The sequence below is a fragment of the Streptomyces sp. NPDC030838 genome, from assembly GCF_055572035.1.
The window spans coordinates 57,672-115,342 of sequence record NZ_JBVIED010000015.1 but is presented as its reverse complement, the minus strand read 5'-3'; the positions used below and the strand labels follow the sequence as shown (position 1 = coordinate 115,342).

The 57,671-nt window shown below is 74.0% G+C and carries 37 protein-coding genes (2 of these 37 cut by a window edge); 34 read left to right on the top strand and 3 right to left on the bottom strand.

The window, feature by feature from the left end:
- The 9 genes from ACZ42A_RS31435 to ACZ42A_RS31395 form a co-directional block, all read left to right on the top strand.
- On the top strand, nt 1-974 hold the 3' portion of the coding sequence (locus ACZ42A_RS31435; protein ID WP_468530688.1) for a hypothetical protein. It extends 166 nt beyond the left edge of the window; only the last 974 of its 1,140 coding nucleotides appear in the window; its start codon lies off the left edge, out of view; it ends in the stop codon at nt 972-974.
- Between the two features lie 26 nt (nt 975-1,000).
- Nucleotides 1,001-1,537, top strand: coding sequence for a phage baseplate assembly protein V (locus tag ACZ42A_RS31430; protein WP_468530687.1), 537 nt, complete (start codon nt 1,001-1,003; stop codon nt 1,535-1,537).
- Nucleotides 1,538-1,591: 54 nt separating this feature from the next.
- Nucleotides 1,592-1,927 carry a hypothetical protein gene (locus ACZ42A_RS31425; protein ID WP_468530686.1) on the top strand — a complete coding sequence of 112 codons (336 nt, stop codon included), beginning with the start codon at nt 1,592-1,594 and terminating at the stop codon, nt 1,925-1,927.
- Nucleotides 1,924-2,307, top strand: coding sequence for a GPW/gp25 family protein (locus ACZ42A_RS31420; RefSeq protein ID WP_468530685.1), 384 nt, complete (start codon nt 1,924-1,926; stop codon nt 2,305-2,307). Before ACZ42A_RS31425 ends, ACZ42A_RS31420 begins: the two co-directional genes overlap by 4 nt.
- Entirely contained in the window at nt 2,304-5,402 is a 3,099-nt protein-coding gene (locus ACZ42A_RS31415; RefSeq protein WP_468530684.1) for a putative baseplate assembly protein, read from the top strand. The genes ACZ42A_RS31420 and ACZ42A_RS31415 overlap by 4 nt, the downstream gene beginning before the upstream one ends.
- Entirely contained in the window at nt 5,399-9,193 is a 3,795-nt protein-coding gene (locus ACZ42A_RS31410; RefSeq protein ID WP_468530683.1) for a putative baseplate assembly protein, read from the top strand. The genes ACZ42A_RS31415 and ACZ42A_RS31410 overlap by 4 nt, the downstream gene beginning before the upstream one ends.
- Nucleotides 9,193-11,355, top strand: a complete 2,163-nt coding sequence (locus ACZ42A_RS31405) for a hypothetical protein (protein WP_468530682.1) — start codon at nt 9,193-9,195, stop codon at nt 11,353-11,355. Before ACZ42A_RS31410 ends, ACZ42A_RS31405 begins: the two co-directional genes overlap by 1 nt.
- Before the next feature lie 66 nt (nt 11,356-11,421).
- Nucleotides 11,422-12,990: a DUF6519 domain-containing protein gene (locus ACZ42A_RS31400; RefSeq protein WP_468530681.1), complete on the top strand. Its 1,569-nt coding sequence runs from the start codon at nt 11,422-11,424 to the stop codon at nt 12,988-12,990.
- Nucleotides 12,990-13,889 (top strand): peptidoglycan-binding protein, encoded by a 900-nt coding sequence (locus tag ACZ42A_RS31395; protein WP_468530680.1) that lies wholly within the window; start codon nt 12,990-12,992, stop codon nt 13,887-13,889. Before ACZ42A_RS31400 ends, ACZ42A_RS31395 begins: the two co-directional genes overlap by 1 nt.
- A gap of 108 nt (nt 13,890-13,997) precedes the next feature.
- Here ACZ42A_RS31395 and ACZ42A_RS31390 read toward each other — a convergent pair whose 3' ends face one another.
- Nucleotides 13,998-15,554 carry an MFS transporter gene (locus ACZ42A_RS31390; protein ID WP_468530679.1) on the bottom strand — a complete coding sequence of 519 codons (1,557 nt, stop codon included), beginning with the start codon at nt 15,552-15,554 and terminating at the stop codon, nt 13,998-14,000.
- Nucleotides 15,551-15,976 (bottom strand): DUF3291 domain-containing protein, encoded by a 426-nt coding sequence (locus ACZ42A_RS31385; RefSeq protein ID WP_468530678.1) that lies wholly within the window; start codon nt 15,974-15,976, stop codon nt 15,551-15,553. The genes ACZ42A_RS31390 and ACZ42A_RS31385 overlap by 4 nt, the downstream gene beginning before the upstream one ends.
- 355 nt (nt 15,977-16,331) lie before the next feature.
- On the opposite strand from ACZ42A_RS31385, the gene ACZ42A_RS31380 reads away from it, so the two are divergent.
- The 24 genes from ACZ42A_RS31380 (at nt 16,332) to ACZ42A_RS31265 (ending at nt 55,107) form a co-directional block, all read left to right on the top strand.
- Nucleotides 16,332-17,639, top strand: coding sequence for an NAD(P)/FAD-dependent oxidoreductase (locus tag ACZ42A_RS31380; protein ID WP_468530677.1), 1,308 nt, complete (start codon nt 16,332-16,334; stop codon nt 17,637-17,639).
- A 34-nt stretch (nt 17,640-17,673) separates the two neighbouring features.
- Entirely contained in the window at nt 17,674-17,937 is a 264-nt protein-coding gene (locus ACZ42A_RS31375; protein WP_468530676.1) for an acyl carrier protein, read from the top strand.
- On the top strand, nt 17,924-18,832 hold the full coding sequence (locus ACZ42A_RS31370) for a thioesterase domain-containing protein (protein ID WP_468530675.1): 909 nt from the start codon (nt 17,924-17,926) through the stop codon (nt 18,830-18,832). The genes ACZ42A_RS31375 and ACZ42A_RS31370 overlap by 14 nt, the downstream gene beginning before the upstream one ends.
- 53 nt (nt 18,833-18,885) lie before the next feature.
- A complete protein-coding gene (locus ACZ42A_RS31365; protein WP_468530674.1) occupies nt 18,886-25,356 on the top strand; it encodes an SDR family NAD(P)-dependent oxidoreductase in 6,471 nt (2,156 codons plus the stop codon).
- Nucleotides 25,357-25,376: 20 nt separating this feature from the next.
- A complete protein-coding gene (locus tag ACZ42A_RS31360; protein ID WP_468530673.1) occupies nt 25,377-32,870 on the top strand; it encodes a beta-ketoacyl synthase N-terminal-like domain-containing protein in 7,494 nt (2,497 codons plus the stop codon).
- Between the two features lie 204 nt (nt 32,871-33,074).
- Nucleotides 33,075-34,700 (top strand): PfaD family polyunsaturated fatty acid/polyketide biosynthesis protein, encoded by a 1,626-nt coding sequence (locus ACZ42A_RS31355; RefSeq protein ID WP_468530672.1) that lies wholly within the window; start codon nt 33,075-33,077, stop codon nt 34,698-34,700.
- Nucleotides 34,697-37,045, top strand: a complete 2,349-nt coding sequence (locus ACZ42A_RS31350; protein ID WP_468530671.1) for an acyl-CoA dehydrogenase family protein — start codon at nt 34,697-34,699, stop codon at nt 37,043-37,045. Before ACZ42A_RS31355 ends, ACZ42A_RS31350 begins: the two co-directional genes overlap by 4 nt.
- A complete protein-coding gene (locus tag ACZ42A_RS31345; RefSeq protein ID WP_468530670.1) occupies nt 37,042-38,799 on the top strand; it encodes an acyl-CoA dehydrogenase family protein in 1,758 nt (585 codons plus the stop codon). The genes ACZ42A_RS31350 and ACZ42A_RS31345 overlap by 4 nt, the downstream gene beginning before the upstream one ends.
- Nucleotides 38,800-38,805: 6 nt before the next feature.
- Entirely contained in the window at nt 38,806-39,606 is an 801-nt protein-coding gene (locus tag ACZ42A_RS31340; RefSeq protein WP_468530669.1) for a 4'-phosphopantetheinyl transferase family protein, read from the top strand.
- Between the two features lie 143 nt (nt 39,607-39,749).
- Nucleotides 39,750-40,382, top strand: a complete 633-nt coding sequence (locus ACZ42A_RS31335; RefSeq protein ID WP_468530668.1) for an RNA polymerase sigma factor — start codon at nt 39,750-39,752, stop codon at nt 40,380-40,382.
- Nucleotides 40,379-41,794 (top strand): aldehyde dehydrogenase family protein, encoded by a 1,416-nt coding sequence (locus ACZ42A_RS31330; RefSeq protein ID WP_468530667.1) that lies wholly within the window; start codon nt 40,379-40,381, stop codon nt 41,792-41,794. Before ACZ42A_RS31335 ends, ACZ42A_RS31330 begins: the two co-directional genes overlap by 4 nt.
- Before the next feature lie 54 nt (nt 41,795-41,848).
- The gene (locus ACZ42A_RS31325; protein ID WP_468530666.1) at nt 41,849-42,331 is read left to right on the top strand and encodes a DUF4188 domain-containing protein; all 483 of its coding nucleotides are present in this window, start codon (nt 41,849-41,851) and stop codon (nt 42,329-42,331) included.
- Complete coding sequence (locus ACZ42A_RS31320; protein ID WP_468530665.1) at nt 42,328-44,034, top strand: acetyl-CoA carboxylase carboxyltransferase subunit alpha; 1,707 nt, start codon at nt 42,328-42,330, stop codon at nt 44,032-44,034. Before ACZ42A_RS31325 ends, ACZ42A_RS31320 begins: the two co-directional genes overlap by 4 nt.
- Complete coding sequence (gene accB, locus ACZ42A_RS31315; protein WP_468530664.1) at nt 44,024-44,551, top strand: acetyl-CoA carboxylase biotin carboxyl carrier protein; 528 nt, start codon at nt 44,024-44,026, stop codon at nt 44,549-44,551. Before ACZ42A_RS31320 ends, accB begins: the two co-directional genes overlap by 11 nt.
- Before the next feature lie 13 nt (nt 44,552-44,564).
- Entirely contained in the window at nt 44,565-45,926 is a 1,362-nt protein-coding gene (gene accC, locus ACZ42A_RS31310) for an acetyl-CoA carboxylase biotin carboxylase subunit (protein WP_468530663.1), read from the top strand.
- A 137-nt stretch (nt 45,927-46,063) separates the two neighbouring features.
- Complete coding sequence (locus tag ACZ42A_RS31305) at nt 46,064-46,555, top strand: cobalamin B12-binding domain-containing protein (RefSeq protein ID WP_468530662.1); 492 nt, start codon at nt 46,064-46,066, stop codon at nt 46,553-46,555.
- Nucleotides 46,555-47,838 carry a methylaspartate mutase gene (locus ACZ42A_RS31300; protein WP_468530661.1) on the top strand — a complete coding sequence of 428 codons (1,284 nt, stop codon included), beginning with the start codon at nt 46,555-46,557 and terminating at the stop codon, nt 47,836-47,838. Before ACZ42A_RS31305 ends, ACZ42A_RS31300 begins: the two co-directional genes overlap by 1 nt.
- Nucleotides 47,835-48,779, top strand: a complete 945-nt coding sequence (locus ACZ42A_RS31295; RefSeq protein WP_468530660.1) for a transporter substrate-binding domain-containing protein — start codon at nt 47,835-47,837, stop codon at nt 48,777-48,779. The genes ACZ42A_RS31300 and ACZ42A_RS31295 overlap by 4 nt, the downstream gene beginning before the upstream one ends.
- Nucleotides 48,780-48,813: 34 nt before the next feature.
- Nucleotides 48,814-49,782, top strand: a complete 969-nt coding sequence (locus ACZ42A_RS31290) for a DMT family transporter (protein ID WP_468530659.1) — start codon at nt 48,814-48,816, stop codon at nt 49,780-49,782.
- Nucleotides 49,779-50,822: an aspartate-semialdehyde dehydrogenase gene (locus ACZ42A_RS31285; protein ID WP_468530658.1), complete on the top strand. Its 1,044-nt coding sequence runs from the start codon at nt 49,779-49,781 to the stop codon at nt 50,820-50,822. Before ACZ42A_RS31290 ends, ACZ42A_RS31285 begins: the two co-directional genes overlap by 4 nt.
- A complete protein-coding gene (locus tag ACZ42A_RS31280; protein WP_468530657.1) occupies nt 50,819-51,919 on the top strand; it encodes an amino acid kinase family protein in 1,101 nt (366 codons plus the stop codon). Before ACZ42A_RS31285 ends, ACZ42A_RS31280 begins: the two co-directional genes overlap by 4 nt.
- A 5-nt stretch (nt 51,920-51,924) precedes the next feature.
- Nucleotides 51,925-52,917, top strand: coding sequence for a TauD/TfdA family dioxygenase (locus ACZ42A_RS31275; protein ID WP_468530656.1), 993 nt, complete (start codon nt 51,925-51,927; stop codon nt 52,915-52,917).
- Nucleotides 52,918-53,060: 143 nt separating this feature from the next.
- Nucleotides 53,061-54,089, top strand: coding sequence for a hypothetical protein (locus ACZ42A_RS31270; protein ID WP_468530655.1), 1,029 nt, complete (start codon nt 53,061-53,063; stop codon nt 54,087-54,089).
- Nucleotides 54,090-54,210: 121 nt separating this feature from the next.
- Nucleotides 54,211-55,107: a LysR family transcriptional regulator gene (locus ACZ42A_RS31265; protein ID WP_468530654.1), complete on the top strand. Its 897-nt coding sequence runs from the start codon at nt 54,211-54,213 to the stop codon at nt 55,105-55,107.
- Between the two features lie 573 nt (nt 55,108-55,680).
- Here ACZ42A_RS31265 and ACZ42A_RS31260 read toward each other — a convergent pair.
- On the bottom strand, nt 55,681-56,919 hold the full coding sequence (locus ACZ42A_RS31260) for an MFS transporter (RefSeq protein WP_468530653.1): 1,239 nt from the start codon (nt 56,917-56,919) through the stop codon (nt 55,681-55,683).
- A gap of 308 nt (nt 56,920-57,227) precedes the next feature.
- Here ACZ42A_RS31260 and ACZ42A_RS31255 point away from each other — a divergent pair, with 308 nt between their 5' ends.
- Nucleotides 57,228-57,671 carry the beginning of an MFS transporter gene (locus ACZ42A_RS31255; RefSeq protein ID WP_468530652.1) on the top strand. It continues 1,062 nt past the right edge of the window, so 444 of the gene's 1,506 nt are visible here — the first part of the coding sequence; its start codon is at nt 57,228-57,230; its stop codon lies off the right edge, out of view.

Genomic DNA, 57,671 nt, shown 5'->3' with positions numbered 1-57,671 from the left:
AGAACGGGATCATCAGCCGGCGGCTGCTGCCCGAGGGGTTCTTCGACCCGAAGACCCGTCTCGTCGTCACCGTCACCGTCAAGGGCACCCCGGACGTGCTCTTCGACGGGCTGGTCGTCCGTCAGGAGGTCGGCGCCAGCAACCAGCCCGGTCACTCCACCCTCACCGTCACCGGGGAAGATCTGACCCTGCTGATGGATCTGGAGGAGCGCACCGCCCGGTATCCCAATCTGCCGCCCTCCGAGCGGGTGCTCGCCATCCTGCGCCGGTACTCCGACTACGGCATCCGCCCCGACGTCTACACCGAGAAGGTCGCCCAGCCCCCGCACCAGGACCTGCGCGTCCATTACCAGACGGGGACCGATCTCCAGTACGTCACCGAACTCGCCCGCGCCAACGGCTACACCTTCTATCTGGAGCCCGGACCCAACCCGGGGCAGTCGTCCGCTCGTTGGGGACCGGAAGTCCGGCTCGGCATCCGCCAGCACGCCCTCAACGTCAACATGGACGCGCACTCGACCGTCGACCAGCTGACGTTCGCGTACGACGGGACGGCACGGGAAGAACCACAGGCCCGCTGGCAGGACCCCGGCACCCGGCAGTCCACCCTGCTGCCGCAGCCGCCGATCAGTCCGCTGCGCCCGCCGCTCGGCAAACGCCCCACCCCGGCCCTCAAGCGCCGCACCCTGTCCGGCACCGCCAAGCAGCAGCGCGGGCAGGCCGAGGCCGAGCTGCTGGCCCGCGCCGCCGTCTCCGCCGACGTCGTCTCCGGCTCCGGCTCGCTCGACGTCAACCGGCACGGCTACATCCTCCAGCCCCGGCAGCTCGTCGGGGTGCGCGGCGCGGGACGGGCGTACGACGGCGACTACTACGTGAAATCCGTGACGCACAACCTGCGCCCGGGCTCGTACCAGCAGAACTTCACCCTCTCCCGCGAGGGCCTGGAGGCGCGCAGCGCCTACGTCCGGCCCTGACCGATCCACCCAGGAGCAGACCAACCATGGCGGCACCCAGCAATCGCTACCTCGGCAAGTTCCGCGGCCGGGTCATCAGCAACGACGACCCGCTGCGCATCGGACGGATCACCGTCGAGGTCCCGGACGTGCTCGGCGACGAGCCGTCGACCTGGGCGCTGCCCTGCCTGCCGTTCGCCGGGCCGCAGGCGGGGCAGTTCGTGGTGCCGCCGCCCGGCACCGGCGTGTGGGTGGAGTTCGAGCAGGGGGATCCCAGCTTCCCCGTGTGGACCGGGTGCTGGTACGGCGCCGCCGGCGAACTGCCGCCCGACGCGCGCGACGCACTCCGGGTGAACGGCCCGCACAAGCCGGTCGTCGTGCAGACGCCGCGGGCGCACAAGATCGTGCTGAACGACGCACCCGGCACCGACCAGGGAATCCTGCTCCAGGCCCAGGACGGGGCGTACATCCGCATCACCCGGGAGGCCGTGGTCATCGCCACCGGCGCGGGCGCGGAAGTCGTACTGCGCGGACGTGAAGTGACCATCAACGAGGGCCAGTTGACCGTGCTCTCGAAGCGATAGAAGACCGTGCACTTCAACAGACCGAAGAAGGAAGAAGACGGGGGACGAAACAAGTTGTCCGGGAGTCTGCTCGACGCCGACGCCGTGATCGGCTGCCCGCACGGCGGTCGCGTCGCCGCCACCACCCCACCCGCGGACGGAGTGCGGCTCGCGGGCGCCGCCGTCGCCACGGCCGCGCACACCTACGCCGTCACCGGCTGCCCGCACACCGTCGACGGCGTGCCCACACCCTGTGTCTCGGTCCGCTGGACCGCCGACGGCACCGGCGTCACCGTCGCCGGCACGCCCGTGCTGCTCGACACCTCCGCCGCCCAGTGCCTCACGGCGGCCCTCGTCCCGCAGGGCGCGCCCGTCGTCCGGGCCGCGCAGCGAAAGGTCACCGTGCGATGAGTCCACTGAGCCCACGCAGCGACATCGCCTTCCCGTTCCGGGCCGACCGCCGCGGCCGCACCGCGCACGCCCGGCACGGCGAGCACGTCCACGACCTGATCGAGCAGCTGCTGTTCACCAGCCCCGGGGAGCGCGTGATGCGCCCCGACTTCGGCTGCGGGCTCCTCGACCTGGTCTTCGCGCAGAACAGCCCGGAGATCCTCAGCACCCTGGAGCTGTCCGTGCACGCGGCCCTCCAGCGCTGGCTCGGCGATCTGATCGAGGTGGACGCCCTCGACATCACCGGCGAGGACACCGTCGTACGCGTCCGGCTGTCGTACGTCGTACGCGCCACCGGGACCCGGCGCGAGGACGTCTTCGAAGGGAGGGCCGCCGCATGACCGGTGCCACCGTGTCCCGCCGTGCCAAGGTGCGGGCCGCGCAGCTCAACGGAGTCGACGCCGTCGAGGTGAGCGACGACGGGCTGCTGCTCACCGTCACCTTCCTCGGCAAGGCCCCGCACGGGCTCGGTCCGGAGAACGTCCGGATCGACGGGGGCCGCCGCATCACCGGCATCACCGCCGTAGACGTCAGCGTCGAACGCGAGGAGGACCCCGAGCTGGACGACCGGCTCTACGTCACCCTCGACCGGGCCGGGGACACCTCCCGCTACCGGCTCTCCCTGGTGGAGACCGACCCGTACGGGCGGCCCGGCAGCCAGCCGTTCCGCGGCTTCGACCAGCGCTACCACAGCGCGACCTTCGCCTTCCGGCCGGACTGCCCCACTCCCTTCGACGACAGGGGAGACGAGGAGCGGGACGCCCCGGTCTTCCCCGCCGCGCCCGTCATCGACTACACCGCCCGCGACTACGACACCATCCGCAAGCTGCTGCTCGACCGGCTGGCGCTCACCACCCCCGACTGGGTCGAGCGCCACCCCGCCGACCTGGGCACCACCCTCGTCGAACTCCTCGCGTACACCGGCGACCGGATCAGCCATCAGCAGGACGCCGTGGCCACCGAGGCATACCTCGACACCGCGCGCCGCCGGGTCTCCGTACGCCGGCACGTCCGGCTCATCGACTACGCGATGCACGACGGCTGCAACGCCCGCGCCTACGTCACCGTGGAGACCGCCGAGGACCACACGCTCGCCCCGGGCACCTTCCGGTTCGCCTCCGTCGACGTGCGCAGCCTCGACCCCCACGACCGACCCGAACCGGGCACGGTCATCGCCGAGGCCGACCTCGGCGACCTCGACGAGCGCGGCTCCGTGGAGGTCTTCGAGCCCGTCCCGGCCGGCGAGCCGCTGCGGCTGCGCGTCGCGCACAACGCGATCCGGCTCTGGACCTGGGGCGGCGAGGTGCGCGCGCTGCCGAAGGGCGCCACCGCCGCCACCCTGCGCGACGCCTGGGTCGACCCGGAGACCTGCCGCGAGCGGCAGCTCGACCTGCACCCCGGTGACGTACTGATCCTGGAGGAGGTGAAGGGCCCGCGCACCGGCACCCCCGGCGACGCCGACCCCGCCCACCGTCAGGCCGTCCGCCTGACCTCCGTCATCCCGGCCGTCGACCGCATCGAGGACCAGCCGGTCCTGGAGGTCACCTGGGCCGCCGAGGACGCCCTGCGCTTCCCGCTGTGCCTGACCACCCGCGCCGGGCGGGACTGCCTGCCCGTCGAGGACGTGACCCTCGCCCGCGGCAACGTCGTCCTCGTCGACCACGGCCGCACCCTCGACGGCCTTCCCGAGACGTTCACCGTGCCCGCCGACCCGGCCGTGGTCGCCTCCTGCTGCCCTCCCGCCTTCGGCTGCGCCGACCCCGACGAGGGCAACGCGCCCGCCCGGCTGATCAACGCCCTCACCGACCGCACGGCCGACGGACGCGCGCTCACGCCGGACGACGTGCGCGAGCTCTTCCAGGTCGTCGGGGAGGCCGCCGTCACCCGCGCAGGCATCGGACTCGAACGCGCCGGGCAGCGGCACGAGCGGGTGGTGCCGGGAACGGCGTACGCGCAGACCGCCGCCCTGCGCACCCTGCTCGCCCAGTCCGTGTACCCGGGCATCCGGCCCCGGTTCCGGCCCGTCCTCGGCCGGGCGCCCGTCGCCCAGGCGGTGCCGTTCCCCGAGCCGGGCACGGTCGCCGCCGGACAGGCCGAGCGGATCGCCGCCATCCCGGGCCGGGTCCGGCAGCGGCTGGTCGAGCTGTGGCGCAGCGCCCGGGACCGGGACGGGCTCGGTGAGGAGGAGATCGCCGAACTCGCCGTCGTCTTCGGACTGAAGCTCCTGGAGCGGCTGGAGCTGCGGCTCCACCCCGTGCGCGCCCTGCGCGAACTGCTGCACCGGGGCGACGAGTTGCTGGACGGCAAGCTGCGCCGGATCGAGGTGCTGACGGCCCGGGCCCGCGCGGGCACGGTCCTCGACCCGCACATCGCCTGGGAGATCGCCCACAGCTGGGGTCCCGCCTACGCCGCCGGACTCCACCCCGACGAGCCCGTGCTGCGCGGCTCCGCGACCGCCGCGCTCGCCCAGGACCCGCGCCGCGCCCTGCCCGCCGTACGACTGGAAGAGCCGGACTCCGGCTGGGATCCGCGCCGCGACCTGCTCGACAGCGCGCCCCGCGACCGGCACTTCGTCGGCGAGCTGCAGGACGACGGGCGGCTCGCGCTGCGCTTCGGCGACGGCCGGCACGGCGCCCGCCCCACGCCCGGCAGCCGGCTCACGGCCCGCTACCGGCTCGGCGGCGGCACTGCGGGCAACGTCGGCGCGGAGGCCATCAACCACCTGGTGGTGCAGGACTCCGCCGAGGAGCTGTCGGCCGCCGTCGTCCGCAACCCGCTGCCCGCCACCGGCGGCACCGAACCCGAACCCGTCGACCAGGTACGCCAGCTCGCCCCCCTCGACCTGCGCCGCACCCGGCTGCGCGCGGTCACCGCCGACGACTACGCGGCCCTGGCCGGCGCTCTGCCCGGCGTCCAGCGCGCGGCGGCGGAGCTGCGCTGGACCGGCAGCGTGCAGGAGGCGCACATCGCCGTGGACGCGGTCGGCGACGGCGAGCCGTCGGCCGGGCTCCTGGACCGGGTCGCCCAGGCCCTGGAGCCGTACCGGCGCATCGGCCACGACCTCGTCGTCCGTCCGGCCCGGCTGGTGCCGCTCGACATCGCGCTGACCGTGTGCGCCCGGCCCGGCCACCAGCACGGGCAGATCCTCGCCGAGCTGTACCGGGTGCTCGGCAGCGGTCGCGGCGGCTTCTTCCACCCGGACGCGCTCACCTTCGGCGAACCGGTGCGGCTCAGCCGGCTGGTCGCCGTCGCCGCGGCGGTGCCCGGCGTGGAGAGCGTGCGGGTCACCCGGCTGCGGCGGCTGTTCGAGCCGGACCGCGGCGAGCGGGAGGAAGGCCTGCTGCGCATCGGCCCGCTGGAGATCGCCGCCTGCGACAACGACCCCGACCGGCCGGAACACGGCCGGCTGGAGATATCCCTGGGAGGTGCCCGATGACCGCGACCGACGAGTGCGGTGGCGCATGCGCTTGCGGTGGACACGACGAGCGGCGGGCCCCGGCGCCGCCGCACAATCCGCCCGGCCGCACCGCCCTCGACTACCGCATCGGCACCTACGGCTCCTTCCTGGCCGCCCTCCTCGACCGGCTCGCCTCGCCCGCGTACCCGGCCCTGAACGGGCTGACCGTACGCACCCCCGACGACCCGGCGATCGGTCTCCTCGACGCCACCGCCGTCCTCGGCGACCTGCTCACCTTCCACTCCGAGCGGATCGCCGACGAGGCGTACATCCGCACGGCCAACGAGCACCGGTCCCTGGTGCTGCTCGGGCGGCTCGTCGGCCACCGGCCGCGGCCCGGCGTCGCCGCGGCCACGCATCTGGCGTACACGCTCGAACGTGACCCGCGCGCCGAGACCCTGCCGGTCGTCATCCCGCGCGGGGCCCGCAGCCACAGCGTGCCGGCGTCTGCCGAGGAGGAGTCCCTCACCTTCGAGACCGGCCGCGATCTGACGGCTCGCTGGGAGTTCAACGAGCTGAAGGTGCGGCGGCGCAGGCCGTCGCTTCTCACTCCTGAGGACCTGGAGCGTCGCTCGGAGTTGTTCGTCGAGGGCACGGCGAACTCGCTCCAGACCGGGGATCAGTTGCTCTTCGTGTTCGGGGAGCAGGCCGGTGGGGAGCGGAAGCTGCTGCCCGTCGCCAAGGCGCGGATCGACCGGGAGGACGAGATCACCGCGGTCTCGCTGCCGCGGTCGGCTCCGCCGTTGCTGAAGGAGCTGGTCGACGAGGTGCGGCGGTGGATCGCCGCGCCCGCCCTGCCGGGGGAGCCGGGTGAGGAGCCGGCGACCCCGGAGGTGCCGAACCCGCGGCCGGTCAGTCGGCTCATCGAGGACTTCGAGGACCAGGTGCTCGCGCCGCTGCGGGACGATCTCGACGGCATCCGGTCGCCCGAGCGGCTTGCCTCGCGGCTTGCCGAGCCGGTTGCGCGGCTGGGCGAGGCGCAGGTGTTGGCCGCGCCTTATGAGGACGTCGCGGAGTGGTTTGCGCGGCTGGAGGCGGTGCTCGCGGAACTCGCGGAGCGGGCGTTGGAGTTGGCGCCCGCGCAGACGGAGGGTGCGGCTTCAGGTCGACGGGCGGGCGCGGCGCCGTCTGGGCTGGGCGCGCGGTTCCCCGCGCCCCTTGGGTGGGACTCGCGCGCCGCTGCTTTCGAAGCCCTCGGTGCCGTCCTGCCTGCTCTCCGTGGCCGTACGCCCACCCAGCGCGGTAGCACCGTCGGACCCCGGCGTCCCGACACCGCGCGGCTCCTCACCGCCCTCGACCCGGGCCTCGGCACCCTCTACCCCGCCTGGCGCACCGCCGCCGCACCCGGTGCCCAGCCCCTGTTGCGCGAGCTGCTGGCGATGCGGGTCACTGCCGGGCCGTTCGGGGCGACCGCGCCGTTGAAGCCGGTGCAGGACGCCCGGGGCCGGGTCATTCGGACCGCGGACTGGCCGCTGAGCGGGGCCGTGCTGGTCAGTATGCGGGTCGTGTTCGACACGGCGGGCAAGGTGCCGGTGCGTGCGGAGTTCCAGTACGTGGAGGGCAGCAGCTCCGACCAGCGGGCCGAGAACCTGCCCGTGCCGCAGTTCGTCACCTTCCCGCTGGGCGCGGGGCAGGTGGACCTGTCCGTGCGGGCCGCCCAGGACCGCGACCTGAGCTGGCTCAGCCGCCGTCCCACCAACTCGCAGGAGCCCGGCGTGACCGCCCGGCTGCACTCGGGCCTGCCCGAGCGGACCCTGTTCGTGTCCCGGCCCGACGAGGACGGCCTGGTCCACGTCGGCATCCACAACGGCACCGCCCAGGAGGTGTCCCTGCGGCCCGGGGTCAGCGAGCAGTTCACCCACGGCGACCACGAGGTGAGCCTGCGCTACACGGCCGGCAGCGCGGAGCCCAACGTCGAGGTGGTCATCGCGAGCAAGCCGCAGCCCGTCAACCGGCGCATTCTCCAGCTCGACACCGTGCACACCGGCATCACGCCGGGCAGCTGGGTGGCGATCCAGCGGCCCGCCAAGGGCGCCGAGAGCGGGGTGCCCGGCGACGCGAAGCTGGCGTTCGTCACCACCCAGGTCGTCGCGGCCCGTACGGCGGCGTACACCAACTACGGCATCACCGGCCGCGGCACCGAACTGACCCTCGCCGACCCCTGGCTGGACGAGTTCGACGTGCTGCTCTCGCACATCCGCGACACCACCGTGCACGCGGCCGGGGAGCCGCTGCGGCTCGCCGACGAGCCGCTCGGCGAGGACGTGCACGGCGACGAGATCGAACTCGCCGAGCTGTATGAGGGGTTGCGTCCGGGGCGTACGTTGATCGTCACCGGCGAGCGCAGTGACATTCCGGGCGCGGGCGGGGTCACCGCCACCGAGGTGGTGACCGTCGCCACCGCCGACCCGGCCGTCGACCCGCACCTGCCCGGCGACCGGGTGCACACCCGGCTCACCCTGACCGCCCGCCTCGCCCACCGCTACCGGCGCGAGACCGTGCGGATCCTCGGCAACGTCGTCGAGGCCACCCATGGCGAGAGCCGGGAGGAGGCCATCGGCAGCGGCGACTCCGACCGCGTCCACCAGACGTTCGCCCTGTGGCAGTCCCCGCTCACCTGGCTCGCCGACGACAACCCCCTCGGCGCCACCCCGGTGCTGGAGATCCGGGTCGACGGCGTGCTCTGGCACGAGGTCGACAGCCTCGCCGGACGCGGCCCGAACGAGCGGGTCTACATCACCGGCACCACCTCCGACGGCCGTACGACGGTGACCTTCGGCGACGGCGTGCACGGCGCCCGGCTGCCCAGCGGGCACGAGAACGTCCGTGCCCGCTACCGGTTCGGCACCGGCAAGGCCGCCAACGTCGCCGCCGACCGCGTCACCCAGCCGCTGACCCGCCCGCTCGGCGTCACCGCCGTCACCAACCCCCGCCCCGCCACCGGTGGTTCGGACGCGGACGGCCCCGGCCTCACCCGCCGGACGGTCCCGCTCGCCGTGTCCGCCCTGGACCGGCTGGTCTCGGCCGCCGACTACGAGGACTTCGCCCGCTCCCGCGCCGGAATCGGCCGGGCCGCCGCCCGCGAACTCTTCGACGGACGGCGGCGGGTGCTGCACGTGACGGTCGCGGGCACCGACGACGTCCCCCTCGACCCGGACTCGGACACCCTGCGCGCCCTGCGGAGCGCCCTGACCGAGTACGGCGACCCGAACCTGCCGGTCCGGGCGGACGTCCGCGAGCTGGTCCTGCTGCTGATCGCCGCGAAGGTGAAGGTCGCCCCCGACCACTCGTGGGAGATTGTCGAACCCCGGCTGCGCCAGGCCCTGCTGCGCCGCCTCGGCTTCGACGGGCGCGAGCTGGGGCAACCCGCCCGGCTCTCCGAGGTGCTGGCCACCGCCCACTCCGTGCCCGGCGTGGACTACGTCGACGTCGACGTCTTCACCGGCGTCCCCGCCTCCGCGGGCCCGGCCGAACTCGCCGGGCTGCTGCGCGACCCCGGCCCGCCGAAGGCGACGGTGGCCGCGCCCCCGGCGGCGTACGACGAACGGATCCACACCGTCCGCGCCGAGGACGGCGAGACCCTGTCGTCCGTCTGCGCCCGGTACGGCGTCCCGCTCGCCGAACTGCTGCGCCTCAACCCCGACATCACCGACACCCGGCGGCTGCCGCGCGGCCGGTCGGTGTACGTCTTCCGCGGCATCCGCCCGGCCCGGCTCGCCCTGCTGTCGCCGCGCGCCGCCGACACCCTGATCCTGACGGAGGTCAAGTGATGTCCCCGGACGTCCGGTTCGAGAACGCGGGACCGCCGGCGTCCCGCAACCCCGACGCTCTCGCCGACCTGCTGCCCCGCTGGCACCGGCTGCGCGACCTGGAGGAGGGCGAGCCGCTGCGCGCCCTGCTCGCGGTGATCGCCGAACAGCTCGACCTGGTCCGCGACGGCGTCGAGCAGGGCTACGAGGACCTGTTCGTGGAGACCGCGGCGCCCTGGGTGCTGCCGTACCTCGGCGACCTCGTCGGCTACCGCACCCTGCCCGGCTACGAACGCGTCCTCACCACCGGACTGCACACCGGCGGCCGGGCCGCGCTCGCCGAGGCGGTCGCCCCGCGCGCCGATGTGGCGGCGACCGTCGCCAACCGGCGCCGCAAGGGCACGCTGCACCTGCTGGAGGAGATCTCCGAGCAGGTCGCGGGCTGGCCCGCGCGCGCCGTGGAGCTGTCCCGGCTCGTCGCCCAGCACCAGTCGGTGAAGCTCGGCGTCACCGGCCACCGTGCGGTACGCGGCCGGCTCGCCGACCTGCGCGACGGCGCGGCACTCGACCTCGCGGGCGGCCCGTTCGGCGCGACGGCCCGCACGGTGGACGTGCGACGCGCCGACTCTGCGCGGCGGCAGGGCGGCTGGTCGCCGGCGGGCGTCGGCCTGTACGTCTGGCGGCTGAAGGCCCACTCGCTGACCTCCTCCCCGGCGTACTGCATCGACCGCGCCCGCCACCTGTACACCTTCTCCATCCTCGGCAACGACACCCCGCTGGTCACCAAGCCGTTCCCGGAGCCGTCCCCCACCCACCTCGCCACGATCGACAACGTGCCCGCGTTCATCCGGCGCAGGCAGCTCCACGACCGGCTGCTCGACTACTACGGACCCGGCAAGAGCTTCGTCATCCGGCGCGACGGCGAGGACAAGCCCGTACCGCCGTCCGACATCGTGGTCGCCGACCTGTCCGACTGGCGCTACCGGCCCCGGCGCGGACAGGTCGCCGTCGACCCCGAGCTGGGCCGGATCGCGTTCGGCGCGCGGTCGGCGCCCCGGCAGGGCGTGTGGGTGGACTACCACTACGCGGCCGCCGCCGACATGGGGGGAGGGGAGTACGACCGCGACGACCGGGTGGACCGGCCCGACGCCGCCTTCTACCGGGTCGGGCCCGGGCAGCCGTACCGGCAGATCATGGACGCCTACCGGGCCTGGCAGCACGACCGGCGGGCCGGACGGGCCGAGGCCGAGGGCATCATCGAGATCACCCACAGCGGCGCCTACCAGGAACAGCTGGACTTCGACCTCGACCCCGGCGACCGGCTCCAGCTGCGCGCCGCCGAGGGCACCCGGCCCGTCATCCGGCTCCTCGACTGGTACAGCAACCGGCCCGACGCGCTCAACATCCGTGCGGTGGCGGAGGACTGCGCCCCGCACGAGCGGCCCCGGGTCGTCCTGGACGGGCTGCTCGTCGCCGGGCGCGGTATCAACGTGACCGGGCCGATGGGTGGCGTAACGGTTCGGCACTGCACGCTCGTGCCCGGCTGGTCGCTGGAGCCCGAGTGCGACCCGCACTCCCCGGAGGAGCCCAGCATCGTGCTGGAACGCACCACCGCCTGCCTCCAGGTCGAGCACAGCGTCCTCGGCACCATCGAGGTCATCGGCGACGAGGTGAGCGAGGATCCGCTCCCCATCCATCTGCGCGACAGCATCCTCGACGCCACCGCCGACGACCGCGAGGCGCTGTCCGCCCCGGACTGCCGGCACGCCCACGCCGTGCTCCATCTGCACCGGACGACCGTCATCGGCGAGGTGTTCACGCACGCCGTGGAGATCGCCGAGAACTCCGTCTTCACCGGGCGGCTGCACGTGGCCCGGCGCGGCGTCGGCCGGCTGCGGTACTCGTACGTCCCGCCGGGCTCCCGGACCCCGCGGCGGCACCGCTGCCAGCCGGACCTGACCCCGGGCGTGCGGCCGACGTTCGTCTCCCAGCGCTACGGGACACCGTGGTACGGCCTGCTGTCCGACCGGTGCGCCGAGGAGATCCGGCGCGGCGCCGACGACGGGGCCGAGATGGGCGCCTTCCACGACCTGTACCGGCCGCAGCGCGAGGACGGACTGCGGGCGCGGCTCGCCGAGTACACGCCCGCGGGCACGGACGCCGGGATCTTCTTCGTGACGTGAGCGCCCCGCAGCCGTACGCACCGACTTCGCGAACCCGCACTTTCCTGAACCAGGGGGACCCCCTTCATGCACGCTGACCTCTCCCGCCTCACGTTCCGCCCGGAACGGCACTACTCGGCGGTCGTCGCCCAGCAGGGCCGCGTCCAGCTCGACGCCGACACCAACGAGCAGACCGCGATCCAGCTCCACCAGGCCCGTACGCTCGCCGCCGACCTGATCGGACCGCACGGCGGGCCCCGCGACGCGGCCGGCTTCCGCATCGACTACGTGGGCGGCCAGCACGACCTCGACACCCTGCACATCCACGGCGGCCGCTACTACGTCGACGGCATCCTGTGCGACGCGGACCGCCCGGCGCCGGGCGTCCCCGTGCCCGCCTCCGCCTCCGCCTCCGGCGAGGACGACGATGAGGCCGTGGCTCCGGAGACGCCCGCGCACTGGACGTACTGGGACCAGCCCGACGCCTTCCTCGACCCCGAGCGGCCCGGCGACCGGCTGCCCTCGCCCGCCTCCGCGCCCTTCGTCGTCTACCTGAAGGTCTGGGAGCGCGCCGTCACCGCCGCCGAGGACCCGGCGCTGCGCGAGGTCGCCCTCGGCGCCGCCATGCCGGACACCGCGGCCCGCGTCAAGGTGGTCTGGCAGGTGCTGCCGCTGTCCCTCAGCGCGCTGGAGATCGAGGAGAGCGAGCCGTCCAAGGAGGTCGTCCGCGCCGCCTTCGCCCGCTGGGCGCAGCGCCAGTCCGCACCCTCGGCCAGGCTCGCCGCCCGCAGCGAGCGGCCCGACCACGCCGACGAGGACCCCTGCCTGGTCAAGCCCGACGCCCGCTACCGGGGCGCCGAGAACCAGCTGTACCGGGTCGAGGTGCACGCCGGCGGCGCGGCGAAGGACGCCACCTTCAAGTGGTCACGCGAGAACGGCTCCGTCGTGTTCCCGGTCGACGAACTCGACGGCACCTGGGTGCAGTTGGCCTCCCTCGGCCACGACGACAAGCTCGACCTCGACGTCGGCGACTTCGTGGAACTGACCGACACGGCCCACGCCTCCCGGCTGGACGCCCTGCCCCTGCTGCGGGTCGAGGAGCTGGACCTGCCCGGCCGCCGCGTCCGGCTCTCCGCCGAACCCGCCCCCGGCGTCGGGCGCCTCCCGCACCTGCACCCCTTCCTGCGCCGCTGGGACCACCACGAGGGCCCCCGGCGCAAGGGCCGTACGACCGCCCTGCGCGGCGGCGCCGTCCCCGTCACCGAGGGGGAGTGGCTGCCCCTGGAGGACGGCGTCGAGGTCTACTTCGCCAAGGGCGGCACCTACCGCACCGGCGACCACTGGATCATCCCCGCCCGCACCGCCACCGGCAGCGTCGAGTGGCCGACGGACGCCGCCCGCCGCCCGCTGCTCCAGGCCCCCGCCGGGATCGCCCGGCACTACGCCCCGCTGGCCCTGGTCAAGGGCGAGTACGGCGCCGTCGACCTGCGGCTCGCCTTCGGCCCGCTGGCGAGCAGCATGCCCGCCGCGGACGAGGCGGCGCTCGCGGCGGAGGAGCAGGCCCGCCGCGAGGAGCAGGCCGCCGAGGCCGCGCCCTCCGACACCCGGCCCGAGCCTCCCGCCGCCCCGCAGGACACCCCGGAAGGAGACCAGTGATGGCCAAGCCGATCAGCGCGTCCAAGATGGTGGAGATCCTGCGCGCGGAGGGCCTGACGGTGCACGAGGTGCGCAACTGGCGCACCCACAACCGCAACAGCAAGGGGCCCTGGGGCCCGGTCAACGGCGTGATGATCCACCACACCGTCACCTCCGGCACGGCCCGCTCCGTCGACATCTGCTACGACGGCTACTCCGGGCTGCCCGGCCCGCTCTGCCACGGCGTCATCGACAAGAAGGGCCATGTCCACCTCGTCGGCAACGGCCGCGCCAACCACGCCGGACTCGGCGACGGCGACGTCCTGCGCGCCGTGATCAACGAGACCACGCTGCCGCCGGACAACGAGGCCGACACCGACGGCAACCGGCACTTCTACGGCTTCGAGTGCGTCAACCTCGGCGACGGCAAGGACCCCTGGCCCGAGGCGCAGAAGGAGGCCATCGAGAAGGTGGCCGCCGCGATCTGCCGCCACCACGGGTGGAGCGAGAGATCCGTCATCGGCCACAAGGAGTGGCAGCCCGGCAAGACCGACCCGCGCGGCTTCACCATGGACGGCATGCGGAAGCGCATACGCGACAGGCTGCGCGGCGCCGGGGGTGGGGGCGGTGGCGGTACCAAGCCCGCTCCCACGCCGCCGAAGCCGTCCTACGAGCCCTTCCCCGGCAGCGGGTTCTTCCACGTCGGCCAGAACTCGCCGATCATCACGGCCATGGGCCGCCGCCTCGTCGCCGAGGGCTGCGGCCGCTACGAGGAGGGCCCCGGCCCCGAGTGGACGGAGGCCGACCGCCGCTCCTACGCCGCCTGGCAGCACAAGCTCGGCTACCGCGGCAAGGACGCCGACGGCATCCCGGGCCGCACCAGCTGGGAGAAGCTGAAGGTGCCGAACGTCAGGAACTGAGCGTTCTGGAACGTCGGGAGCTGCCGAGGGCTCGGGAACGTCAGGAGCTGCTGAGGGCTTCGGATCCCGGCGCTGAGGGTTCCGGACGTCGTCGGGGCGGATGGGCGCTCAGCCCCGCCGAGGTCTGCGTGCCAGCAGTGCCGCCGCCAGGGCGGACGCGGTGAGGGCGACGCCTGCCACCACCCACAGGGAGCTGTGCACCCCGGTGGTGAAGGCGTCGGCGACCGCGTCCGTCACGTCGGCGGGGGAGCGGCCGCCGGAGCCGTCGCCCCCGGCGCGGGCCACCGCCAGCACCCGCTCGGCGGTGGCCTCCGGTATGCCGTGCTCGGTCAGCCGTCCGGGCAGGGTGCCGAGGAACCGCAGGGCGAGCACCGCGCCGAGGACCGAGGTCGCCAGCACCGAGCCGACCTGCCGGAACGCCGTCACCGCCGAGGAGGCGGCGCCCATCTGCGCGCCCTCCACCACCTCGAACGCCGCGGCTGTGGACGGCGCCACCACCAGTCCGCTGCCCAGCCCCACCAGCACCAGGCCGAGCGCCGTGACCGCGTCACCGCCGTCCGGCCGCTGGAGCAGCAGCACCAGCGCGGCGGCCGTGGTGATCAGCGATCCGCCCGCCAGCAGCCGGCCCGCCCGCACCCGGCCCGCCAGCCGCTGCGCCGCGAAGGTGGCCGCCACGAACGCCAGCATCGCCGGCAGCAGCCGCACCCCGGTGCCCAACGGGCCGAACTCCCGCACCCGTTGCAGGAACAGCACCTCGACGAAGACCACCCCGACGAACACGAACAGGGAGGCCGCGGCGACGCACAGCGCGGCCGCGTACCGCGCGTTGCCCATCATCCGCACGTCCAGCATCGGCACCGCCGCCCGCCGCTCGGTCAGCACCAGCGCGGTCAGCGCCCCGGCGGCCACCACGAGGACGACGATCACCTGCGGATCGTCGTAGCCCAGCCGGCCGCCCACCGCGATGGCGTAGATCAGCGTGGACAACCCGAGCACCGCCCAGAACTGTCCGGCCAGGTCCAGCGGCCGGCCCGGCACCCGGGACTCCGCCACCGCGCGCAGCGTGACCAGGACGGTGACGACCGCGAGCGGCGTGTTCACCAGATACACCGCCCGCCAGCCCGACACCTCCAGCAGCAGCCCGCCGAGCAACGGGCCCACGGCCAGGCCGATACCGGAGACCGACACCCAGATCGCGATGTACCGCAGCATCCGCGGCAGGTCGACGAAGAACGTGGTGGTGATCAGCGCCAGGGAGGTGGGCAGCACCAGCGCGCCACCGAGGCCGCTGACGCCCCGGCCCACCAGCACCCAGCCGTACCCGTCCGACACCGCCACCACCAGGGAGCCGGCCGCGAGCAGCACCACCCCGGTGAGGAACACCCGGCGCCGCCCGAACCGCTCGCCGAGCGCCCCGCCGGAGAGCACACAGGCCGCGACCACCAGCGTGTACGTGCTGGACACCCAGCTCAGGTCGGCGGGCGCCACCCCGAGGTCGACCTGGAGCGCGCGCAGTGTCGAGATCGCCGCGGTGACCTCGATGAACGACATGAAGAGCCCGAGACAGGCGGCGAGCAGCACCAGCCGGGCGTGCGGGACGGCCGGTGCCGGGGGCGGGGCGGCGACGGGCTGGGTGCCCTCGGATTCGGCCGGGGCCGTGCTCATGTCCGCCGGGCCTCCTTCTCCGACTGGTCGGCGAGCCGGCGCCGGGCCTCCTCCCAGGTGACCGGCAGTTGGTCCGCCTCGGCGTTCCAGAACACGAACACCGAGCCCTTCATCGCCGGGCGCAGCCCGCGCACGCTCCTGGCGTGCGGGTCGGTCCGGTTGAAGGCCTCCAGCGCCGCCTGGTCCCGCCAGGCCGACAGCGTCCAGAACGTGCGCTTCAGCGGCTCCGCCCGCAGCGAGGCCCCGATCAACCCCGGCGACCTGCGGACCTGCTGGAACACCACCAGCGACAGCAGGAAGAACCGGGGCACGCTCAGCAGCGACCTCAGCTCCAGCCGGGAGGCCATGACCACCGGCCGGCCCGACTCGGCGGCCCCGGCGGTGTCCCGGCCGGGGCCGGGCATCCAGGGAATCGTGGGCATGCGGCAGCTCCCCTCTGCTCGTGCGGCGGCAGAACGGTGCCGCCACCCCTACAGAGTCCGTCCGACCCCGATTCCGGTCACCCCCGTGAGGGTGAATTCCGGCCGATCGAACACTTCGATCGGCTGACTCGGTTCGCCGATAGGCCGATTGACGGTGATTTCCCGCCCCGCCTACGGTTCTTCTGCGCCAACCGCCGAGCAGCGAGCACCAGGACCAAGCACCTGCACTGCACCTGTACCTGCCTCCAGCGCCTGGCGCCCCCTTCAGAGGTATCAGCCCTCTGCGCATCGGCCGTCGCGTCACCGTGCCCGTTCCCGTTGTCGAGAACCGTTCGAGCCGAGGTGCAGCCCTGCCATGACCACCCGTGTCGCTGTCGTCGGAGCCGGTATCGCCGGACTCTCCGCCGCCCATCACCTGCCGGACGACGTCGAAGTCACCGTGTACGAGAGCCAGGACCGGCCCGGCGGTCACGCCCACACCGTGGAAGTCGACGAGGACGGCCGGACGATCGGCGTCGACACGGCCTTCGTGGTCTTCAACGCCCGTACGTACCCCGACCTGACCGCGTTCTTCGACAAGCTCGGCGTCACCGCCCTGGACCACACCGGCGGCTTCGACTTCTTCGACCTCGACCGCGGACTCGACTACGGCACCGCCGAGTTCGAACTCGACGAGCACGAGATCGCCGCACGCTACCCGGCGGACTTCCTCCCCCTGTGGCGGGACGCGGAACGCTTCCACCGTGAGGCCCCCCGCGACTTCCTGCGGGGGCGCACGGACCTCTCCCTCGGCGACTACCTCGACCGCGGCGGCTACAGCTACGCCTTCAGGCACGGCTACGTCGTGCTGCTCGCCACCGCCGTCTGGTCGGTGCCCGCCGAACTGATCTGGGAGATGCCCGCCACCACGGTGATCGCCTTCTTCATGTCCCACGACCCCGGCGGCCTCGGCGGCCGTTCCGTCGCCTGGAAGACCGTGTCGGGCGGCAGCGTCGAGTACGTCCGACGGATCGTCGCGGGCCTGAACGGCACCGTCCGCACGGGCACCCCGGTCACCCGGGTCCGCGAGGAGAACGGCACGGTCGTCGTCGGCACCGCCGCGGGCGAGGAGCGGTACGACTACGCCGTCCTCGCCGCGCACGCCGACCAGACCCTCGCCCTGCTGGAGCGGCCCACCCCGCTCCAGGCGAAGATCCTCGGCACGGTCCGCTACAGCTCCACCCGCGCCGTCCTGCACACCGACCCCTCGAGCATGCCGCCCCGCAGGGAGCGCTGGCAGAGCTGGAACTACGGCCTGAAGACGGTGGACGGCCGCCCCCGCACCTGGGTCGCGTACTACATGAACGCCCTCCAGGGCTTCACCGCCCGCCACGACTACTTCGTCACCCTGGACTCGCCGATCGCCCCCCGCGACGAACTCGTCGTCCGCGAACTGCCGTTCACCCACCCCGTCATCGACCTCGGGGTACGGGCCATGCAGCGCACGATCCACGACGTCAACGCGCCCGGCGGCCGGATCAAACTCGCCGGCTCCTACTTCCACGCGCCGCGCATCGGCGTCGATCTCATCGGCTCCCACGAGGCGGGGTTCGTCTCCGGACGCAAGGCCGCGGAGGCGGTCGCCCGCGAACTGACCACCGAGCAACTGAGCACCGAGCACTGAGCACCGAACAGAACCGAACCGAGGGGAATCCGTCATGCAGCGTGTCACCGCCGAAGAGGCCCGGGCCTGGCTGGTCGAGAAGCTCGCCGTCCGGCTGGGCGTGGAGCAGGACCGGATCGACGTCGAGCGCTACTTCGACGAGTTCGACCTGGACTCCACGGAGGCGCTGATCCTCGCGGGCGAACTGGAGAAGTGGCTCGGCTTCGAACTGGAGGCCACCGCCCTCTGGTACCACCCGACCATCGCCGCCCTGTCCGAGCACATCGCCGAGGAGAGCACCCGGCATGTCGCGGCCTGAGACCGCCCCCGGCCCGGCCAACGCCACGCGCCGGCCACCGCCGCCCAGGCCGCTGCTGACCGCGCTGCGCCCGGCGGCTGATCCGGTGGCCCGCCCGGTCGTCGCCGTGCACCCCGGTGCCCTCCCCGCCTCGGCCTGGGCGGACCTCGCCGCGCGGCTGCCCGAGGACACCACCCCGTTTCTGTGTGACCTCGGGGCCGTCCCCGAGTACGTCACCGCCGCCCTGGACCCCGGGGCGGCCGTCGTCGGGGTCCGGGAGCTGGCTGATCGCTGTCTCGGCGAGCTGGCCGCCGCCGGGCTGACCGAACGGCCTGTCGTGCTGGTCGGCTGGTCCTTCGGCGGGGTCGTCGGGTACGAGATCGCCGCCCGGCTCGACGCCCGGGGCGGCGGCGCCCTCCAGGAGCTGGTCGTGCTCGACTCCATCGCGCCCGTCGCGGCCTTCCAGCTGCCCGACGACGCGCTCGACGAGGCGATGCTGCTCGACTGGTTCGCGATGTATCTGGGCGCGCGGCGCGGGCGGCGGCTGGTCACGGACGCCGGGGGGATCCGCGACCTGGACGCCCTGCTCGCCGCGGCCGTCGCCCAGGGCGTGCTGCCCGCCGGCACCGAACCGGCCGGACTGCGCAAGCTGTACACCGCCTTCCACGCCGGCCTCGTCCGCAACAACCGCTGCACCGCCGGATACCTGCCCGCCCCGCTCGACCGCAGCGTCACCGTCGTCAAGCCGGAGCGCTCGTTGCTGCCCGCCAGCCCCGACCTCGGCTGGGGCGAGCTGAGCGGCCGCCCGCCGCGGCTGCGGCACGTCCCCGGCGACCACTACACGATGCTCGCCGCACCGGAGACCGGCACCGCCCTCGCCGCCCTGCTCACCGTCAGTCCGCCCCCCACCGCCTGACAGCGCCCCCGCACCCGACACCGCATGACCCACAGGACCATCGGAGGACCATCGTGCGCTACCCACGTCTGGCCGAGACACCGATCGCGATCGTCGGGCTGGCGGGCCTGTTCCCCAAGTCGCGCGACGTGCGCGCCTTCTGGCACAACATCGTGGACGCCGCCGACTGCATCGAGGACGTCCCCGCGTCCCACTGGAATCCCGAGGACTACTACGACCCGGACCCCGCCGCCGAGGACAAGACCTACGTCCGGCGCGGCGGCTTCCTGCCGGAGATCGCCTTCAACCCCATGGAGTTCGGGCTGCCGCCCAACACCCTGGAGGTCACCGACATCCTCCAGCTGCTCTCCCTCACCGTCGCCCGCGACGTGCTGCGGGACGCCGGAGCCGACCAGGCCGACTGGTACGACGCCTCCCGCACCGGCGTCGTCCTCGGCGTCACCGGCGCCAACTCGCTGACCCAGCCGCTCTCCGCCCGCCTCCAGACGCCCGTCCTCAAGGAGGTCGTACGCAGCGCCGGCCTCAGCGAGCAGGACGCTGAGGAGATCGCCGAGCGGTTCAAGAAGGCGTACATCCCCTGGGAGGAGAACTCCTTCCCCGGCATGCTCGGCAACGTCGTCGCCGGCCGCATCGCCAACCGCTTCGACCTCGGCGGCACCAACTGCACCGTCGACGCCGCCTGCGCCAGCTCCCTCGCCGCCGTCAAACTCGCCGTCAGCGAACTCATCGAGGGCCGCGCCGACCTGATGATCACCGGCGGCTGCGACGCCGAGAACACGATCCTCATGTACCTGTGTTTCAGCAAGACCCCGGCGTTCTCCAGGAGCCAGCTCATCCGGCCCTTCGACGAGAACGCCGACGGCACCCTGATCGGCGAGGGCATCGGCATGCTCGCCCTCAAGCGGCTCGCCGACGCCGAACGCGACGGCGACCGGATCTACGCCGTGCTGCGCGGCATCGGCACCTCCAGCGACGGCCGCTTCAAGAGCATCTACGCACCCCGCGCCGAGGGCCAGCAGCTCGCCCTGCGCCGCGCCTACGAGGACGCCGACATCCCCGTCGGCTCCGTCGAACTCTTCGAGGCACACGGCACCGGCACCGCCGTAGGCGACCACACCGAGCTGTCCGCCCTGTCCTCCGTGGTGTCGGCGGGCACCGACGACCACGGCTACGCCGCCATCGGCAGCGTCAAGTCGCAGATCGGGCACACCAAGGCCGCCGCGGGCGCCGCGAGCCTCATCAAGCTCTCCCTCGCCCTGCACCAGAAGGTGCTGCCGCCCACCATCAACGTCGAGACGCCGAGCGCCGCCGTCGACCCCGCGAACACCCCGTTCTACGTCAACACCGAGGCCCGCCCCTGGATCCTCGACCCCGCCCGCGACACGCGGCGCGCCGCCGTCTCCTCCTTCGGCTTCGGCGGCACCAACTTCCACATGGTCCTGGAGGAGCACACGACGGCGGACGCCCCGGTGCTCGGGCCCGTCGTCCGCTGGGGACTGTGGCACGCCGCCGGACCCGAGGCGCTCGCCGCCCGTATCGAGAACGGCGCCGACCCCGACGAGGGCCCGATACCCGACCAGCACGCCCGCCTCGGCATCGCCGCCCGCACCGACGCCGAGCTCGAGGAACTGCGCGCCACCGCCGTGGAACTGCTGCGCGCCCGCCCCGACGCCGAGTCCTGGCAGCACCCCAAGGGCATCACCTACCGCCGCAGCGCCCTGCCCGCGTCCGCCAAGACCGCCGCCGTCTTCGCCGGACAGGGCAGCCAGTACGTCGGCATGGGCCGCACCGCCGCGCTCGCCCTGCCGCCCGTCCGCGCCGCATTCGACCGCGCCAACCGGCTCGCCGAAGGCCCCGACACCCTCGCCCGCACCGTCTTCCCGCCGCCCGCGTTCACCGACGCCGCCCGCCGCGCCCAGGAGACGGCCCTGCGCCGCACCGACTACGCCCAGCCCGCCATCGGCGCCCTCGCCTCCGGCCAGTACGCCTGGCTGCGCGAACTCGGCTTCCGGCCCGACGGCGCCATCGGCCACAGCTTCGGCGAACTCACCGCCCTCTGGGCGGCCGGCGCCCTCGACGACGACCGGTTCGCCGCCCTCGCCCGCGCCCGCGGCCGGGCCATGGCCCCGCCCGAGCACGCCCCCGCCGACTTCGACCCCGGCGCCATGGCCGCCATCCGCGCGACCCTCACCGACGTCCAGGGCCTGATCGCCACCTACCGCAACGTCGCCATCTGCAACATCAACGCCCCCGGCCAGATCGTCGTCGGCGGCCCCACCGAGGAGATCGACCGGCTCGTCGCCGACGCGGCGGAACGCCGTGTCGCCGCCACCCGGCTGCCGGTGTCCGCCGCCTTCCACACCGGCTTCGTCGCGCACGCCGCCGACGCCTTCCGCGAGGCCGTGGAACGCACCGGCCTCGGCGCCCCCGCCATCCCCGTCTACGCCAACGCGCCCGGCTCCTCCTACGGCCCCGACGTCGCCGCCAACCGCCGCACCCTCGTCGACCAGCTCCTCCACCCCGTCGACTTCGTCGCCGGCATCGAGCGGATGTACGCCGATGGCTTCCGTGTCTTCGTCGAGTTCGGCCCCAAACGCGTCCTCACCGACCTCGTCGACCGCATTCTCGAAGGCCGCGCCGACGTCGTCACCCTCGCCGTGGACGGCGGCCCCGCCAAGGACAGCGAGCTGGCCCTGAAGCGCGCCGCACTCGAACTCGCCGTCCTCGGCCTGCCCCTCACCGGCCTCGACGACCACGTGGCACCGCGGCCGCAGGACCCCGTCCGCAAGGGCATGAGCATCCCGCTGCGCGGCATCAACTACGTCACGGAGGAACGCCGTACGGCCTATCGCGAGGCCCTGTCCCAGCCCTTGCCCCTCGCCTCGGAGCCCCAGGCGGACACCGGCGGTGTCGAAGCCGTCCTCCGCGAAGGCCTCGGCCTCCAGGCGGAGATCCTCACCGCCCACGCCGACACCGTCCACGCCTCCGTCCGCGCACTGGAGGAGTCCGTACGAGCGGGCGGCCACCCCGACCCGGAAGCCGCCGTACGGCTCATCCAGGAGCACGGGGCCACCATCGGAGCGGCGCACGAACGGTCGACGCGGTTGCTGCTGGACGCGCTGCGGGCGGGAGAGACGCCGGTGGCGACGGAGCCGGAGCCGGAGCCCGAGCCCGAGCCGAGGCCTGAGCCCGAGGTTTCCGCTGCTCCTGTCTCCGGCGTCCTCGAGGCGTTGATGGGCGCGGTGGCGGAGAAGACGGGCTATCCGGTGGAGATGCTGGAGCCGGGGATGGATGTGGAGGCGGATCTCGGGATCGATTCGATCAAGCGGGTGCAGATTCTGGGTGCGTTGCAGGAGTCGTATCCGGTGTCGGAGGACGTGGACCCGGAGGTGCTTGCCGAGCTGCGCACGCTGGACGACATCGCGAACTTCCTCGCGTCCACGGTCACGGCTGACACGCAGGAGCCCGCCCCCGAACCCGTTCCCGAAGCCGCGGCCCCTGCTGCTCCTGTCTCCGGTGTGCTGGAGGCGTTGATGGGCGCGGTGGCGGAGAAGACCGGTTACCCGGTGGAGATGTTGGAGCCGGGGATGGATGTCGAGGCCGATCTGGGCATCGATTCGATCAAGCGGGTGCAGATTCTGGGTGCGTTGCAGGAGTCGTATCCGGTGTCGGAGGACGTGGACCCGGAGGTGCTTGCCGAGCTGCGCACGCTCGATGACATCGCGAACTTCCTAGCGTCCACGGTCACAGCCGAGCAGCATCCTCCTGCGCCTGCTCCTGTTTCCGGCGTCCTCGAGGCGTTGATGGGAGCGGTGGCGGAGAAGACGGGCTATCCGGTGGAGATGCTGGAGCCGGGGATGGATGTCGAGGCGGATCTCGGGATCGATTCGATCAAGCGGGTGCAGATTCTGGGTGCGTTGCAGGAGTCGTATCCGGTGTCCGACGACATCGACCCCGAAGTGCTCTCCGAACTGCGCACCCTTGACGACATCGCCGGCTTCCTCGCCTCCGCCGTCACCGCCGGAGCGACCCCGGCCCCGGAGACGACAGCGGCGACCCCCCTCACCGTCACCTACCCCACCACCCCCGGTATCGGCCGCACCCACGCCGAGATCACGGAGCTGCCCCCGCCCCACACCCTCGTCGGTGCCTACGCCGACGCCCGTACCGCCGTCCTCGTGCACGACGGATCCACGCTGACCCGCTCCCTCGCCGGTGCGCTGCGTGGGGACGGCTGGCGGGTGGAGGTCGTGGCGCTGCCGGGCAGTGACCCGGTCGTGCCGGAGGCGGACGCCGTACGGCGGCTGGGCAGCTGGGAGGAGGCCGAGCTGGCCGGGGCGCTGGTGAGCGGGCGGGCCGATCTGGTCGTCCAGATGGCGGCGGCGGCCGGGCCGGAGTGGGCGGAGGGCGTACGGCGTCTCGAACACGCCCTCCTCGTGGCCAAGCACGCGCTGCCCGCGCTCAAGTCGGCGGCAGGGCAGGGCCATCGTGCCGCATTCCTCGCCGTGACCCGGCTCGACGGCGCCGGCGGCTACCGCGGGGGCGGGGACGCCTCTCCGCTGCTCGGCGGGGTCGGCGGGCTGGTGAAGACGCTCGCCGTCGAGGCGCCGGAACTGTTCGCCCGTACCGTCGACTTCGCCCCGGACCTGGCCCCGACCACCGTCGGCGCACGCTTCCTGGAGGAGATCGGCGACCTGTCGGCCGCGCCCGCCGAGGTGGCGCGCGACGGCGCGGGCCGCCGTACCGTCGCACCGTCGGCCGAACCGACGCCGCCGCGCGCCACCGCCGTACCGGAGCTGACCGGCGACGATCTGCTCGTCGTCACCGGCGGCGCCCGGGGTATCACCGCGGACTGCCTGCACGCGCTGGTGTCCGCCCGCCCCGTCGGACTGCTGCTGCTCGGCCGCAGCCGGCCCGCGCCCGAACCGGAGTGGGCCGTGGGGCAGGAGGGGCCCGCACTGCGTGGGCTGATCGCCCGGCGAATGGCGCAGGGCGGGGAGAAGCCGGTGCCGCGGGAGGTGGAGGCGCGGTACCGGGAGATCACCGCGGCCCGGGAGATCGCCGCGAACCTCGCCCGGCTGTCCGCGACCGGGGCCCGCGTGGAGTACCTGACCGTGGACATCACGGACGCCGCTGCCGTACGCCGCGAGTTGACGCCGTACGCCGGACGGGTCACCGGAGTCGTCCACGGGGCGGGCGTGCTCGCCGACCGGCTGATCGGGCAGAAGGCGCCGGAGGAGATCCGCCGGGTGCTGGCCACCAAACTCCTCGGCCTCGGCAATGTCCTGGACGCGTTGCGCGGGGTCGCCGAGCTGCGGCACCTGGTGCTGTTCTCCTCGGTGGCCGGGTTCTTCGGCAACCGGGGCCAGTCCGACTACGCGATGGCCAACGAGGCGCTGAACCGGATCGCCACCCGGCTGAAGCGTGAGCTGCCCCACGCGCGGGTGACCGCGATGAACTGGGGTGCCTGGGACGGCGGGATGGTCTCCGAGGACCTGCGGGAGATGTTCGCCTCGCGCGGCGTCGCCCTGGTGCCGGTCGAGACCGGGGCCGGGCTGTTCGCCGAGCAGTTCACGGCCGCCCACGCCCATGACACGGTCGTCGTCACCGGGCCGCTCACCCCGCTCTCCGCCCCGCCCGGGACCCGGTCCGCCGCACCGCTGGTCGTGGACCGCACCCTCGCCGAACTGGCCGCCGAGCCGCTGCTCGCCGACCACGCCATCGGCGACCGGCGGGTGCTGCCCGCCACCGCGGCGCTCGGTCTGCTGGCGGGCGCGGTGGAGGCGGCGACCGGGGACACGGTGACCTCGGCGAGCGGGTTCAAGGTGTTCAAGGGCGTCTCCTGGGACGACCCGGACGCCCAGCAGCCACGGAGCCTGCGCCTGTCGGTGGAGCCGGTCGCCGGAAGCGGCACGGAGACCGACGTACTCGCCTCCGCCGTCGACGCCGACGGCCGTGGCCGGCCCGCCTACAGCGTCCGACTCGGCACCGCCGAAGCCCCCGCCCCGGCCGACCGCGCCGACCTCGCCGCGCTCGCCCGCACCGCCGGACCCGGCCGGGACGCCGCACGCCTCTACGGCGACGGCACCCTCTTCCACGGCCCTTCGCTGCGCGGCCTGCGCACGGTCCTGGCCGCCGACGAGCGGCGGCTGCTCGTCCGGGCCCGGCTCGCCGACGAGCGGCCGGCGCACGGCGGCTACCACGCCCGCCTGCACAGCCCCGTCCTCGCCGACCTGCTGCTCCAGGCGGTCCTGGTGTGGGTGCGGGAGCAGCGCGGCCGGGCCTGCCTGCCCATGGAGATCGGGCGGGTGCGGCTGTACGCCCCGCTGCCCTCCGACGCCGACTTCCTCATCGCCGTCGAGGACATCCGTCCCGGCCGGACCGGCGTCACCTGCACGGTGACCGCCACCGACCCCGACGGCCGGGTGCTGGTCCTGCTGGAGGACGTGGCGGCCGTGGAGGACACGGAACTGGAGAGCCGGTTCCGGCAGCAGGGCGGCCGGGCCGCCCCGGTGACGGTCTGACCCCGGAGAGGCGGATCCCCATGGGCTCCTACGCGATCGTCGGCCTGTCCTGCCTGTTCCCCGGAGCGGCGACGCCCGACGCCTACTGGCGCAACCTGATGGACGGCGTGGACTCCCGCACCGAGGGCGGCGAGCGGATCTTCGGGCACGATCCGCTCGCCCCGGAGCCGGGCCCGGAGGACGGGCGGGACCGGCACCGCATCTCCTGCGTGCGCGGCGGCTTCCTCGGCGCCGAGGCCGAAGTCGCCCTGCCCGGAGGGCTCCTGCTGCCCGCCGGACATCTCGCCGGGCTGGACCGCTCGTTCCACTGGGCGCTCCGGACGGCCCACGACGCCCTGGCCGACGCGGGTGTTTCCCCCGCTGCCGCGTCCGGCGGGGCCCAAGGCCGGAGGACCGGGGTGGTGTTCGGGAACTACCCGTTCCCCACCCCGGCCTCCGGCCGCACAGCGGGGAGGCTGTGGGACGCCGCCGTGACCGAGGGCCTGGCGGCGGCCGGCTTCCCCGCGGCCGGGCTGCCGTCCATGACGGAGGACGGCAGCCCGGCCGGAGTTTCCGGCATGGCTGGGGGTTCGGGCGCGGCCGGGGGTTCGGGGACGACTGGCGGTTTCGGCGTGGCCGGTGGTTTCGGGACGGCTGGAGGTCCTGGCATGGGTGGGGGTTCCGGCGTGGCCGGTGGTTTCGGGACGGCTGGAGGTTCAGGGACGACTGGCGGTTTCGGCGTGGCCGGTGGTTTCGGGACGGCCGGGGGTTCGGGGACGGCCGGAGGCCCCGGCACGGCCGGAGGCCCCGGCGCAGTCGGTGCGCACAATCTCTGGCCCGGCGGCCTGCCCGCCCACGTCGTGGCCGCCTCCCTCGGACTCGGCGGCCCCCGCTTCACCCTGGACGCCGCCTGCTCCTCCGCCCTCTACGCGCTCGACCTCGCCTGTGCCCAGCTCGCCACCGGGCGCGCGGACCTGATGCTGGCCGGGGGAGTGTGCGCGCCCGACCCGACCGTCATCCACCTGTCCTTCTCGGACCTGCGCGCCTACCCGCCGGACGGCGCCCCGAGCCAGCCCTTCGACGCCCGGTCCCGGGGCATCATCACCGGCCAGGGCGCCGCGATGGTCGCGGTGAAGCGGCTCGCGGACGCCCGCCGCGACGGCGACCGGATCCTCGCCGTGATCGAGGGCATCGGCCTCGGCAACGACGGCCCCGGCAAACACCTCCTGGTGCCGAACGTCGACGGTCAGCTCGCCTGCTACGACCTCGCGTACCGGAAGGCCGGTGCCGACCCGGGGACCGTGCGGTACGTCGAGTGTCACGCGACCGGCACCCCGATCGGCGACCGTACCGAACTGGACGGCGTCGAGCGGTACTTCGGGCGCGGTCCGCTGCTCGGCTCGGTCAAGGGCAACACCGGGCACCTGCTGACCGCCGCCGGGATGAGCAGCCTGGTCAAGGTCGTCCTCGCGCTCACCCACGGCACCCTGCCGCCGACCGCCGGACTGCGGCAGCCGCTGCCCGGCACGGTCGCCGACCGGGTGGTCCGCGAGCCGGTCCCGTGGCCGGCCGGCGACGGCGTACGCCGGGCCGCCGTCTCGGCGTTCGGCTTCGGCGGCACCAACGCGCACGTGGTCCTGACCGGACCGGAGCACGCCCCCGAGGAGGAGGCGGAGGAGCCGCGGACTCCGCCCGCCATGGCGGTCATCGGCATGGGCGCCCACTTCGGCTCCCTCACCACCCTCGACGCCTTCGAACGCGCCGGATACGACGGCCGCGACGCCGTACGGGAGCTGCCCCCGCACCGCTGGCGCGGCTTCGAGACCGGGCCGCTGCCGGGCGGGGCGCGGAACGCCGCGTACGTCGAGGAGTTCGAGGTCGACGCCACCGCGTACCGCATCCCGCCGAACGACCTCGACCACTTCAACCAGCAGCACCTGCTGATGATGCGGGTCGCGGAGGAGGCGCTGCGCGACGCCGGGTACGAGCGGGGCGCGCCCGGCGGCGCCGGGCGGCGGGTCGCCGTCGTCCTCGGCATGGAGATGGAGCCCAGCGCCCACGGGCACGCCGCCCGCTACGCGCTCGGCCGGAAACTCGCCGCCTGGTGCGCCCAGGCCGGTCTCGACCCGTCCGACGAGCAGCTGGCCGCGCTCACCCGGGCCGCCCGCGACGGCATCCACGACGAGATCGAGGCCAACGAAGTCCTCAGCTACATCGGCAACATCATGGCCGCCCGCATCTCCTCCCTGTGGAACCTCACCGGCCCCTCCTTCACCGTCTCCTCCGACAGCGCCGTCGGCGTCGACGCGCTCGACGCCGCCCGGCTGCTGCTGCTCGACCCGACCGTGGAGGCCGTCCTCGTCGGCGCCGTCGACCTGGCCGCCGGGCCCGAGTCGACCCTCGCCCGCGACCTGCTGGAGCCAGGCGGCGCACCGCTGCTCGGGGAGGGCGCCGGAGCCGTCGTCGTCACCCGGCCCGGCTCGGTGCCGCCGGACCGCACCGTGTACGCCACCGTCGACGCCCTCGCCGTCCGCCACTCCGCGACCCTCTCCCCGCGCCCGGACCCCGACCTGGTCGCCGCCGCGGCCGAGGAGGCGCTGGCCGCCGCCGGGGTCACCGCGGCCGACGTCGAACTCGTCGAGACCGGCACCGCCGACCCGGCCGTCCTCGCCGGGCTGGCCCGGGTGTGGTCGGCGCCCCGTGCGGGCGGCGAACTGCGCACCGCGCTCTCCGCGGCCGGCGCCACGGTGGGCGACACCGGCTGCGCCACCGCGCTCGCCTCGCTGATCCGGGCCGCCCTGTGCCTGCACCACGCCTACCAGCCGCCGGCCCCCGACGGCATCGACGGCGCCGCGCTCGCGGACTCCGCGTTCTTCCTCGCCGCCGACTCCCGGCCCTGGCTGCGGCAGCGCCGCGACGGCCGCCGCACCGCCTGCGTCAGCGTCACCGGCACGGCGGGCAGCCACGCCCACCTCGTCCTCGGCGGGGCGCAGACCCGTGGCGAGGTCGCCGCCACCGACTGGACCCGCTCCGGCGGCAGCCTGGTCGTGCCCGTCGGCGCCGACGTCTTCGACACCTTGCTGCGCCGCCTCACCGAGCTGCGCGACGCGGTCGCCGCGGGCGGCGACTGGGGGCACCTCGCGGAGGACCGGCCGGCCCCGCTGAAGGCCGTCCTCGTCGCCGACGACCCGGCCGGGCTCGTACGCCAGGCCGAGCAGGCGCTCAAGGACCTGCCCGGGGTGTACCGGGTCGGCGGCGAGTGGACCTCGCCGTCCGGCAGCACCTTCGCCGCCCGCCCGGTCGGCGGACCCGGCGTGAAGACGGCCCTGGTCTACCCCGGCGCCTTCAACGCGTATCTCGGCCTCGGCCGGGCCCTGTTCCGGGCCTTCCCCGGACTGCTGCCCCGCTTCGAGGCGCAGGCCGAGGCGCCCGCCGCGATGCTGCGCTCCGCGGCGCTCTACCCGCGCTCCCTCGCCCCGCTCGACCGGCGCGCCCTGATGCGCCGCGAGACCGAGCTGATCGACGACATCCCGCTGATGCTGGCCGTCGGTACCAGCTACGCGCTGCTCTCCACCGACCTGGTGCGGGACGTGCTCGGCGTGCCGGTGCACGGGGCGTTCGGCTACAGCCTCGGCGAGAGCAGCATGCTGTTCGCGACCGGCGGCTGGGCCAAGGAGGCCCGCGCCACCACGAAGATCGACGCCTCGCCGCTCTTCGTCGACCGGCTGCGCGGGCCCAAGAAGGCGGTCCGCGCCCTGTGGGGCCTCGGCGACGAGGTGCCCGACCAGCAGGTGTGGGCCACGCACGTCCTGCTCGCGCCCGCCGAGGACGTCCGGGCGGCGGTGGAGAACTACGACCGGGTCTTCGTCACCCACGTCAACACCCCCCACGAGGTCGTCGTCGCCGGCGACCCCGCCCAGTGCCGCGACCTCGTCGACGCCCTCGGCTGCCGGAGCGCGCGCTCGCCCGCCAACCACGTCATGCACTGCCCCGTGGTGGACGACGTCCTGCCCGAACTCGCCGACCTCAACCGCTATCCCACCGGCGACACCGGCGGCCTCGTCCTCTACAGCAGCCGTCACTACGCGCCCGTCGGCGATGTCCTCGATCCCGACGAGGTCGCCGGCAACATCGCCGTCACCCTGCGCGAGACCGTCGACTTCCCGCGGCTGATCCGGCGCGCCCACGACGACGGCTTCCGCTGCTTCATCGAGGTCGGGCCGTCCAGCACCTGCACCCGCTGGATCCACGAGACCCTGGGCGACGCACCCCACCTGTCCGTCCCGGTCGACCGGCGCGGCGCCCGCGGCGCGACCGACATCGCCCGCCTCGCCGCCCGCCTGGCCACCCACGGCATCCCCGTCGACCTCACCCCGTTCCGCCCCCGCACCACCCCGGCCCGCCGCCCGCCGGGCCTGCGCACCTTCACCGTCGGCGGAACCCCGGTCGCCCCCCTGGTGGCGGAGGCGGCGGCACCGGTGCTGGCGGCGATACCGCGGGCCGCGGTGCCGGCGCCCGCCACCGCCGAGGCTCACCCCTCGCAGCCTCCGGAGCCCACGGACCTCCCCGCCCCCCGACCCCCCGCCACGGAATGGGACACCGCGATGCCGACCCGCCCCGCCGGTCCGCCCGTACCCGCGCTCGCACTGGAGCGGGACCCGATCACGATGCTCCCGGCCGCGGCACTGCCCGCCGAGGCGCCCGAAATCGTTGTGGCGCCGGGTGCCGTCGAGGTGCCGGATGCCCTCGAGGTGCCGGATGCCCTCGAGGTGCCGGATGCCCTCGAGGTACCGGATGCCGTCGAGCCGCCGCTGCCCGAGCCGCCCGCCGAGTCGGTCCCGGCGCCCAGGCCCCCCGCCGAGGCCGCCGACCTGCCCGACATCCCCCCGCGCCCCGCCATCTTCGGCGCCCCTCTCCCCGTACCGCCGAAGCCCGACCCCCGGACCGGCGGACACGAGCGGGAGTCGACGCTCACCCTCGTCCGCAGTCTGCGGGCGGAGATCCTGGAAGCGCACCAGGAAGTGCTGGCAGCCCAGCGGGCGTTGCGGGAAGAGCTGCTGGCGCTGCTGTCCGCGCCGACGGCCGCGCCGCCCGCCGAGGCGCCACCCGAGCCCGTCCAGCCGCCGCAGGCACCGCGCACCCCCAAGCCCGAAGGCGTCGTCTGGGACGAACAGGATCTCCTCGAATTCGCCACCGGCAAGATCGGCAACGTCTTCGGCCCGCGCTTCGCCCGGATCGACGGCTACCCGCGCCGCGTCCGCCTGCCCGCACCGCCGTATCTCTTCGCCACGCGGGTGACCGAACTCGACGCGGAGCCGGGGGAGTTCAGGCCCAGTTTCATCCGCACCGAGTACGACGTCCCCGAGGACGCCTGGTACGCGGTCGACGGCCAGGTCCCGCCCGCCGTCACCATCGAGGCGGGCCAGTGCGACCTGCTGCTGATCAGCTACTTGGGCGCGGACTTCACCAACCGAGGACAGCGGGTCTACCGGCTGCTCGACAGCACCCTGGGCTTCGTCGGCGATCTGCCCCGCACCGGGCAGACCCTGCGCTACGACATCTGGATCGACCAGTTCGTCCGCCAGGGCGACACCCTGCTGTTCTTCTTCCACTACGACTGCTACGCCGACGGCGAGCTGATCCTGAAGCTCACCAACGCCTGCGCGGGCTTCTTCACCGACGAGGAGCTGGACAGCTCGCCGGGCCTGGTGCAGGGACGCGCCCTGCCCAAGGGCCCCGAGAAGAAGGGCGGTTTCAAGCCCCTGGCCCGCACCGACCGCACCTCCCTCACCGCCGCCGACCTCGACGCCCTCGCCGACGGCCGGATCGCGGACGTCTTCGGCACCGGCCACCGCCAGCCGCCCGGCTGCAACCCCTCCCTGCGGCTGCCGGACGGGCGGCTGCGCATGGCGGACGAGGTGACCGTCCTCGACCGCACCGGCGGCACGCACGGCCTCGGCCGGATCGAGGCCGTCAAGCGACTCGACCCGGACGCCTGGTACTTCACCAGCCACTTCCCCGACGACCCGGTCCTCGCCGGATCACTGGTCGCCGAGGGCGCGGTGCAGCTCCTCGAGGTGTACGCGCTCTCCCTGGGCCTGCACCTCACCCTCCCCGACGCCCGCTTCCAGCCGGTGCCGGACCTGACGACCGAGGTGAAGGTACGCGGCCAGATCACCCCGCGCACCGAGCGCATCGAGTACCGGGTCGACATCACCGACCTCACCCTGCTGCCCCGCCCCGCGCTCGTCGCCGACGTCGTCGTGCTGCGCGACGGCACCCCGTCGATCAGCGTCACCGGGCTCGGCATCCGGCTGCGCGAGAAGCCGGGCACGCCGTACCGCCCGGAGGCCGGCGGCACCGTCCCGCACTTCCTCGGCCGGCTCTCCCCGGCCACCGGCGAGCCCGCGCTGCTCAACGAGTTCCACATGGCGCACGCCGCGAAGGGCGACCTGGCGGTCGCGATGGGCCCCGAGTTCGAGATCTACGCCGCGTCCAGGGCGCCGTACATCCCCAACGGCGACTTCCTGTTCGTGGACCGGGTGATGCGGCTCGACGGCACGCGCGGCGCGCTCCGGCGCGGCGCGGTGATGGTCACCGAGTACGACGTGCCGGAGGACGCCTGGTACTACGCCGACAACGGGCACCCGTACATGCCGAACTGCGTGTACATGGAGTCCAGCCTCCAGGCGGCGATCCTCCTCGGCTACTACCTCGGCGCCACCCTGCCCTTCCCGGAGGAGCGGTTCAGCATCCGCAACCTCGACGGGCGGGCCACCCTCCTCAAGGACCTCGACCTGCGCGGCAGGACCATCCAGCACCGCTCCACGCTGCTCTCCAGCGACCGGATGCCGGGCTCGATCCTCCAGAACTTCTCCTACGAACTGTCCTGCGACGGCGAGGTCTTCTACACCGGCGAGTCCCTGTTCGGATACTTCAACGAGAAGGCGCTCGCCCGCCAGGTCGGCCTGGACAAGGGGCGGCGGGTACCGCCGTGGCTGGACGCGCGGCCCGCCCGGCCGCCGGGCACCCGGCGGATCGACCTGCGCGCGTACCGGGAGCGGACCGCGGGGTCCGCGCCGCGCCTGGCCGGCGGCCATCTCGACCTCGTCGAATGGCTGGACGTCCTGCCGGGCGGCGGCGAGCACGGGCAGGGCTGTCTGCGCGGTCACCGGTCCATCCGCCCCGACGAGTGGTACTTCTCCCGGCACTTCCACCGCGACCCGGTGATGCCCGGCTCGCTCGGCGTGGAGGCGCTGCTCCAGGGACTCCAGGTGTACGCCGTCGAGACCGGACTGACCGAGGGCCTGCGCGACCCGCGTTTCGCGCTCCTGCGGGGCACCGAGACGAACTGGTCCTACCGCGGCCAGATCCTGCGCGACGACCCGGACATGGAGTTCGAGGTGCACGTCAAGGAGGTCCGCCGCGAGCCCGGCCGGATCGTGATCACCGGTGACGGCCATGTGTGGAAGTCGGACCTGCGGATCTACCGCGTCGGCGACCTCGGCATCGAGATCCACCACGACCAGGACTAGGTCGTGTCCGCAAAGTCCCGTCGTCCGCCCGGAGGGCGGGCCCCGCGGCGTCTGGTGCGTGCTCTCGGCGTGCCGGGCGGAAGCCCTCGTACTGGACGTACTCGGGCTTTCGCTCGGTGCGGCGAGAGCGCGTGCCAGGCGTCGCGGGGCAGGCGGGACTTTGCGGACACGGCCTAGCGGCCCCAGCCCCGGAGGAGACACCTCATGAGCACCGAGCAGCCGCGGTCGCCGCGCTGGAGCGGACCCGTGGCCCCCGCGGTCGGCGACAGCGGGATCCGCGAGGCCCTGACCCGCCTCGACGAGCCCGTGTACATCCTGCGCGGCCCCTACGGCCTCGGCGCCGCCGCCGGTGGCGTCGTCCGGCCGGACGGGGAGCACGAGGTGGTCGCCGCCGTGCCCCCGCTGGGCCCCGAACGCCTGGGCAGCGCCGCCTTCCTGCGCGCCCACGGGGTGCGCCAGGCGTACATGAGCGGCGCCATGGCGAACGGCATCGCCTCCGCCGACCTGGTCATCGCCCTGGCCCGGGCCGGATACCTCGGCTCCTACGGCGCCGCGGGCCTGCTGCCGGAGACGGTGGAGGAGGCTCTGCAGCGCTTCGCGGCCGAGATCCCCGGACTTCCGTACGCCTGCAATCTGATCCACAGCCCCAGCGAGGAACGTCTGGAGCGCACCGCCGTCGACCTGTATCTGCGCCACCGGGTGCGGTGCGTCGAGGCGTCCGCGTTCCTCGGGCTCACCCCGCACGTCGTGCGCTACCGGCTCGCCGGACTGCGGACGGGCGGATCGCACGGGGTGGTGGCGGAGAACAAGGTGATCGCCAAGGTGTCGCGCACGGAGATCGCGGAGCTGTTCATGCGGCCCGCGCCGGAGCCGATGGTGCGCGCGCTGCTCGCCGAGGGTGCGATCGACGAGGAGCAGGCGCGGCTGGCCGCGCGGGTGCCGCTCGCCGATGACATCACCGTCGAGGCCGACTCCGGCGGCCACACCGACCGCCGTCCGCTGCCCGCCCAGCTGCCGGTGATCCTGCGGCACCGCAACTCGCTGATGGCGGAGCTGGGTTATCCGGAACTGATCCGGGTGGGCGCGGCGGGCGGCATCGGCACCCCGGAAGCGGCCTGGGCGGCCTTCGCGATGGGCGCGGACTACGTGGTGACCGGCTCGGTCAACCAGTCCTGTGTGGAGGCCGGCACCTCGGAGCGGGTCAAGGAGATGCTGGCCCAGGCCGACCTCGCCGACTGCGAGATGGCCCCGGCGGCCGACATGTTCGAGATGGGCGTGGAGCTGCAAGTCCTCAAACGGGGCACGCTCTTCCCGATGCGCGCCCGCCAGCTGTACGAGCTGTACCGCGCCCACGACGGCATCGACGCCCTCCCCGCCGATGTACGCGCCCGCCTCGAACAACAGGTCTTCCGGCGGCCGTTGGAGGACGTCTGGGCCGAGACGGTCGCCTACTTCGAGCGCCGCGACCCCGCCCAGCTGGCCCGCGCCGCCGACCACCCCAAGCGGAAGGCCGCGCTGATCTACCGCTGGTACCTCGGCATGGCCTCCCGCTGGGCGAAGACCGGCGAGGCGGACCGTGCCGTCGACTACCAGATCTGGTGCGGGCCCGCGATGGGCGGCTTCAACTCCTGGGTGCGCGGCACCTATCTGGCCGCCCCGCGCAACCGGAAGGTCGCCGACGTGGCCCACCACCTGATGTCCGGCGCCGCCTACCACCAGCGCCTGTCCATGCTCCGCGCGGCCGGCCTCGCCCTCTCCCCGGCGCTCGCCGACTACCCGGTCCCGCAGCCGGCCCCCGAGGACGAGCCGATCCTGGGAGCCCGCCCATGAGTGCCCCACACGCCGAACAGGCGCCTCCACCCGCCGCGCAGCAGGCGATTTCGTCCGCCGCACCGGAGGCGGTTCCGTCCGTCGCGCCGGGGGCGGCGCCGTCCGTCGTGCCGCAGGTGGCCCCGCACGCTGAGCAGGCGACTCCGTTGGCCCGCCAGGCGAAGGCCCTGCCCGCCGTGCCGCAGCCGGTCCCGTCCGTCGGGCCGGAGGTGATTTCGTCCGTCGTGCCGCAGGTGGCCCCGCAGGCCGAGCAGGCGACTCCGCCCGCCGCCCAGGCGAAGACCCTGCCCGCTGCGCCGCAGCCGGTCCCGTCCGTCGGGCCGGAGGTGATTTCGTCCGTCGTGCCGCAGGCGAATTCGTCTTCCGTGCCGCAGATGGCCCCGTCCGCCGCGCCGGAGGTGATTTCGTCAGTCGTGCCGCAGGTGGCCCCGCACGCCGAGCAGACGACTCCGTCGGCCCGCCAGGCGAAGACCCCGCCCGCCACGCCGCAGCCGGTCCCGCCCGCCGCGCCGCAGGCGGCCCAGTCCGCCGCCCCGCAGACCACCCCGCCCGCCGCCCCGCAGACCACCCCGCCCCCCGCCCCACCCGCGCCGGCGAACCCCCCGCCCTACGCCGCCGCCGCGCGGCTCGACGCCCTGCTCGGTGACCCCTGGGACCCGGGGAACCCCTACGGCTTCACGGCCGCGACGGCCCGGGATGCCGCAGGCGACTTCCCCGCCGCGTTCGCCGGCCGCCTGGCCGCCGTGGGCGTCCCGCTCGCCTACCTGCCCCCGGCACTTGGCGGCGAGCCCCGCCCCCTCGACGACACCCTGCAACTGATCCGCGTCGCCGCCCGCCGGGACGCCGCCGTCATGCCCGCCACTCTGCTGTCCTGCTCGGCCGTGATGACCGTGCTGGCAGCCGGGACGCCGGAGCAGGCCAAGGCCGTCGCCGCGTGGGTACGGGAGGGCCGTACCGTCGCCTTCGCGCTCTCCGAGGAGGACACGGGCAGCGAGGTCCTGGCCAACCGGTGCCGGCTCGACCCCGTCGCCGACGGCTACGTCCTCACCGGCCGCAAGTGGCTGGTCGGCCGGGGCGCCACCGCGGACGCGGCGGTCGTGGTGGCCCGGACCGCGCCGCGCGGCCCCGCCGCCTTCACCGCCGTCCTGCTCGGCCCGGCCGAGATGGCGGCCGTGACCCGCCGGCCCGCCCAGCCGGTCACCGGCATGCGCGGCATCGACTTCGCCGACCTGGTCTTCGACGCCGTCCCGGTGCCGGAGACGGCCGTGCTGGGCACGGTCGGCGGCGGGCTCGCGGCGGCCCTGCGCGCCCAGCAGCTGGTCCGGCTGCTCTCCACCGCCGCCTGCCTCGCCACCGCCGACACCGCCCTGCGCACCGCTCTGCGCTTCACCCGCGCCCGCCGCGTCGGCGGCGTCCCGGTCGCCGAGACCGGCCATGGCGCCCGCGAACTCGCGCTCGCCGCAGCCGAGTTGATGGCCGCCGACCTCTGCTCCCTGACCGCAGCCCGCCACGCCCAGCTCGCCCCCGGCGGCTTCGGCCTGTGCTCCTCCGTTGTCAAACGCGCCGCCACCCGCCTCACCGCCTCCGCCATCGCCCGCTCCCGCGCCCTGCTGGGCGCACGCGGGGTGCTGGCGCACGGACCCGGCGCGGTCGTGGACAAGGCGCAGCGGGACAACGCGGTCGTCGAGTCGATCGACACCAGCCCCTTCGGGGTGCTGCGGGCGGTCGCGGCCCCCCTGCCCGGATACGCCGGGCTGCTCTGGGAACCGCCGGACCCGAGGGACCTCGGCGCGCTGTTCGCCTACGGCGACCCGCTGCCGGACCTCGACCCTGCCGCCCTCGACCTCGGCGCCCGCCCCCGCGACCTGGTCCTGCTCGGCTTCGCCGCACACGCCGACGAGATCGAGGCCCGTCTCGCCGCGCGCGGCGCGGACCGGGCGGCGGTGCTGGTGCGGCATGTGCGGACGGCCCTGGAGCGCACCGTCGCCGCGGCGGCCGGACTGCGGCGCGGCGACCCGGACGCCGCGGCCCGGCAGCTCGACCTCGCCGACCGCTGCTGTCTGCTGTACCCGGCCGCCGCGGCGGCCCTCGCCTGGCGGGCGCACCCCGACCGCGGCCTGTACGGCGAGGAACCCGGCGGCGCCGACTGGCTCACCGCCGTCCTCGCCGTGCTGCTCGCTCACGCCGAGGGCCGTACGCCCCGCCAGGCGGCGCCCGACGTGCTGCCCGCCGGCCGGGCGCTCGCCCGGCTCGACGACGCCCGGCTGCTGTTCACCGCGCTCCCGGTGCCGCTCGGCGACCGGCCGGGACCCGGGGAGCCCGAGGAGGGGGACGAGACGACATGACCGACCTGATCGCGCTCATGGCCGACCTGGAGGAGTATCTGGGCGACCCGTGGGACGCCGCGGCCCGCATGCCGTATCCCCGGATCCTCGCCGCCGACGAGGAGCAGCGCTATCCGCACGAGTTCGTCGACATGCTCGCTTCCTGGGGCCTGTACGACTGGATCGTGCCCGCCGCCAACGGCGGCAAGGCCGTCAACGTGGAGGACGGCTTCACCCTGTACCGGCTGGTCGGCCGCCGCGACCCCACCTCGGCCACCGCGATGGTGCTCACCAGCCTCAGCTACATGCCCGTCTGGATCGCCGGCAGCCCGGCCCAGCGACAGCACTTCGCCGACGCGATCCGCGGCGGCCGGAAACTCGCCTGGGGCCTGTCCGAGCGCCGCCACGGCAGCGACGTCCTCGCCAACGACACCACCGCCCGCCGCACCGACGGCGGCTGGCTGCTCACCGGCGAGAAGTGGACCATCGGCAACGCCACCGTCGCCTCCACGGTGATGGTCTTCGCGCGGACGGCCGAGCAGGGCGGCCCGGGCGGCTACTCGATCTTCGCCGTGGAGAAGGACGGCATCCCGCCCGGGCAGCTGGCCCACCTGCCCGACGAGCCGCTGCACGGACTGCGCGGCCTCGACATGAGCGGCGTCCGGCTCACCGACTGCTTCGTGCCCGACTCCGCACTGATCGGCCGGGTCGGCCAGGGCCTCGAAGTCGCCCTGAAGAGCAGCCAGCTGGCGCGCATCGCGATCGCGAGCATCGCCATGGCCTGCGTGGACACGGCCCTGCGCACGACCCTGGACTTCGCCACCCGGCGGGTGATCTTCGGTGGAACCGTCGCCCAGGTGCCGTACTCCCGGCGGCAGCTCGCCGAGAGCTTCGCCGAGCTGCTGATCGCGGACGCGCTCACCACCGGCGCCGTCCGCTCCCTCCAGCTCGCCCCCGCCCAGGCCAGCGTCTGGTCGTCGGTGGTGAAGTACTTCGTACCGACCCTGCTGGAGGAGACGCTGGCGCGGCTCACCACCGTCCTGGGCGCCCGCTACTACCTGCGGGCCCACCCGCGGCACGGCATCTTCCAGAAGGTGCTGAGGGACTTCGCCATCTCCGACTTCGCCGACGGCAACACGGTGGTGAACCTCAAGAACATCGCCCTCCAGCTGAAGGGACTGCTCGCGGGCGCCGTCGGGCAGGAGCCGGCCGCGGTCGCACGGGCCAGGGAAGCCGTCGCCGGGCTGTTCGACCCGTCCCGTCCCATGCCGCCGTACGAGCCCGCCGCACAGCAGCTGTTCAGCCGGGGCGGCGACGACTCGGTGCTCGCCCTGCGGGCGGCCGTCGGCGAGCTGCGCCGGGCCGCCGAGGCCGCCGAAGGCCCCGACGCGGCCCGGCTCGCGGGCTGCGCCGACACCGCCGGGCTGCTCGCCGACGAGGTGCACCGGCTCGCCGAGGAACACGCCAAGCTCTTCGCCGAACAGGGCCGTGCCGCCGCGCAGTCCGCCGAACTCTACGACCTGGCCAAGCAGTACAGCGCGGTGTCCGCCGCGGCCGCCTGCGTGCACCTCCACCTGCACGGCCGGGACAGCTTCGCGCCCGCCCTGCGCTCGCCCGCCGTGCTGCTGCTCTGCCTGGAGCGGCTGCTGCGCCGCTTCCACCCCACGCGCCGGGTCACCGGCCCCGGCGACATCGACGCGGTCGCCGGTGTGCTGACCGACGCGCACCGCGAGGGGCGGCTGTTCTCCTTCCGGCCGTACCGGGTGAGGTGGTGACCGCCGATGTCCGTGACCGCGACGCCGTCGCCGCCGGCCGCCACCGGCCGGGACCCGCTGGCCGAGGCCGCCGACGTGTGGCTGCTCGCCGAGGAGGACGTGCCCCGGTTCGCCGCGGCGACCGGCGGACTCGGCCTGCTCACCGAGGAGGAGCGGGCCCGGCACGACCGGCTGCTCTTCCCCGCCGCCCGCGCCCGCTTCCTCGGCGCCCGGCTGCTGTCCCGGCAGGTGCTGTCCCAGTACGCCGACGTCGCCCCGGCGGAATGGCGCTTCGAGAAGGGAAAGTTCGGCCGGCCCACCGTCCGGGGCGCCGACTGGGGCCTGGACTTCAACCTCACCCACACCAACGGCCTGATCGCCGCGATCGTCGTCCGCGGCCGTACGGCGGGCGTCGACGCGGAGACGACGCCCGCCCGCCCGGAGGCCCTCCGCTTCGCGCCCAAGGTGTTCACCCCGCTGGAGCAGGAGGTGCTGCGGCGCGACCGGGAGGACCAGCAGGGGCACGCCTTCGCGGACTCCTGGGTGGCCAAGGAGGCCTACACCAAGGCCACCGGCATGGGCATGGCGCGCGGCTTCGACGCGTTCTCCGTGCACCGGCTGCGGGGCGGGGGACTGGCCGTGGTCGACGACGAGATCCCCGAGCCGGAACGTCCCCTCTGGCAGATCCAGGTCCTCCAGGTGTGGGACCGCTTCGCCCTCGGCATCGCCATCCGGGCCAGCGAGGACGACACCGGACCGATCCCCGTGCGGCTGCGCTCGGCCATGGCGGAACTGCTGCCGGGGGCGGGCTCGGACGGCCGGCGATGACGAGTCCCGCTGTCCACTCCTGGACTGACCGCAACCTGACAGCGGCGCGCGGCCCCGGCCGCCGCGCCCGGTGTGTTGCATGGAAGGCGGAATCCGCCGGAGTGCGCCCCAGGGCGCGGGAGTTGGCATACGGAGGACGAGCCATGCGGTCGAAGCCGAAGGGCAACGCGGAGCTGCTGGCCGGCTGCGCCCGCGGCGAGCCGGAAGCGTGGGACGAGACCCTGGACCGGTTCGGCGGACTGGTCTGGACGGTGGCCCGCAGCCACCGGGTCAGCCGGGCCGAGGCCGAGGACGTCCGGCAGCTCACCTGGTTCCGGCTGATGCAGAACGTGCACCGCATCCGCGACCCCGACCGGCTCGGCGACTGGCTCGCCACTGTCGCCCGGCGCGAGGCCATCAAGGCGGCGGGACGCGCCCGGCGGCTGGTGATGATCGGCGACACCGAGACCCTGGAGCACCTGGCCGACCACCACGAGAGCCCGGAACAGATCGCCCTGCGCGCCGACCGCGCCCGCGAACTGCTGCGCGCCATCGACACGTTGTCCCCCCAGTGCCGGGACGTCCTTCTCCGCGCCCTTCAGGACCCCCCGCCCACCTACCAGGACCTCGCCACGGCCCTCGCCCTCCCGGTCGGCTCCATCGGCCCCCTCCGCACCCGCTGCCTCCGCCGCCTGCGCCGCGCCCTGGACCGCCCGGCCCAGGGCCCCACGCCTCCCACGGGCTGCGCCGACTGCCCCGCGGCGGCCCACTCCCACGGAAGCGAGGTACGCCCGTGACCACCCTCACCGACACCCCGACCCGGCTGACCAGCCGGGAGATCACCACCGGCGAGGAGCTGGGCAGCGTCGAGCTGGCCGGGCCCGAGCGGGTGGCGTCCGCCGCGCGGCGGGCCGCCGCCGCGGCGCCCGGCTGGGCGGACACCCCGGCCGAGCGGCGGGCCGCGATCGTCGAGCGGGCCGCCGAGCTGCTGGAGCGCCGTGTCCGGCGGGCTCAGGACCTGCTCGTGCGGGAGGGCGGCGCGATCCCCGGCAAGGCCTACTACGAGGTGCTGCTCGCCGCCCAGGAGTTGCGGCACGGGGCTCGCCTCGCCCGCGACCCCGGCCCGCCGCACCCGGGTTCCGACGACCCGTCCCGCGCCGCCGAGGTGACCCGCGTCCCGCTCGGCGTCGTCGGGGTGATCGTGCCGTGGAACTTCCCGCTGCTGCTCGGCGCCCGCTCGCTCGGACCGGCGCTGGCCCTCGGCAACGCCGTGCTGCTCAAACCCGACCCGCACACCCCGCTCAGCGGCGGCAGCCTCTTCGCCGAGGTGTTCGCCGAGGCCGGACTGGAGCCCGGGGTGCTGGAGGTGGTGCACGGCGACGCCGAGACGGGCGCCGCGGTCGTACGGGCCCCCGACGTGGCCATGATCTCCTTCACCGGCTCCACGGAGGCTGGGCGGGAGGTCGGTGCCGCGTGCGGCCGGCTGCTCAAGCGCGTGGTCCTCGAACTCGGCGGCCAGAACGCCTTCGTCGTCCTCGACGACGTCGACGTCGAGCAGGCCGCCGGCGCCGGGGCGTGGGGGTCCTTCCTGCACCAGGGCCAGATCTGCATGTCCGCCCGCCGCCACCTGGTGCACCGGTCGGTCGCCGAGGAGTACGCCGCGGCCCTGGCCCGGCACGCCGCCGCCCTGCGGGTCGGCGACCCGTACCGCAGCGACGCCCAGATCGGCCCGGTCATCGACCGCCGCCAGCTCCGCGGTATCGCGAACGCCGTCGAGCAGGCCGTCGCCCAGGGCGCCCGCCTCCTCACCGGCGGCCGCCCGGACGGCCCGTACTATCCGCCGACCGTCCTCGACGGCGTCACCGAGCGGATGGACATCTTCCACACCGAGGTCTTCGGACCGGTCGCCACGGTCACCGCCTTCGCCGACGACGCCGACGCCGTACGCCTCGCCAACACCTCCGACCACGGCCTCACCTCCGCCGTCTACACCGGCGACCCCGCCCGCGGCACGGCCCTCGGCCGGCGGCTGCGCTGCGGTGTCACCCACATCGGCGACCAGACCGTCGTCCAGGACGCCGCCCTGCCCTTCGGCGGCATCGGTGCCTCCGGCAACGGCCACGGCTTCGGCGGCCAGGCCGCCCTGGAGGCGTTCACCCGCTGGCGCACCCTCACGACCAGCAACCCGCCGCGCGCCTATCCGTTCTGACCGACCACCAGCACCGACCACCAGCTCGCCCCGCCGACCCCGGAGGGAACCCCCATGGACCTCAAGGTCATCACCGAGCCGCGGATCGCGGCGCCGCCCGAGGGCACGGTGGTGCTGCTGATCGGCCTGCGCATCAACAAGTTCCGGCTGGTGCACCGCTGGCTGCCGGTGATCGGCTCGATGATCCCCATGCTGATCGAGCTGCGGAAGAACAAGGAGCACGGATTCCTGTACTCCCGGGCCTGGTTCAACCGCACCGTGATCATGGTGCAGTACTGGCGCAGCATGGACGACCTGATGCGCTACTCGCACCGCTCCGACGGCCGGCACCGCTCCATGTGGGCCTGGTTCAACCGGGCCGTGCGCAATGACGGCGCCGTCGGCATCTTCCACGAGGCGTACATCGTCTCCCCGGACCGGATGCACACCGTCTACCGGAACATGCCCCGCTTCGGCATGGCCGCCGCCACCGAGTCCGTACCGCAGAAGGCGGCCCCGCCGGTCCCCGGCGGCGAACGCAGGAGGAACGCCGCATGACCACACCCCGGCGGATCCGCGCCGACCAGGACGTCCAGTGGCGCCGCTGCGCGGCCTGCGGAGCCTTCGTCTACGGCAAGCGCCTGGACCGCAACCGCAAGGTCTGCCCCGAGTGCCGGTTCCACTTCCGTATCCCGCCCGACGTCCGCATCGCCCAGCTCGCCGACCCCGGCGGCTTCCGGCCCCTCCCGGACCCGCCCGCCCCCGGGGACCCGCTCCGCTTCACCGACAGCAAGCCCTACCCGGAGCGGCTGCGCGACGCCCAGGCGCGCACCGGACGGCCGGACGCCGTGCTGGCCGGGCGGATGACCGTCCGCGGCCGGCCCGTGGCGGTGGCCGTCCTCGACTTCACCTTCATGGGCGGCAGCATGGGCACGGCCGTCGGCGAGCAGATCGCCGCCACCGCCCGGTACGCGCTCGCCGAGCGGCTGCCCTTGCTGCTGGTCGCCGCGTCCGGCGGGGCCCGGATGCAGGAGGGCGCGCTGTCGCTGATGCAGATGGCGAAGACCGCCCAGTGGATCGCCCGGCTCCGCGAGGCACGGCTCCCGGTGATCAACCTCAACACCGATCCCACCTTCGGCGGCGTCAGCGCCTCCTTCGCCATGCTCGGCGACGTCATCCTCGCCGAACCGGGCGCGCTCATCGGCTTCGCCGGGCCCCAGGTCATCCGCACCACCATCCGCCAGGAGCTGCCGCCCGGCTTCCAGAGCGCCGAGTTCCTGCTGGAGCACGGCATGATCGACGCCGTCGTGCCGCGCGAGACCCAGCGCGAGCACCTGGCCCGGCTGCTGCACCTGCTCGGCCCCTCGGTGCCCGAACTCCCCGACGCCCCCGACCCGGCCGTCGTCCTCACCCGCCCGCCGGCCGTCGCCCGCACCGCCCGCGACCTCGTCGCGCTCGCCCGCAACGTCCAGCGGCCCACCACCCTGGACTACATCGGCTACGTCTTCGACGACTTCGTCGAGCTGCGCGGTGACCGGGCGTACGGCGACGACCGGGCGCTGGTCGGCGGACTCGCCCGGCTCGGCGGGCAGAGCGTGGTCGTCCTCGGGCACCAGAAGGGCCACGACACCGCCGAACTGGTGCGGAGCAACTTCGGCATGCCGGGCCCCGAGGGCTACCGCAAGGCGCTGCGGCTGATGCGGTTCGCCGACCGGTTCGGGCTGCCGGTCGTCGCGTTCGTCGACACCCCGGGCGCCTTTCCCGGCATCGAGGCCGAGGAGCGCGGCCAGAGCGGCGCGATCGCCGACTGCGTCCTCGAGCTGTCCCGGCTGCGCGTCCCGGTCGTCTCGATCGTCACCGGCGAGGGCGGCAGCGGCGGGGCGCTCGCCCTCGGCGTGGCCGACACGGTGCTGATCCTGCAGAACGCCTACTACTCGGTGATCAGCCCCGAAGGCTGCTCCACCATCCTCTTCGGCACCGCCGAACACGCCGGCCGGGCCGCCGACGCGCTCCGGCTGACCCCCTCCGACCTGCTCCGCCTCGGCGTCGTGGACGGCATCGTGCCCGAGCCGCCGGACGGGGCGCACACCGCGCCGCACACCACCGCGCTGACCGTGAAGAGCGCCCTGGTGCGCACCCTCGCCCCGCTGCTCGACCGCTCCGGTGAGCAGCTCGTCGACGCCCGGCGGAAGCGGTTCGACCGCTTCGGGGACCCCCGACAGCAGCCCGTAGTGGACTGGGAGAAGCACGATGAGCACTGACACGGAGACACCGGCCCCACAGAGCACGGCGGCGGACCTCACGGTCGAGGAGCTGCGCACTCAGACCCGCCTGCTGGCCGGCGAACTCCCCGGCACCCTGCGGCGGATCACCCTGCGGGCCGGGGCGATCAGCGTGGACGTCGAGTGGGAGACCACGCCGGCACCCGCCCCGGCGGCCTCCCCGGCCCTCGCCCCGGTGGCCTCCCCGGCCCCCGCCTCCGCCGCGCAGCCGTCCACGAGCACCACGCAGGCCACCGAGGACACCCCCGCCGACCTCGTCCGCGTCACCGCCCCCCTGGTCGGCACCTACTACCAGGCCCCCGCCCCCGGCGCCGAACCCTTCGTCCGGGTCGGCGACACCGTGGAGGCCGGGCAGCAACTGGCCGTCATCGAGGCGATGAAGCTGCTCAACGCCATCACCGCCGAGGTCCAGGGCACCGTGCAGGCCATCCATGTCGCCGACGGCGAGGTCGTCGAGTACGCCCAGCCGCTCATCGACATCCGTCCGGCCGGCTGACGCGGAGGCGGAGATGTTCGACAAGGTGCTCATCGCCAACCGCGGCGAGATAGCGCTGCGGATCATCCGGACCTGCCGGGACCTCGGCGTCCGCACGGTCGCCGTGCACTCCACCCCGGACGCCGACGCCCGCTTCGTCCACGCCGCCGACGAGGCCGTGCACATCGGGCCGGGCGCGCCCACCCGCAGCTACCTCAACATCCCCAACATCATCGGCGCCGCGCTGAAGACCGGCGCCCAGGCGATCCACCCCGGCTACGGATTCCTCTCCGAGGACCCGTACTTCGCGGAGATCTGCGCGGACGCCGGGATCACCTTCATCGGGCCGCCGCCCGACGTGATGGAGAACGTCGGCGACAAGGCCACCGCCCGCCGGCTGATGACCGACGCCGGGCTCCCGCTGCTGCCGGGCACCACCGAACCCGTCGACTCGGCGGAGGCCGCCGAGGAGATCGCCCGGGAGATCGGCTACCCGGTCATCATCAAGGCCGCCGCGGGCGGCGGCGGACGCGGCATCACCGTCGTGCATCGCCCGGAGGACCTGAAAGAGGCCTACGTCACCACCCGGGCCGGCGCCCAGGCGGTGTTCAAGAACAGCGCCGTCTACCTGGAGCGCTATCTCCCCGTCACCCGGCACATCGAGATCCAGGTGCTCTGCGACGACTTCGGCGGCGCCGTCCACCTCGGCGAACGCGACTGCTCGGTACAGCGCAGGCACCAGAAACTCGTCGAGGAGTCACCCGCCCCCGGCCTGCCGCCGAAGGTGCGCGAGCAGCTCGGCGCGGCGGCCGTCGCCGGGGCCCGCGCGGTCGGCTACCGGGGCGCCGGCACCGTGGAGTTCCTGCTGGAGACCGACCCGGCCGCCGACCACGCCTTCTGGTTCATGGAGATGAACGCCCGGATCCAGGTCGAGCACCCCGTCACCGAACTCGTCACCGGGGTCGACCTGATCGCCGAACAGCTGCGGGTCGCCGCCGGCCGCCCGCTCACCGTGCGGCAGGAGGACATCGAGGTCCGCGGGCACGCCCTGGAGTGCCGGATCAACGCCGAAGACCCCGACCGCGGCTTCGCCCCCACGCCGGGCCTCCTCGAGAACTACCGCGCCCCCGGCGGCCCCTGGGTCCGCGTCGACACCGACTACGTCCCCGGCTCCCGGGTCAGCCCCTACTACGACTCGATGATCGGCAAGCTGATCGTCTGGGGCCCCGACCGCGCCACCGCCCTGGACCGCACCCTGCGCGCCCTGGACGAGTTCCAGGTGTCGGGCCCCGGAGTGCGCACCACCATTCCGCTGCACCAGGAAATTCTCCGGCATCCCGAATTCCGTCGCGGCGGTGTGTCCACGGATTTCCTCGCCCGTCACTTTTCACTCTGAGCGCTTTCACTCCGAGCGTTTTCACCGGGGACGGGGACAACTCCCCTCCGGTGTATGGAAATTCCTGATCGCCCACTTTCGGATATTCGTTCGGCGAAGGCTGTACTTATCGCCGGACAAATCCAAGAGTGAGAGTCATGTCCCTTCACCCGACACGGATCCGCCCGCTGCGCATCACGGTGTCCAGCGTCTCCTCCGACGCCCACATGTGGAACCTGGTCTATCTCCAGCTGCTGCTGGAGGAAGCCGGACACGAGGTCACCAACCTCGGGGTGTGCCCGCCGGACGCCACCGTGCTGGATGCCTGCCGCGGCGCCGACCGGCCCGATCTGCTGGTGCTGAGCACCGTCAACGGCCACGGCCATCTCGACGGACTGCGGCTCGTACGCGCCCTGCGCCGCGACCCCGAACTCGCGGACCTGCCCGTGGTGATCGGCGGCAAGCTCGGGGTGCACGGCCCCCCGCACGGCGTGGCCGACGACCGGCTCGGACGGCGGCTGCGGGACGCCGGGTTCACGGCGGTGTTCAACGAGTCCGAGGAACCGGCGGGCCGCCTGCTCGCCGACTTCCTGGGCTTCCTCGACACGCTGGCCGCGACCGCTCCGACGGTGCCCGCCGGAGCGCGCTGATGGGCCGGTTCGCCGACTTCGTGCGCGCCGCGCGGGCGGACCGGCGGCTCGTGGTACAGCCCCGGATGGGCTTCGGGGCACTGGCGAAGATGCGGGCCGGCCTGGTCGCCGTACGCGACTGCCGGGCCACCACCGTCGGCACGGTCACCCTCGACAGCTACACCCGCGTCGGCGACCACGCCTCCGCCCGCCGCGCCCTCGCCGAGACCGGCGGCGCCGACCTCAACGGCTTCCCGCTCGCGGCGTACGGCGCGCCGGCCGTCCGGGACCTGCTCGCCGGCGTCGCCGGGGACGGCTTCCCGGTCCAGGTGCGGCACGGCTCGCCGCTGCCCCTGGAGCTGTTCCGGATCATGGTCGCGGCGGGCGTCGACGCCACCGAGGGCGGCCCCGTCTCGTACTGCCTGCCCTACGGCCGCGTTCCGCTGCCCGAGGCCGCCGACAACTGGGCCCGCTGCTGCGAACTCGCCGCCGAGGCAGACCGGCCGATGCATCTGGAGACCTTCGGCGGCTGCATGCTGGGCCAGCTCTGCCCGCCCTCGCTGCTGGTCGCGCTCAGCGTGCTGGAGGCGAGGTTCTTCCGCGAGCACGGACTGCGGTCGATCTCGCTCAGCTACGCCCAGCAGGTCCACGTGGGCCAGGACCTGGAAGCGCTGGCGGCACTGCGCACCCTCGCCGCCGAGCATCTGCCCGACGTCGACTGGCACCTCACCCTCTACACCTACATGGGCGTCTTCCCACGCACCCCCGTCGGCTCCTTCCGGCTGCTGGAGGACAGCGTCCGGCTCGCCGTGCACAGCGGCGCCGAACGCCTCATCGTGAAGACGCCCGCCGAGGCCCGCCGCATCCCCGCGATCGAGGAGAACGTCGAGGCCCTGGAGTTCGCCGACGCCGTCGCCCGGCAGGCCGCCGCCGACTGCGCGGTCACCCGGTGCCCCGAGCCCGCCGGCACCGGCCTCCTCGACGAGGCCCGCACCCTGGTCGACGCCACCCTGGACCTCGCCCCCACGGTGGGCGCCGCCCTGGTCGCCGCGTTCGCCCGCGGCGTCCTCGACGTGCCGTACTGCCTGCACCGCGACAACGCGGGCGCCGCCCGCGCCGTCATCGACGAGCACGGCATGCTCGCCTGGTCCCGGGCCGGCGGCATGCCGGTGACGGTCCGCGCGGGCGACCGGCTGTGCACCGCCCCCCTCACCGCCCGCCGGCTCACCACGATGCTGGCCCACAACGAACGCCGCTACGACCGCGAGCACACCGTCGGCGCGCTGCTGCGGAGCCCGGCATGACCGCCCGCACCGCGCTCGCCGACACCCTGCGGGCCGTCCGCGCGCGCGGCGCCGTGCGCGCCCTCGTCTCCCAGGGGCAGCCCGGCCTCTCCCTGCGCACCCCGGACGGCCGCTGGACCGGCCTGGACGCCGATGTGGCGCGCGCCGTCGCCGCCGCCGTCGTCGGTGACCCGGAGGCCGTCGACTGGCGGCCCGCGAGCCCCGCCACCCGGCTGACCCGACTGGCCGCGGGGCAGGCCGACCTGACGGTGTGCAACGTCAGCTGGACCATGGGCCGCGAGGCCGCGCACGGGCTGCTGTTCGCCGGGGTCACCTGCTACGACGGCGAGGGCTTCCTCGTCCGCGCCGCCTCCGGCGTCACCGAACCCGCCGCGCTCGCCGGACACCGGGTCGCCGTGCACGCCGGCTGCACCACCCCGGCCAACCTGGCCGCCTGGTACGGGCCGCGCGGCCTCGCCGTCCATCCGGTCGCCTTCGACCACCCGGGACAGGCACTGCGGGCGTACGCCTCGGGGGAGTGCGCCGCCTACGTCCTCGACAAGGTGGCCCTCGCCGGCGCCCGCCGCACCCTGCCCGACCCGGCCGCGCACCGCATCCTGCCCGCCGAGATCTCCCGCGAGCCGATGGCCGCCGTGGTCCGCGACGACGACCCGCGCTGGTTCCGGATCTGCCGCTGGGTGCTCCAGCTGCTGTTCGCCGCCGAGTACGAGACCCACCGCGCCGGGGACGCGGGCCGCGCCGCCGCCGCCCGCCAGGCCGGCCGGCACGGCCCCGCCGCCGGACTCGACGCCCGCTGGGCCGCCCGGGTGCTGGACGCCGTCGGCGGCTACGCCGAGCTGTACGACCGCAACCTGGGCCGCGCCTCGGGCCTCGACGTACCCCGCGGCCCCAACGAGCTGTGGACCAGAGGGGGACTGCACTACGCCGTACCCCTGCACTGACACCCCCACCGAACGCGAAGGCGAGGTACGACCCGTGACCACCCCCACCTCCCGGCAGCAGACAAGAGGAGCCGTCGAACTCACCGCCGCGATGGTCCTGTCGGGCACCCTGGGCGTCTTCGTCGTCGAGTCCGGCCAGTCCAGCTTCAACGTGGTGTTCTTCCGCTGCCTGTTCGGCGCCCTCGCCCTCGCCGCCTACTGCCTGCTCCGCGGTTTCTTCCGGAACCCCGGCTACACCCGCCGCACCTTCGCGCTCGCCGTGCTCGGCGGGGTGTGCATCGTCTTCAACTGGGTGCTGCTGTTCAGCGCGTACACCACCACCTCGATCTCGGTGGCGACCGTCGTCTACCACACCCAGCCGTTCTACGTGGTGCTGCTCGGCCTGCTGCTGTTCAAGGAGCGCCTGAACCGCCACCAGGCCGGCTGGATCCTGCTCGCCTTCGCCGGAGTGCTGCTGGTCGCCGACCTCACCGCCGGAGGCGGCGCGGGCGGCGGCGCCTATCTGCTCGGCGTCGGCCAGGCGCTGCTCGCCGCGCTGCTGTACGCCTTCGCCACCGTCATCGCCAAGCACCTGACCGGCGTACGCCCCGAACTCACCGCCCTCATCCAGGCGTCCGTCGGCATCCCGCTGCTGCTGCCGTTCGCCGCGCTCGGCGAGACCGCCGGACTCGGCGCCGACTGGGGCTGGCTCGCGGGCCTCGGCGTGATCCACACCTGCCTGCTCTACATCCTGCTGTACGCCTCGTACCAGAAACTGCCCACCGCGAGGATCGCGGTGCTCTCCTTCGTCTACCCGGCGGTGGCGATCCTCGTCGACCTCACGGTCTACGGCCACCGCATCACGCTGCTCCAGGCCCTGGGCGTCCCGCTGATCGCGGCGGCCGGCCTCGGCGTGAACCTCGGCTGGCCCCTGCTGCCCGCCACCCGGCGCCGCACGTCACGGGACGACGTGCCGCCGGCCGCGCTCACCCGGACCGCGACCACCCTTAAGGAAACCCGATGACACTCGTCAGCGACCCCACCGCGCCGCGGCTCGCGATCGCCGGAGCGACCGGAGCCGTCGGCCAGACCCTGATCGAACTGATCACCGCACGCGGGCTGCGCCACCGCGGCGTCACACTCGCCGCGTCCGCGCGCTCGGCGGGCCGCACCGTCGACGTCGACGGCCGCGCCACGGTGGTCCAGGACCTGGAGCGGACCGACTTCTCCGACGTCGACATCGCGTTCTTCTCCGCCGGTACGTCCGTCAGCCTCCAGTGGGCCCGCAAGGCGGCCGCGCAGGGCGCCCTGGTCATCGACAACACCAACGCCTTCCGCATGGACCCCGACACCCCGCTGGTGGTCCCGCAGGTCAACGCCGACGTGCTCACCGGACGCCCGGCGAGCGGCATCATCGCCAACCCCAACTGCTCCACCATCCCGCTGGTCCGGCTGCTCACCACCGTGCAGGAACGCTGGGGCATCCGGCAGGTCGTCGTCAGCACCTACCAGGCCGCCTCCGGACAGGGCGAGCACGGCATCGCGGAGTTGCGGCAGGGCACCGAGCTGGCACTGCGCGACCCGGACGCCGACCTGCCCGCCGAACGCTTCACCCCCGCCCTCGCCTTCGACGTCGTGCCGTTCATCGACCGGCTGCTGGACACCGGGTTCACCCTGGAGGAGCAGAAGATGCTCCAGGAATCCCGCAAGATCCTCGGCCTGCCGCACCTCGACGTCACCACCACCTGTGTGCGCGTGCCGGTCGTCAACGGCCACTCCGAGGCGGTCTGGGTGGAGGCCGCGGCGCCCGTGGACCGCGCCGAGCTGGTCGCCCGGCTCGCCGCGCTGCCCGAGGTCACCGTCCACGACCAGGACACCCCGGGCGGCTTCCCGACCCCGCGCACCGCGGGGAACCCCGACCACGTGCACGTCGGCCGGGTCCGGGTGGCGCCGCACAATCCGCGCGGCTTCTGGCTCTGGCTGGTCGCCGACAACCTGCGGATCGGGGCCGCCCTCAACGCCGTACAGATCGCCGAGAACGTCCTCGAACGGGGGTTGCTGTGAGCGACGTCGCCATCCTGAAGTTCGGCGGTTCCACCTTCCGTACCCACGCCGCCTACGACGTGCTCGCGGCCGGCCTGGAGGAACGGCTGGACCGCGAGGGCCGCCGGCTGGCCGTGGTGGTCAGCGCCATGCAGGGGGAGACCGAGCAGCTGCGCGGCCGGCTGCACGAGGTCAACGAGCACCCCGAGGACGCCACCTCGGCGGGCATGCTCGCCACCGCCGACCTGGTCAGCGCCCACCTCCTCGCCACCGCCCTGCACCGCAGGGGCCGCACTGCCACCGTCCTCGCCGGCCACCAGGTCGGCCTCATCACCAACTCGTCGTTCCTGTGGGCACGGGTCATCGAGACCGACCCCGGCCCGCTCAGCCGCACGCTCTCCGAGTACGAGGTCGTGGTGGTGCCCGGCGGCCAGGCCGTGGACGCCCAGGGGCGGCCCACCTGGCTGGGAAAGAACAGCTCCGACCTGTCCGCCATCGCCGTCGCCCGCGCGGTCGGCGGCACCGCCTGCGAGATCCACTCCGACGTCGACGGCATCTACACCTCCGACCCGCACCTGGTCCGCGGCGCCCACCTGCTGCCGAGGGTCTCCTACAACATGGCCGCCCTGATGTCCCTGTACGGCGCGAAGGTGCTGCACCGCAGGGCCGTCCAGCTCGCCCTGCGGCACGGCATCGAGATCGTCTGCCGCTACAACCGGGCGCCGTTCTCGCCGGGCACCACCATCAGCCGCGAGGGTGACCAGATGGCCGCGATCGTCTTCAACCAGCGCTCCGTGGTGCTCGGTTACGGCTCCGACGACACCGCCGACTGCGCGCACGGCGTCTTCCACGCGGCCGGCATCGACACCGTACGGCTCACCGAGAAGCCCTGGGTCGCGGTCGTCGGCGGCTATGTCGACCTGGACGCCGTCCAGCGCCGGCAGAACCTCGCTCCGGGCGCCTACGTCGGCGTCCCCGTCGCCGAGATCCGCGGCTCCAAGGTCACCACCCACATCGCCGAGAGCGGGGAGGACGCCCTGCACCTCGCCCAGCGTCTGCACGACGCGCTCGACATGCCGGCCGCCGAGGCGCCGCGCCCCTACCTCGCCGGAGTGTGACCGCCGTGACCTTTGCCGACCTCGCCCTTCCGGACCGGGTCCGCGACGACCTCGCCGCCCGGCTCGCCCCGCTGCCCGACCCGGCCCCCGACGTCGACGCCGCGCTCACCCGCTACCACCAGGCCTTCGCCGCCGCCCTGCCCGCCGACGTCCTCCAGCGGCTGCTGGACTTCGGCCGGCACAACGACACCCCCGGCCTGATGCGGGTGCGCAACCTGCCCCAGGACACCGACCTGCCGCCCACTCCGGCCGACGGCGGCCCCAGCACCGCCAAACGCGGCTTCGTCGCCGAGGGCGTCCTGCTGGGCCTGACCGGACTGCTCGGCGAGCCGATCGGCGTGCTCACCGAGAAGGACGGCCGGCTCGTGCACGACGTGGTGCCGGTGCGGGAGGGGGAGCGGGCCCAGACCAACCAGGGCTCCGCCGTCTTCCTCAACTTCCACAGCGACATCACCTACGACACCATCGGCCGCTACGACCTCGCCAACCCCGACTTCCTGGTCCTCAACTGCCTGCGCGGCGCCCCCGACGACGACGCCGTCACCTACTACGCCGACGCCCGCGACCTGTGCCGCCGGCTGCCCGGCCCGGTCGTCGACACCCTGCGCAGCCCGCTGTTCCGGCTCAACGCGCCCGGCAGCTACACCCGGGGCGTCGCCGGGGACACCGAGGTGCTGTCCGACCCGGTGCCGATCCTCAGCGGCGCGGCCCGCTTCCCCGAGATCGCCGTCTCGGCCAACGGCGTCCGGCCTCTCACCCGCGGCGCCCAGGCCGCCTTCGAGGCCCTGAAGGAGGCCTGCCGGGAGACCGCCGACGCGGTCCGCCTCCAGCCGGGCCACGCCCTCCTCATCAACAACCGCAAGGGCGTGCACGCCCGCTCCACCTTCCGGGCGTACTACGACGGCCGGGACCGCTGGCTCCAGCGCACCTACATCAGGCGCAGCCTGTGGAGCGTGCGCTACCGGGCCACGCCCGAGGACCGCAGGGTCCATTACTGAGCCGATGACGCGCCTTACCTAACGCTGTCAAGACGGCGTGGGGCCGGACCCGGTCCGCGGCGGGGCGACCGCCCTAGCCTGGAACAGATGACCGACGAAGGCCACGCACAGAGGCACCGCAACGCCGTTCAGGAGGTGAGGAATTGAGGACGGACGAGATTCCTCTTCTGGACGAGCTGGCGGTCGCGGCCTACGAACGGGCCCTGCGCCTCGGCCACTTCGACGACGAGGAGATGGCCACGGGCCTGGGCGTGGACGTGACCCGCGCCGAGCAGACCCGCAAGACGCTCCAGGACCTCAGGCTGCTCAGCGCCGAAGCGCCCGGCCGGCCCGTCGTCCCGCTCGACCCGGAGGCCGCCGAGGCCGAACTGGTCACCCCGCTGGAGATGGCCATCGCCCGGCGGCGCCGCGAGGCCGCCCGCATCCACCAGGAACTGGGCTCCCTCGCCGCCGCCTGGCGGTCCCGGCACCGCGGGCCCGCCGCCGACGTCACGGTCACCGTCCTCGACGACGTGGAGGACGTACGCCGGGAGATCGACCGCGCCCGGTACGGCTGCGTACGGGAGCGGATGAGCCTTCAGTCGGGCGGCGGACGGCCGCCCGAGCTCCTGGAGGCCGACCGGGAGCACACCCTGGAACTCCTGCGCCGCGGCGTCCGCGTCCGCACCCTCTACCAGCACACCGCCCGCGCCAGCCTCGCCACCCGCACCTACGTCCAGGAGATCACCCGCCAGGGCGCCGAGGTGCGCACCGTGGAGGAGCTGACCGAACGGCTCATCGTCTACGACCGGGAAGTCGCCTTCATCCCGAAGGAACCCACCGGCGACCGGCCGCCCGGCGCGGCCGTCATCACCGAGCCGACCGTCGTCGGCTACCTCTGCCGGTCCTTCGAGTCCATCTGGCAGATCGGCCGCCCGTTCGAGGTGGACGGGCATCCGGCGGAGTACCGGCACCTCGCGGAGGAAGTCCGCCTGTCCGTCATCCGCCTCATGTCCCTCGGCCTGAAGGACGAGGTCATCGCCCGCCGACTGGGCATGGCCACCCGGACCTGCCGCCGCCACATCTCCGCGCTCATGGAGGACATGGGGGCGGTCAGCCGTTTCCAGGCGGGCCTGATGATCGGCCGTCAGGGAATGGCGCGGGCGGAGAGCGACCCGGCGGCTGACCGCTAACGGACGCCGCGTGTCCGCAAGGGGACACCGCGGAGCCGTGGAGTCGCCCTCCGGCCGGTGATGTGCTCAAGGCAGGAAATCCCTCAATCCATTCGGTGTCGGCCCACGCAGGGAGAGAACCATGGACATCAGGCAGCTGGCGGCGTTCCACAAGGTGGCCACGCTGCTCAGCTTCTCGAAGGCGGCCACGGAGCTGAAGTACGCGCAGTCCAGCGTCACCAGCCAGATCAAGGGCCTGGAGATGTCGCTCGGCGTGGACCTCTTCGACCGCCTCGGCGGCCGCATCCAGCTCACCGAGGCGGGCCAGCGGCTGCTGCCCTACGCCGAGCAGATGCTGGCCCTGGCGGGCGAGGCCCGAGGCGCCACGGTCGGCTCGGGGGACCCCGCCGGCGTCCTCACGATCGGCTCGATGGAGTCCATCACCTCCTACCGGATGCCGCCCCTGCTGGAGTTCTTCCACCACCGCCATCCGGCCCTGCACATCGTGCTGCGGCCCAGCCTGTGCGCCGAGACCTGCCACGCGCTGCGGCAGGGGATGTTCGACATGGGCTTCCTGATGGAGGCGGAGACCCGGCACCCGGGCGTGCAGACCGAGGTGCTCGGCTCCGAGCCGCTGACCGTGGTCGCCGCACCGGACCACCCGCTCACCCGGGCGCCGAAGGTGACCACCGACGAACTGCGCCGCACCCAGGTCATCTCCGCGGAGGCGGGCTGCGCCTACCGGGAGCTGTTCGAGGCCGAGCTGAACGACGGCACCGGAGAGGCGCTGCCGTTCCTGGAGTTCGGCACGATCGAGTCCATCAAGCGCGGCGTGGCGGCAGGCCTCGGCATCTCCCTCCTGCCCACCGCCTGCGTCCAGGACGCCCTCGACGCCGGCGTCCTCGTCCGGCTCGACTGGGACATCCCCTTCGAGGTCTTCACCCAGCTCGCCTGGCGCCGCGGCAAGAACCTCACCCGCGAGATGCGCGTCTTCGTCGACCAGACGATCCGCTTCCTGGCGGAGGAGTACGCGCGCTAGGCCGTGTCCGCAAAGTCCCTCCCCCAGAGGGGGGACCCCCAGCCCCGCGACGCCTGGCACGCTCCCCCGAGCTCTTCGAGCAGGGGGGACCCCCACTCGCCGCACCGAGCGAAAGCCCGAGTACGTCCAGTACGAGGGCTTCCGCCCGGCACGCCGAGAGCACGTACCAGACGCCGCGGGGCCCGCCCTCCGGGCGGACGACGGGACTTTGCGGACACGACCTAGCACGAAGGCCCTCCCCTTCCCGGAGAGGGCCTGTGCGGGGCGGCGGCGCCGGCCCGTGTCCGGCCCCGGGCCGGGCGGCGGTGCCGGCGCCGAGCACACGGTCGAAGGCGACCTCATGCCGCGGCCCGGCTCCTCCGCCCCTGCGCCCAGGCCCCACTATCCGCGCCCGACCAGGCCCCAGCCGTCGTCCTCGTCCGCCGCGGGCCTGCGGTGTGTCGTGATCACGTAGGACCTCCTCGGTCGAAAGCCGCGGCGCGCACCCGCCGGGGCGCGCGCTCTCTCGCGTCTCCACCGTCCTCAGGCGCCCCATCTCGCGGTGCCCCGCCCGGCACGGCGGACCTCACTCAGTCATCCGACCGGTGACACTGCGTCAAGTGGCTTCGACGCAGGGCGGTTCCTGCGCGTCGAGAGTCGTAGCAGCGCCAGTGCGACCAGCGCGCACCCCACCGATCCCGCCGCCAACGCCGCGGGCCCGCCCGCCAGCAGCAGGCCGCCCAGCGCGCCGCCGGCCGCCTGACCGGCATAGATCGCCGAGGCGTTGAGGGAGAGCGCGGTGGTCCCGCTCGGCCCGGCCGCGGTGAGCAGCCGGCGCTGGTTGGCCGGGTTGAACCACCAGCCGATCAGCGACCAGCCGCCGACGACGAGACACAGCGCCACCGCGGTTCCCGTGGACGGCCCGGCGAGCGCGCCGAGCAGCGCCAGCAGCGACCAGCTGACGACCAGCCCGGCCATCGACACCGCGGCCACCCGCACCGGCGGCAGCCGGTCGATCAGCCAGCCGCCCACCAGCCCGGAGACCACCGCGCCCACCCCGAACACCAGGTAGACAGTGGTGACCAGGCCGCCGCTCAGCCCCGCCGTGCGGTCCGCGTACCAGGCGAGGTAGGTGTAGATCGCGAAGATCCCGCAGATCGCCGCCGCCGTGGACAGCAGTGTCGTCGGCACCGTCGGGATCCGCGCGGTGGCGATCCGCTCGCGCAGCGAGGCCGTGCCGCCGGCCGGGATCGTGTCCAGGGCGCGGGCCAGCCCGGCGCAGGCGACCGCGCCCAGCACCGCCACGAACAGGAACGTCGCCCGCCAGTGCGCCGCGTGCGCGATCACCGTGCCGAGCGGCACGCCCAGCGCGTTGGCCACCGTCAGCCCGCCCAGCACCGTCGCCAGCGCCCGCCCGCGTTCCTCCGGCGGGGCGAGCGCGGCGGCCGCGGCCGCGGCGGCGGGGGTGTACAGGGCGGCGGCGAGCGCGGTGAGCACCCGGGCGGCGAGCATGGTGCCGTACGTCGGCGCCAGGGCCGTCAGCACGTTGGCCACGGCGAACGCGGCGAGCGCGATCAGCAGCAGCCTGCGGCGGCACACCGTGCCGGTGGCCACCGCGAGCACCGGCGCGGCCAGGGCGTACACCGCGGCGAAGGCCGTGACCAGCAGGCCCGCGGAGCCCAGCGAGGTGTCCAGGTCCCGCCCCACCTCGGGCAGCACCCCGCTCACCACGAACGAGTCGGTGCCCAGGGCGAAGGTGCCGAGGGCGAGCAGCAGGATCGGCCGGCGGGCCGGAGGGCCGGGCAGCACCGCGGCCAGGGAGGCGAGTCGCATGTCCGCGCACGCTAGGCGCGCGCGGGGGCGCGTGCTCCGGCCGGAGCACCCGGGTCAACCACTCAGTCATCTCACGGACGACACAGCGTCAAGTTCCCCCGCATGCCCTGTGTCCAGCGCCAACCCATCGGAAAACCCGATCGAGCCACGCGCGGAATCCGATTGTCCCGGCATTGACTTGACTTTGTGTCATGACACGGTTTGACAGGCTCAGTCGAGCCGCCGCTAGCGTCGTAGGGCGCTGAAGGAACGTCCCACCGCCAAGCCAGGGGGCGTTCCTTCCCTTCACTCGTTGGGAGCTATCACCCATGGCTGCACCTCCCCTCACCGCACAGCCGACTCCTGTGCGGAACCCGGCGGCCGCCCTCTGGCTGCTCGTCACCGTTCAGTTCATGCTGATCCTGGACTCCACCATCGTGGGTGTCGCCCTGCCCGAGCTGGGCTCGGAACTCGGCTTCGGGCAGGAGGACCTGTCCTGGGTCACCAACGCCTATCTGCTGCTGTTCGGCGGCTTCCTGATGCTCGGCGGACGGCTCGCCGACCTCGTCGGCAGGCGGCGCCTGTTCATCGCCAGCCTCGTCGTCTTCGCGGCCGCGTCCGCGCTGGGCGGACTGGCGACGGACTCGGTCACCATGATCGTGGCCCGTGCCCTCCAGGGCCTGGCCTCCGCCTTCGCCGCCCCGGCCGCGCTCGCCCTGCTGATGACCGTCTTCCCGGACGGCACCCCTGAGGAGCAGAAGGCCCGCGGCAAG

Coding starts and splice junctions, on each gene's coding strand:
- ACZ42A_RS31430 (WP_468530687.1), top strand. CDS start 1,001: ATGGCGGCACCCAGCAATCGCTACCTCGGCAAGTTCCGCGGCCGGGTC.
- ACZ42A_RS31420 (WP_468530685.1), top strand. CDS start 1,924: ATGAGTCCACTGAGCCCACGCAGCGACATCGCCTTCCCGTTCCGGGCC.
- ACZ42A_RS31415 (WP_468530684.1), top strand. CDS start 2,304: ATGACCGGTGCCACCGTGTCCCGCCGTGCCAAGGTGCGGGCCGCGCAG.
- ACZ42A_RS31410 (WP_468530683.1), top strand. CDS start 5,399: ATGACCGCGACCGACGAGTGCGGTGGCGCATGCGCTTGCGGTGGACAC.
- ACZ42A_RS31405 (WP_468530682.1), top strand. CDS start 9,193: ATGTCCCCGGACGTCCGGTTCGAGAACGCGGGACCGCCGGCGTCCCGC.
- ACZ42A_RS31400 (WP_468530681.1), top strand. CDS start 11,422: ATGCACGCTGACCTCTCCCGCCTCACGTTCCGCCCGGAACGGCACTAC.
- ACZ42A_RS31395 (WP_468530680.1), top strand. CDS start 12,990: ATGGCCAAGCCGATCAGCGCGTCCAAGATGGTGGAGATCCTGCGCGCG.
- ACZ42A_RS31390 (WP_468530679.1), bottom strand. CDS start 15,554: ATGAGCACGGCCCCGGCCGAATCCGAGGGCACCCAGCCCGTCGCCGCC.
- ACZ42A_RS31385 (WP_468530678.1), bottom strand. CDS start 15,976: ATGCCCACGATTCCCTGGATGCCCGGCCCCGGCCGGGACACCGCCGGG.
- ACZ42A_RS31380 (WP_468530677.1), top strand. CDS start 16,332: ATGACCACCCGTGTCGCTGTCGTCGGAGCCGGTATCGCCGGACTCTCC.
- ACZ42A_RS31375 (WP_468530676.1), top strand. CDS start 17,674: ATGCAGCGTGTCACCGCCGAAGAGGCCCGGGCCTGGCTGGTCGAGAAG.
- ACZ42A_RS31370 (WP_468530675.1), top strand. CDS start 17,924: ATGTCGCGGCCTGAGACCGCCCCCGGCCCGGCCAACGCCACGCGCCGG.
- ACZ42A_RS31360 (WP_468530673.1), top strand. CDS start 25,377: ATGGGCTCCTACGCGATCGTCGGCCTGTCCTGCCTGTTCCCCGGAGCG.
- ACZ42A_RS31355 (WP_468530672.1), top strand. CDS start 33,075: ATGAGCACCGAGCAGCCGCGGTCGCCGCGCTGGAGCGGACCCGTGGCC.
- ACZ42A_RS31350 (WP_468530671.1), top strand. CDS start 34,697: ATGAGTGCCCCACACGCCGAACAGGCGCCTCCACCCGCCGCGCAGCAG.
- ACZ42A_RS31345 (WP_468530670.1), top strand. CDS start 37,042: ATGACCGACCTGATCGCGCTCATGGCCGACCTGGAGGAGTATCTGGGC.
- ACZ42A_RS31340 (WP_468530669.1), top strand. CDS start 38,806: ATGTCCGTGACCGCGACGCCGTCGCCGCCGGCCGCCACCGGCCGGGAC.
- ACZ42A_RS31335 (WP_468530668.1), top strand. CDS start 39,750: ATGCGGTCGAAGCCGAAGGGCAACGCGGAGCTGCTGGCCGGCTGCGCC.
- ACZ42A_RS31325 (WP_468530666.1), top strand. CDS start 41,849: ATGGACCTCAAGGTCATCACCGAGCCGCGGATCGCGGCGCCGCCCGAG.
- ACZ42A_RS31320 (WP_468530665.1), top strand. CDS start 42,328: ATGACCACACCCCGGCGGATCCGCGCCGACCAGGACGTCCAGTGGCGC.
- accB (WP_468530664.1), top strand. CDS start 44,024: ATGAGCACTGACACGGAGACACCGGCCCCACAGAGCACGGCGGCGGAC.
- accC (WP_468530663.1), top strand. CDS start 44,565: ATGTTCGACAAGGTGCTCATCGCCAACCGCGGCGAGATAGCGCTGCGG.
- ACZ42A_RS31305 (WP_468530662.1), top strand. CDS start 46,064: ATGTCCCTTCACCCGACACGGATCCGCCCGCTGCGCATCACGGTGTCC.
- ACZ42A_RS31300 (WP_468530661.1), top strand. CDS start 46,555: ATGGGCCGGTTCGCCGACTTCGTGCGCGCCGCGCGGGCGGACCGGCGG.
- ACZ42A_RS31295 (WP_468530660.1), top strand. CDS start 47,835: ATGACCGCCCGCACCGCGCTCGCCGACACCCTGCGGGCCGTCCGCGCG.
- ACZ42A_RS31285 (WP_468530658.1), top strand. CDS start 49,779: ATGACACTCGTCAGCGACCCCACCGCGCCGCGGCTCGCGATCGCCGGA.
- ACZ42A_RS31265 (WP_468530654.1), top strand. CDS start 54,211: ATGGACATCAGGCAGCTGGCGGCGTTCCACAAGGTGGCCACGCTGCTC.
- ACZ42A_RS31260 (WP_468530653.1), bottom strand. CDS start 56,919: ATGCGACTCGCCTCCCTGGCCGCGGTGCTGCCCGGCCCTCCGGCCCGC.